This window comes from Haloarcula marismortui ATCC 43049, from assembly GCF_000011085.1.
In the GTDB taxonomy this organism is placed as follows: domain Archaea; phylum Halobacteriota; class Halobacteria; order Halobacteriales; family Haloarculaceae; genus Haloarcula; species Haloarcula marismortui.
This window is the reverse complement of record NC_006396.1, coordinates 1,521,313-1,576,776: the sequence shown is the minus strand read 5'-3', so window position 1 is coordinate 1,576,776 and position 55,464 is coordinate 1,521,313. Positions and strand designations below refer to the sequence as shown.

The 55,464-nt window shown below is 63.1% G+C and carries 58 protein-coding genes (2 of these 58 cut by a window edge); 32 read left to right on the top strand and 26 right to left on the bottom strand.

What is annotated here, in order from left to right:
* The 3 genes in view from RR_RS11895 to tenA are tightly spaced (each overlapping or abutting the next) and all read right to left on the bottom strand, a layout consistent with a single transcriptional unit that may run on beyond the window.
* On the bottom strand, positions 1–1,157 hold the 5' portion of the coding sequence (locus RR_RS11895) for a sodium:solute symporter family protein (RefSeq protein ID WP_011223828.1). It extends 352 nt beyond the left edge of the window; only the first 1,157 of its 1,509 coding nucleotides appear in the window; its start codon is at positions 1,155–1,157; the stop codon falls past the left edge of the window.
* Entirely contained in the window at positions 1,158–1,925 is a 768-nt protein-coding gene (locus tag RR_RS11890) for a TenA family protein (RefSeq protein WP_011223827.1), read from the bottom strand.
* On the bottom strand, positions 1,922–2,581 hold the full coding sequence (gene tenA, locus RR_RS11885) for a thiaminase II (protein WP_007188845.1): 660 nt from the start codon (positions 2,579–2,581) through the stop codon (positions 1,922–1,924). The genes RR_RS11890 and tenA overlap by 4 nt, the downstream gene beginning before the upstream one ends.
* A 173-nt stretch (positions 2,582–2,754) precedes the next feature.
* Between tenA and RR_RS11880 the strand changes: the two genes are divergently transcribed.
* Positions 2,755–3,678 (top strand): thiamine-phosphate synthase family protein, encoded by a 924-nt coding sequence (locus RR_RS11880; RefSeq protein ID WP_049938920.1) that lies wholly within the window; start codon positions 2,755–2,757, stop codon positions 3,676–3,678.
* Between the two features lie 22 nt (positions 3,679–3,700).
* Here RR_RS11880 and RR_RS11875 read toward each other — a convergent pair whose 3' ends face one another.
* Positions 3,701–4,672 carry a C-terminal binding protein gene (locus RR_RS11875; protein WP_011223825.1) on the bottom strand — a complete coding sequence of 324 codons (972 nt, stop codon included), beginning with the start codon at positions 4,670–4,672 and terminating at the stop codon, positions 3,701–3,703.
* Between the two features lie 159 nt (positions 4,673–4,831).
* Between RR_RS11875 and RR_RS11870 the strand changes: the two genes are divergently transcribed.
* Positions 4,832–6,235: a short-chain fatty acid transporter gene (locus RR_RS11870; RefSeq protein WP_011223824.1), complete on the top strand. Its 1,404-nt coding sequence runs from the start codon at positions 4,832–4,834 to the stop codon at positions 6,233–6,235.
* A 78-nt stretch (positions 6,236–6,313) separates the two neighbouring features.
* Positions 6,314–7,663, top strand: a complete 1,350-nt coding sequence (locus RR_RS11865) for an MFS transporter (protein ID WP_011223823.1) — start codon at positions 6,314–6,316, stop codon at positions 7,661–7,663.
* Positions 7,664–7,677: 14 nt separating this feature from the next.
* On the opposite strand, the gene RR_RS22985 is transcribed toward RR_RS11865, so the two are convergent.
* Positions 7,678–7,806 carry a hypothetical protein gene (locus tag RR_RS22985; RefSeq protein WP_255458621.1) on the bottom strand — a complete coding sequence of 43 codons (129 nt, stop codon included), beginning with the start codon at positions 7,804–7,806 and terminating at the stop codon, positions 7,678–7,680.
* Between the two features lie 145 nt (positions 7,807–7,951).
* Between RR_RS22985 and truD the strand changes: the two genes are divergently transcribed.
* The 4 genes from truD (at position 7,952) to RR_RS11845 (ending at position 11,754) form a co-directional block, all read left to right on the top strand.
* The gene (gene truD, locus RR_RS11860) at positions 7,952–9,334 is read left to right on the top strand and encodes a tRNA pseudouridine(13) synthase TruD (RefSeq protein ID WP_011223821.1); all 1,383 of its coding nucleotides are present in this window, start codon (positions 7,952–7,954) and stop codon (positions 9,332–9,334) included.
* Between the two features lie 70 nt (positions 9,335–9,404).
* Positions 9,405–10,100, top strand: a complete 696-nt coding sequence (locus tag RR_RS11855) for a phosphoribosyltransferase (protein ID WP_004957808.1) — start codon at positions 9,405–9,407, stop codon at positions 10,098–10,100.
* 397 nt (positions 10,101–10,497) lie between these two features.
* Positions 10,498–11,160, top strand: coding sequence for a hypothetical protein (locus RR_RS11850; RefSeq protein WP_004957803.1), 663 nt, complete (start codon positions 10,498–10,500; stop codon positions 11,158–11,160).
* 333 nt (positions 11,161–11,493) lie between these two features.
* Entirely contained in the window at positions 11,494–11,754 is a 261-nt protein-coding gene (locus RR_RS11845; protein ID WP_007188851.1) for a hypothetical protein, read from the top strand.
* A gap of 108 nt (positions 11,755–11,862) precedes the next feature.
* Here RR_RS11845 and RR_RS11840 read toward each other — a convergent pair whose 3' ends face one another.
* The gene (locus tag RR_RS11840; RefSeq protein WP_011223819.1) at positions 11,863–14,115 is read right to left on the bottom strand and encodes an NADP-dependent malic enzyme; all 2,253 of its coding nucleotides are present in this window, start codon (positions 14,113–14,115) and stop codon (positions 11,863–11,865) included.
* A 171-nt stretch (positions 14,116–14,286) separates the two neighbouring features.
* A complete protein-coding gene (locus RR_RS11835; protein ID WP_011223818.1) occupies positions 14,287–16,200 on the bottom strand; it encodes a methyl-accepting chemotaxis protein in 1,914 nt (637 codons plus the stop codon).
* A gap of 128 nt (positions 16,201–16,328) precedes the next feature.
* On the opposite strand from RR_RS11835, the gene RR_RS11830 reads away from it, so the two are divergent.
* From RR_RS11830 to RR_RS11810, 5 genes are read left to right on the top strand one after another with little or no spacing between them, the layout of a single operon-like run.
* Positions 16,329–16,817: a COX15/CtaA family protein gene (locus tag RR_RS11830; RefSeq protein WP_004957792.1), complete on the top strand. Its 489-nt coding sequence runs from the start codon at positions 16,329–16,331 to the stop codon at positions 16,815–16,817.
* Positions 16,818–16,877: 60 nt separating this feature from the next.
* A complete protein-coding gene (locus RR_RS11825) occupies positions 16,878–17,678 on the top strand; it encodes a basic amino acid ABC transporter substrate-binding protein (protein WP_004957786.1) in 801 nt (266 codons plus the stop codon).
* A 3-nt stretch (positions 17,679–17,681) separates the two neighbouring features.
* Positions 17,682–18,362, top strand: a complete 681-nt coding sequence (locus tag RR_RS11820; protein WP_011223817.1) for an amino acid ABC transporter permease — start codon at positions 17,682–17,684, stop codon at positions 18,360–18,362.
* Positions 18,359–19,111, top strand: coding sequence for an amino acid ABC transporter ATP-binding protein (locus tag RR_RS11815; protein WP_007188855.1), 753 nt, complete (start codon positions 18,359–18,361; stop codon positions 19,109–19,111). The genes RR_RS11820 and RR_RS11815 overlap by 4 nt, the downstream gene beginning before the upstream one ends.
* A 3-nt stretch (positions 19,112–19,114) precedes the next feature.
* On the top strand, positions 19,115–20,095 hold the full coding sequence (locus RR_RS11810; protein ID WP_011223816.1) for an amino acid ABC transporter permease: 981 nt from the start codon (positions 19,115–19,117) through the stop codon (positions 20,093–20,095).
* Here RR_RS11810 and RR_RS11805 read toward each other — a convergent pair whose 3' ends face one another.
* Positions 20,096–21,622, bottom strand: coding sequence for a replication factor C large subunit (locus RR_RS11805; protein WP_011223815.1), 1,527 nt, complete (start codon positions 21,620–21,622; stop codon positions 20,096–20,098).
* A 98-nt stretch (positions 21,623–21,720) separates the two neighbouring features.
* On the opposite strand from RR_RS11805, the gene RR_RS11800 reads away from it, so the two are divergent.
* Entirely contained in the window at positions 21,721–22,269 is a 549-nt protein-coding gene (locus RR_RS11800) for a type IV pilin (RefSeq protein WP_079890989.1), read from the top strand.
* Between the two features lie 52 nt (positions 22,270–22,321).
* Positions 22,322–23,029, top strand: a complete 708-nt coding sequence (locus RR_RS11795; RefSeq protein ID WP_004957768.1) for a helix-turn-helix domain-containing protein — start codon at positions 22,322–22,324, stop codon at positions 23,027–23,029.
* 498 nt (positions 23,030–23,527) lie between these two features.
* Here RR_RS11795 and hmgB read toward each other — a convergent pair whose 3' ends face one another.
* Both hmgB and RR_RS11785 read right to left on the bottom strand, forming a co-directional pair.
* Positions 23,528–24,865 carry a hydroxymethylglutaryl-CoA synthase gene (hmgB, locus tag RR_RS11790; protein WP_007188858.1) on the bottom strand — a complete coding sequence of 446 codons (1,338 nt, stop codon included), beginning with the start codon at positions 24,863–24,865 and terminating at the stop codon, positions 23,528–23,530.
* A 98-nt stretch (positions 24,866–24,963) separates the two neighbouring features.
* On the bottom strand, positions 24,964–25,647 hold the full coding sequence (locus tag RR_RS11785; protein ID WP_011223813.1) for a hypothetical protein: 684 nt from the start codon (positions 25,645–25,647) through the stop codon (positions 24,964–24,966).
* Between the two features lie 208 nt (positions 25,648–25,855).
* Here RR_RS11785 and RR_RS11780 point away from each other — a divergent pair, with 208 nt between their 5' ends.
* On the top strand, positions 25,856–26,578 hold the full coding sequence (locus RR_RS11780; RefSeq protein WP_232508575.1) for a CAP domain-containing protein: 723 nt from the start codon (positions 25,856–25,858) through the stop codon (positions 26,576–26,578).
* 19 nt (positions 26,579–26,597) lie between these two features.
* On the opposite strand, the gene RR_RS11775 is transcribed toward RR_RS11780, so the two are convergent.
* Both RR_RS11775 and RR_RS11770 read right to left on the bottom strand, forming a co-directional pair.
* On the bottom strand, positions 26,598–28,592 hold the full coding sequence (locus tag RR_RS11775; protein ID WP_011223811.1) for a PKD domain-containing protein: 1,995 nt from the start codon (positions 28,590–28,592) through the stop codon (positions 26,598–26,600).
* 46 nt (positions 28,593–28,638) lie between these two features.
* Entirely contained in the window at positions 28,639–29,220 is a 582-nt protein-coding gene (locus tag RR_RS11770) for a DUF2150 family protein (protein ID WP_007188863.1), read from the bottom strand.
* 213 nt (positions 29,221–29,433) lie between these two features.
* On the opposite strand from RR_RS11770, the gene RR_RS11765 reads away from it, so the two are divergent.
* Positions 29,434–29,742: a hypothetical protein gene (locus RR_RS11765; RefSeq protein ID WP_049938919.1), complete on the top strand. Its 309-nt coding sequence runs from the start codon at positions 29,434–29,436 to the stop codon at positions 29,740–29,742.
* Position 29,743: 1 nt separating this feature from the next.
* Here RR_RS11765 and RR_RS11760 read toward each other — a convergent pair whose 3' ends face one another.
* Positions 29,744–30,967, bottom strand: coding sequence for a mechanosensitive ion channel family protein (locus RR_RS11760; RefSeq protein WP_007188865.1), 1,224 nt, complete (start codon positions 30,965–30,967; stop codon positions 29,744–29,746).
* Between the two features lie 95 nt (positions 30,968–31,062).
* On the bottom strand, positions 31,063–31,971 hold the full coding sequence (gene pdxS, locus RR_RS11755; RefSeq protein WP_004957745.1) for a pyridoxal 5'-phosphate synthase lyase subunit PdxS: 909 nt from the start codon (positions 31,969–31,971) through the stop codon (positions 31,063–31,065).
* A gap of 166 nt (positions 31,972–32,137) precedes the next feature.
* Between pdxS and RR_RS11750 the strand changes: the two genes are divergently transcribed.
* Positions 32,138–32,908 carry a DUF1405 domain-containing protein gene (locus RR_RS11750; protein ID WP_004957742.1) on the top strand — a complete coding sequence of 257 codons (771 nt, stop codon included), beginning with the start codon at positions 32,138–32,140 and terminating at the stop codon, positions 32,906–32,908.
* Positions 32,909–32,944: 36 nt separating this feature from the next.
* Here RR_RS11750 and RR_RS22430 read toward each other — a convergent pair whose 3' ends face one another.
* The 7 genes from RR_RS22430 to RR_RS11720 form a co-directional block, all read right to left on the bottom strand.
* Positions 32,945–33,121: a hypothetical protein gene (locus RR_RS22430; protein WP_004957739.1), complete on the bottom strand. Its 177-nt coding sequence runs from the start codon at positions 33,119–33,121 to the stop codon at positions 32,945–32,947.
* Between the two features lie 92 nt (positions 33,122–33,213).
* Entirely contained in the window at positions 33,214–35,886 is a 2,673-nt protein-coding gene (locus RR_RS11745; protein WP_049938918.1) for a valine--tRNA ligase, read from the bottom strand.
* A 230-nt stretch (positions 35,887–36,116) separates the two neighbouring features.
* A complete protein-coding gene (locus RR_RS11740; protein WP_004957733.1) occupies positions 36,117–37,034 on the bottom strand; it encodes a DUF6293 family protein in 918 nt (305 codons plus the stop codon).
* 69 nt (positions 37,035–37,103) lie between these two features.
* Positions 37,104–37,535, bottom strand: a complete 432-nt coding sequence (locus RR_RS11735) for a YgaP family membrane protein (protein ID WP_004957731.1) — start codon at positions 37,533–37,535, stop codon at positions 37,104–37,106.
* A gap of 102 nt (positions 37,536–37,637) precedes the next feature.
* Positions 37,638–39,164: a sodium:solute symporter family protein gene (locus RR_RS11730; RefSeq protein ID WP_049938917.1), complete on the bottom strand. Its 1,527-nt coding sequence runs from the start codon at positions 39,162–39,164 to the stop codon at positions 37,638–37,640.
* A gap of 1 nt (position 39,165) precedes the next feature.
* Positions 39,166–39,375: a DUF3311 domain-containing protein gene (locus RR_RS11725; RefSeq protein ID WP_004957724.1), complete on the bottom strand. Its 210-nt coding sequence runs from the start codon at positions 39,373–39,375 to the stop codon at positions 39,166–39,168.
* A gap of 75 nt (positions 39,376–39,450) precedes the next feature.
* Positions 39,451–39,795, bottom strand: a complete 345-nt coding sequence (locus RR_RS11720; protein ID WP_004957722.1) for a tRNA-binding protein — start codon at positions 39,793–39,795, stop codon at positions 39,451–39,453.
* A gap of 51 nt (positions 39,796–39,846) precedes the next feature.
* Between RR_RS11720 and RR_RS11715 the strand changes: the two genes are divergently transcribed.
* A complete protein-coding gene (locus RR_RS11715; protein WP_004957719.1) occupies positions 39,847–40,557 on the top strand; it encodes a sugar phosphate isomerase/epimerase family protein in 711 nt (236 codons plus the stop codon).
* 178 nt (positions 40,558–40,735) lie between these two features.
* The gene (dnaG, locus tag RR_RS11710; RefSeq protein WP_011223806.1) at positions 40,736–42,073 is read left to right on the top strand and encodes a DNA primase DnaG; all 1,338 of its coding nucleotides are present in this window, start codon (positions 40,736–40,738) and stop codon (positions 42,071–42,073) included.
* Here dnaG and RR_RS11705 read toward each other — a convergent pair.
* Together RR_RS11705 and RR_RS11700 are read right to left on the bottom strand one after the other, a co-directional pair.
* A complete protein-coding gene (locus tag RR_RS11705) occupies positions 42,070–42,486 on the bottom strand; it encodes a GNAT family N-acetyltransferase (RefSeq protein WP_011223805.1) in 417 nt (138 codons plus the stop codon). The two genes, dnaG and RR_RS11705, sit on opposite strands and share 4 nt — an antisense overlap.
* Positions 42,483–43,841, bottom strand: a complete 1,359-nt coding sequence (locus RR_RS11700) for a DUF92 domain-containing protein (protein ID WP_049938916.1) — start codon at positions 43,839–43,841, stop codon at positions 42,483–42,485. The genes RR_RS11705 and RR_RS11700 overlap by 4 nt, the downstream gene beginning before the upstream one ends.
* A 90-nt stretch (positions 43,842–43,931) precedes the next feature.
* On the opposite strand from RR_RS11700, the gene RR_RS11695 reads away from it, so the two are divergent.
* Entirely contained in the window at positions 43,932–44,540 is a 609-nt protein-coding gene (locus RR_RS11695) for an undecaprenyl diphosphate synthase family protein (protein ID WP_049938915.1), read from the top strand.
* Positions 44,541–44,544: 4 nt separating this feature from the next.
* On the opposite strand, the gene uppS is transcribed toward RR_RS11695, so the two are convergent.
* Positions 44,545–45,471, bottom strand: coding sequence for a polyprenyl diphosphate synthase (gene uppS / locus RR_RS11690; RefSeq protein ID WP_007188873.1), 927 nt, complete (start codon positions 45,469–45,471; stop codon positions 44,545–44,547).
* Positions 45,472–45,586: 115 nt separating this feature from the next.
* On the opposite strand from uppS, the gene RR_RS11685 reads away from it, so the two are divergent.
* The 3 genes from RR_RS11685 (at position 45,587) to RR_RS11675 (ending at position 46,562) form a co-directional block, all read left to right on the top strand.
* Entirely contained in the window at positions 45,587–45,781 is a 195-nt protein-coding gene (locus tag RR_RS11685) for a cold-shock protein (protein ID WP_004517065.1), read from the top strand.
* Positions 45,782–45,783: 2 nt separating this feature from the next.
* A complete protein-coding gene (locus RR_RS11680) occupies positions 45,784–45,978 on the top strand; it encodes a cold-shock protein (RefSeq protein ID WP_004957702.1) in 195 nt (64 codons plus the stop codon).
* A gap of 173 nt (positions 45,979–46,151) precedes the next feature.
* The gene (locus RR_RS11675; protein ID WP_004957698.1) at positions 46,152–46,562 is read left to right on the top strand and encodes a DUF5778 family protein; all 411 of its coding nucleotides are present in this window, start codon (positions 46,152–46,154) and stop codon (positions 46,560–46,562) included.
* Positions 46,563–46,567: 5 nt separating this feature from the next.
* On the opposite strand, the gene RR_RS11670 is transcribed toward RR_RS11675, so the two are convergent.
* Positions 46,568–46,858: a DUF7577 domain-containing protein gene (locus RR_RS11670; RefSeq protein ID WP_049938914.1), complete on the bottom strand. Its 291-nt coding sequence runs from the start codon at positions 46,856–46,858 to the stop codon at positions 46,568–46,570.
* 111 nt (positions 46,859–46,969) lie between these two features.
* Here RR_RS11670 and RR_RS11665 point away from each other — a divergent pair, with 111 nt between their 5' ends.
* The 6 genes from RR_RS11665 to RR_RS11640 all read left to right on the top strand — a co-directional run bounded on the left by RR_RS11665 (position 46,970) and on the right by RR_RS11640 (position 51,567).
* A complete protein-coding gene (locus RR_RS11665; RefSeq protein ID WP_011223801.1) occupies positions 46,970–48,025 on the top strand; it encodes a siroheme decarboxylase subunit beta in 1,056 nt (351 codons plus the stop codon).
* 46 nt (positions 48,026–48,071) lie between these two features.
* On the top strand, positions 48,072–48,719 hold the full coding sequence (locus RR_RS11660; RefSeq protein WP_011223800.1) for a precorrin-2 dehydrogenase/sirohydrochlorin ferrochelatase family protein: 648 nt from the start codon (positions 48,072–48,074) through the stop codon (positions 48,717–48,719).
* Positions 48,716–50,062, top strand: a complete 1,347-nt coding sequence (gene hemA / locus RR_RS11655) for a glutamyl-tRNA reductase (protein WP_004957688.1) — start codon at positions 48,716–48,718, stop codon at positions 50,060–50,062. The genes RR_RS11660 and hemA overlap by 4 nt, the downstream gene beginning before the upstream one ends.
* Before the next feature lie 41 nt (positions 50,063–50,103).
* A complete protein-coding gene (locus tag RR_RS11650) occupies positions 50,104–50,382 on the top strand; it encodes a 4a-hydroxytetrahydrobiopterin dehydratase (RefSeq protein WP_004957684.1) in 279 nt (92 codons plus the stop codon).
* A gap of 10 nt (positions 50,383–50,392) precedes the next feature.
* Complete coding sequence (gene lwrS, locus RR_RS11645; protein WP_049938913.1) at positions 50,393–50,812, top strand: LWR-salt protein; 420 nt, start codon at positions 50,393–50,395, stop codon at positions 50,810–50,812.
* 107 nt (positions 50,813–50,919) lie between these two features.
* Entirely contained in the window at positions 50,920–51,567 is a 648-nt protein-coding gene (locus RR_RS11640; RefSeq protein WP_004957679.1) for an HAD family hydrolase, read from the top strand.
* Here RR_RS11640 and RR_RS11635 read toward each other — a convergent pair.
* On the bottom strand, positions 51,555–52,484 hold the full coding sequence (locus RR_RS11635) for a molybdopterin-binding protein (RefSeq protein ID WP_049938912.1): 930 nt from the start codon (positions 52,482–52,484) through the stop codon (positions 51,555–51,557). The two genes, RR_RS11640 and RR_RS11635, sit on opposite strands and share 13 nt — an antisense overlap.
* Before the next feature lie 200 nt (positions 52,485–52,684).
* On the opposite strand from RR_RS11635, the gene RR_RS11630 reads away from it, so the two are divergent.
* The 3 genes in view from RR_RS11630 to RR_RS11620 are tightly spaced (at most 47 nt apart) and all read left to right on the top strand, a layout consistent with a single transcriptional unit that may run on beyond the window.
* Positions 52,685–53,461, top strand: coding sequence for a GIDE domain-containing protein (locus tag RR_RS11630; protein ID WP_011223798.1), 777 nt, complete (start codon positions 52,685–52,687; stop codon positions 53,459–53,461).
* A 47-nt stretch (positions 53,462–53,508) separates the two neighbouring features.
* Positions 53,509–53,865: an Hsp20/alpha crystallin family protein gene (locus RR_RS11625; RefSeq protein ID WP_004957670.1), complete on the top strand. Its 357-nt coding sequence runs from the start codon at positions 53,509–53,511 to the stop codon at positions 53,863–53,865.
* A gap of 18 nt (positions 53,866–53,883) precedes the next feature.
* Positions 53,884–55,464, top strand: partial view of an ABC1 kinase family protein gene (locus RR_RS11620; protein WP_049938911.1) — the 5' portion only. The gene runs 138 nt beyond the window's last position; the window shows 1,581 of its 1,719 coding nt (coding positions 1–1,581); it begins with the start codon at positions 53,884–53,886; the stop codon falls past the right edge of the window.

Sequence of the window (55,464 nt, the reverse complement as noted above, 5' to 3'; positions counted from 1 at the left end):
TGGAGGACGCTGTACCCCTGCGCGCCGATGAACATCGCGGCGAGCGCGACAGCGACCGTCAGCCCGCGCCCGCCCAGCCACAGGGTCCGCTGGTCGGGGTCGTCGAGCAACCGGGCAAGGTCGGCGGTGACAACGCTGGCGATAGCGTTGAACATCGTGTCAGCCGAACTCATCACTAACAAGACGGCGAGGACGACGACAGCGAGGGTCACCCACGTCGGGAACGCCTCCGCCACCACGAGGAAGAAGGCGATACTGGCGGAGCCGGATTCTGTGAGGCCTAATCCCGCCGCGGCGATGCCGAACAGGCCGGACAGCAGGAGCATCGGGACGACGACGACGGCGGCGATACCCATGCCGCGACGGAGCGCGCCGTCACCGTCGGCGGCGTACACCCGCTGCCAGACGCCCTGATTCAGCATGTTCGCACCTAAAAGGGCGAAGGCCACGTACAGCCCGAACTCCAGGCCGGGGCCGAATCCGGGGTCCAGCAGCGTCGGGTCGGCCGACACCACCGTCGCGTGGAACTCGCTCGTCCCGCCCAGCGAGAGGAGCGCGCCGCCGAAGCCGACGGCCAGAAGCGGCAGGATGACCAGCGTCTGGACGGTGTCGGTGACGATGCTCGCAAGCAGGCCGCCGTAGGCCGTGTAGACGAGGACGAAGCCGCCGATGAGCAGCGAGGTCTGCCAGAGCGGCACGTCTGCGACGAGCGCGAGCGCGCCGGCGATACCGGTCATCTCCGCGGCGAGGAAGATGAACATGTAAAACACTGAGACTAGCAGGACGAGCAGGTACATCCCGGAGCCAAAGCGAGCGTAGGCGAACTCCGTCAGCGAGTGGCCTGCGGGCATCACCTCGCGGATGCGAGCGCCGACTGGAATAAAGAGGAGAAGTGGAATCGCGCTGCCGATGGCGTAGCCCAGCACGGCGGGCAGCCCACCGAAGGCGGCCCCGGCCTCGGCGGGGCTCAGCAGAATCCAGACGCCCATCATCGACGCGATGACCGTCGCAGCGAGGGTCCCACTACCGGCCGAGTCACGGGCCGAGATGTACGTCTCCACCGAGTCGATTCGGCCGCGGGCGGCGAAGAGGCCGATGCCGGTGAACACGAGAACGGTCGCCGCGGTCAGACCGAGAACGATAGCTGAGGATACCATCTACGGGCTCACCTCGTGGTCGGGCGTCTCAGCGGTTTCCTCGTAGGCCGTCTCGAAGAACTGCTGTTCGAGCGTGACCGTGCGGTCGAACAGCGACGCGACGCGGGCCTCCCGGCGGGGCGAAAGCGTCGGCCCGACGGCGTCGAGTTCGCCCCGGAGCCAGTCGACGAACGCGACGAAGGAGTCGACGGCGTGGAGATCGACCCACTCGGCGAAGTAGAACGGCAGTCCCATCCCGGAGCTGGGGAGGCCGTCGCTGTCCGGGTCGCCGTGGGCCGCCGCGGCGGCCGTCGCCCACGACTCGTATATCCACTCTGCCGGGACGAGGACGGCCAGCGTCTCGGCGTACCCGCCCTCTCGGGCGGCGCGACCGAGCAGGTCGACGAACGCCGCCGTCGCGTCCGTCGGCTCGGGGTCTTGCCAGCGCGAATCTTCGACGCCGAGTGCGGCAAAGGAGCGCTCGAAGTAGTCGTCTTCTTCGTCGGTCACGGTATCGAGGAACTCCACAAGCCGTCGTTTGGCGGCCATATCCGGTGCCTGTCCGACCGCGTAGCCGAACGTGCCGACGAGTTCGTCGACGAACGCGTAGTCCTGTACCAGATACTCGGCGAACGCGTCTTCGTCGAGCGTGCCGGCCCCGAGTTCCTCGACAAACCGGTGTTCGACAGCGGCGTCCCAGTCCGGCTGACTCTGCTCCCGGAGCCAGTCGGTGAATCGGGGTTCGTCGGTTCGCTCGGCGTACGCAGAGTATGTTTCGGCCGTCGTCATAGCTCCCACCCCTCCTGCGTGTAGGCCATCTCCCAGAACCGGTGTTCGAGTTTCGCGCTCGTGCGGAACGCGTCTTCCATGGCGTCGTGCTGGCCGGAATAGCGCTCGCCACAGCGGTCGACGTACGCTCGACACCAGCCCGTCGCCTCGCGGAAGTCGTCGCTGGTGTACATCTCGATAAAGGGCGTGTACCGGTGTTCGCCGTCGGCCAGGTCGGCCATGTGTTCGGCCACGTCGAGATAGCCCTGCATACAGGGGTACAGCGCCGCGGCAATCTCGGCCTCATGTCCCTCGTAGGCCGTCCGAACGAGGAAGTTCGTGTACGCCAGACACGTCGGAGCCTTCTCGGTCGACTCCAGCTCACGCTCTGAGATGCCGTAGTCCGATGCGAACTCCCGATGCAGGTCCATCTCGGTGTCGAGCACCTGGTGGGCGACCCCGAGCAGGTGCGTCATCGTCGACTCGTCGCCGGCCGTCGCCCCAGCGAGCGCGAACAACCGTGCGTAGTCTTGCAGGTATCGGTAGTCCTGTTTCACCCAGTGTTTGAACGCCGCCTCATCGAGCGTCCCGTCGGCCAGTTCGCGGACGAACGGGTGGTCCTTCTGTGCGTCCCAGATGTCCTCGCCGATGTCGAGCAGGTGGTCGCTGAATGCCATTGGTAGCCAAGACAACAAACTCCGACGTATTATATCCTGCTAATACAACTTGGTTGTATCCAGTCTGACGGTCGGGACCGAGCGAACGCCCCGGCCATGCATGACGCCATCACAATCTCATGCCTGTCGAACAGTCCAAACTGCTAAGCGCACTACGGCCCACATTCTCGGCAATGACACTGCAGTTACCGAGCGAAATCGTGGTCGAGCGGTTTCTCCCGACAGCCCGGGCGATGCTTGCCACGAGACTCGACGAGGAGGGATGGACGCAGCAGGAAATCGCCGACCAACTCGGCGTGACACAGGCCGCAGTAAGCAAGTACGGCAGCGGCTCGGTCACCATCGAGGAGCGGTTCCGCGCGGACGCCCGGATGCAACAGACCATCGAGCGGATCGCCGACGGGCTGGCTTCGGGTGAGATGGACGAGTACGCGGTGCTGGACGAACTGCTCGCTCTGGTGCGGGAATTCGAAGACCGGGGGCCCATCTGTGCGGTCCACGAGGAGGAAATGCCGGCGCTACAGGGGATGGGCTGTGACCTCTGTGTTCGGGGGACAGACACCGCGGTTCAGGCGGAACGGACCGTCCTGTCGTCGGTCCGGAGAGCCACGCGACTCCTAGCCGACAGCGACTTTGTCGCCGACGCCATCCCGAACGTGGGGATGAACGTCGGCATGGCACTGCCGGACGCCGAAGACGCGCTCGATGTGGCCGCAGTCCCCGGCCGGATTCACGACCTGCGGGGGCGGGTCAACGTCCCGTCGAACCCCGAGTTCGGCGCGTCGGAACACGTCGCGGGGACGATATTGGCTGCGATAGCGGTCGATTCCTCGCGCCGAGCGGCGCTCAACCTGACGACCGACGAGGCATTTCTCGATGCTGCTCAGGAACAGGGTATCGAGCCGCTGGAGTTCGACGCCGGCTACGAGGACCGGGACGAACGGCTCGAAGCCACCTTCCGCGAACGCGGCGAGGTCCCTCGCGTCATCTACCACAGCGGCGCGTTCGGCATCGAGCCGATAACCTACGTTTTCGGTGAATCGGCGGTCGAAGCTGCTGACCTCGCGATCGAACTCCTCGACGCAGCCGACACGTAAGGCCTCTCGGCCGCCGAGACCGTCAGAACCAGCCGGTCTCGGGGTCGATGGGATTCTCGGGCTGCTCGCCCCGCAGTACCCGGATGACATCTTCGGCCACGGTCTGTGTCAGCTCGACCCGGGACTCCTCGGAATACCACGCGACGTGGGGACTACAGACAACGCTGTCGAGGTCGTGTAGCGGTGAGTCTCCCGGCGGCTCTGGCTTGCGCACGTCCAGCCCGGCCCCGCCGAGATCGCCGCTGATGAGCGCGTCGTACAGCGCCGTTTCGTCGACAAGCCCGCCTCTGGCCGTGTTCACGAGCAGTGCGTCGTCGTGCATTCGGTCAAGCGCGTCGGCGTCGATCATCCCGCGCGTCTCGTCGGTCAGCGGAGCGTGCAGCGAGACGATATCGGAATCGCCCAGCAGCGTCTCGAGCGTGACCGATTCGACGCCGAGGTCACCCATCCGGTACTCGGGCGCGTACGGGTCGTAGGCGATAACATCGATATCGAACCCACGAAGCTTCGCGGCGAACCGGCTGGCGAGCTTGCCGAAGGCGACGAGGCCGACGGTGCTGCCGGCGAGGCGACGGATCGGCTGTCCGACAGCCCACTTCCACTCGCCACGCTTGACCGAGCGGTCGAACGTGGGTATCCTCCGCAGGCAAGCGAGCATGAGTGCGAACGTGTGGGTCGACACCTCCTCGACAGAGTAGTCCGGAACGTTGACGACCGTTACGCCGGCCGCAACCGCCGCCCGAACGGCGATGTTGTCCATGCCGATGCCGGCCCGGCCCACCACTTTGAGCGAGTCGGCGGCCTCGATGACCTCGGCTGTGACCTGCGTGCCGGCGTCGACGATCAATGCGTCCGCACCGTCTACTGCGCGTGCGACGGCCTCCGGCTCTTTCGCCGCTATCGTTTCGACGGTCGCATCAACCGCATCCAACACCGCCGCCCGTGTCTCCCCGTGCATCACTTTGGTGTCAGAGACGACGACTTTGTATGACATACGCTGGCTTGCCTCGGGCTCGAAATAAAATCATCCGTCAGGGTCGGTGCAGTCATCGGAACCGCGTCACAGGACCGTGGCTGTGTAACGGTGACCGGCACAGAACTGACAAAATAATAGCAAACTTTTATGATATATTCGTGAGGAGGTGGCAACAGCATGTCAGCTAATAACACAGGCGAAACTGCCCTCGAACGTATCGGCTATCGACTCTCTGCGTGGGTGGAACGGTGGATGCCAAGCCCGTTCCTGTTCGCGCTCATCCTCAGTTACGTCGTATTTCTGGCCGGCGTCGGCCTCACCGGGGCCGGTCCCGTGGAGATGGTCGGGTTCTGGTACGACGGCTTCTGGGCCTTCCTGACGTTCTCGATGCAGATGGTCCTCATCCTGATGACGGGCTTCGTCGTCGCGTACCACCCGCGTGTCAACGCCGGCATCCGGCGGCTGACAGAGATTCCCAGCACCGGAAAACAGGCGGTTGTCCTCGTCGGCCTGTTGACGATGCTGCTCGGCTGGGTCCACTGGGGACTGAGCCTCATCCTCGGCGCGATTTTCGCCCGGGAGATGGGCAAGACCGCCCACGAGAACGGCATCGATGTCCACTATCCGGTCCTCTGCGTGGCGGGCTATCTCGGCCTCGGTCTCACCTGGCACTGGGGGCTGTCCGGGTCCGCGCCGCTCCTGCTTGCGACAGAGGGCAACGAGTTCATCCAGCAGGGCGTCATCGACGTCGTCGTCTCCGCCTCGGAGACCATCTTCCACCCCTACGGCCTCATTCTGACCGGCCTGTCGATAGCCTACGCGCTCGTCGTCCTCTACGTCATCACGCCGACTGGTGACCAGGCGCGGGGCATCACGCACTACATCCCCGAAGACGATTTGTTCGAGTCCGCGAGTGACGGCGGTGTTGAGACGACTGCGACCACCAAGCAGGTCCCGGCCGAGCGTCTCAACCACAGCCGCGTTCTCGGCGGGATTATCGGTCTGACCGGTATTGCGCTGGTCGCCTCGCAGTTCGTTCAGTCCGGCATCGACGCGCTCGGACTGAACATCGTCAATTTCGGCTTCCTGACGATTGGGATCTTCATCTACATGGACCCACAGACCTACCGGGAGAAGTTCGGCGAGGCGGCGACCGCCGCGTCGGGCATCGTGTTGCTCTTTCCGTTCTTCGCTGGCATTCAGGGGATGATGGCTACCTCCGGGCTGGCGCAGCTGATGGCCAACGCGCTCATCTCGGTCTCGACACCACAGACGTTCCCGGTCATCGCCTGGCTCACTGGTGCCACGGTCAACATTTTCGCACCGTCCGGCGGCGGTGAGTGGATCATTCTCGGGCCGCCGATTCTCGAAGCCGCGCAGAACCTCGGCGTCCCGGCCGGGCAGGCGACGATGGCCTACGCCGTCGGTGACGCCCACACGAACCTCCTGAACCCCTTCTGGGCGCTGCCGCTGCTCGCCATCACCCGCATCAAGGCCCGGGAGATGTTCGGCTACGCCATCGCAATGTTGCTCGCGCTCACGCCATTCCTGGCTGTCGTGCTGTTCGTCCTGCCGTACTGAACAGGGACTCCGGCGAGACAGTACGGCCGATTGCCCCTTCTTCGAGCGTTAAGTTGGTGGGGAAACTGCACTCCGATAATGGCAACTGAGACAGGGGTCGACGAGGACGTAGACCTGCTCGATTCCTTCCGGCAGTTCTTCGCGCTGGAGCGGGACGTACTCGTCCTGTCGCTGTCGATGTTGGCGTTCAGCCTCGCGTTCCAGATGACCAGCCGATATATTCCCGAGTATATGCGGATTCTGGGGGCCAGCGCCGGTGTTATCGGTCTCTACGGGAGTGTCGGGAACCTCATCAGCGCGGTGTACCCCTATCCCGGCGGCGCGGTGTCGGACCGCATCGGCTCGCGGCTGGCGCTGACCGCTTTCGCGACGCTGGCGACGGTCGGCTTCGGCATCTGGTATCTCGCCTCGGTCATCGGCGATGTCACACTCGGCGCGACGACGCTGCCGGCCTGGACGCTCGTGTTCGTCGGGCTCTTTCTCGCACAGGCCTGGAAGTCCTTCGGGCTTGGCGCGACCTTCGCCATCGTCAAGCAGAGCGTCCCGCCACAGCGGCTGGCGATGGGGTTCGCCAGCACGGAGATGTTCCGCCGCATCGGCTTCCTGCTCGGACCGCTCGCCGCCGCGGCGTTGCTCGCGACGACCGCGACCTTCGTCGACGGCTTCCAGCGCGTGCTGCTGGTCGCCCTGGCCTGTGGTCTCGTCGCCACCGTTGCACAGCACTTCCTCTACGACGCCAGCGAGGACACGCTCGGAAAGTCCTTCGAGGGCATCGACCAGATACTCGCCGACCTGCGGACGATGCCGGCGACACTCCGCCCCCTTCTGGTCGCCGATACGTTCGTCCGCTTCGCCAACGGCATGGTGTACGTCTTCTTCGTCATCGTCGTCACCGAGTTCCTCTCTGTTGGGTTCACCGGCTTCGGTTTGCAACTGCGGCCCGACGCCTTCTTCGGCGTCCTGCTCGGCGTCGAGATGGTCGTCGCCATCCTCTCGATGGCTCCCGTCGCAAAGCTCACCGAGTGGGCCGGCCTCAAGCCCGCCGTCGCGCTGGGCTTTCTTGTCTACGCCGTCTTTCCGCTCCTGCTCATCTTCGCGCCGGGCAACCAGTGGGTGCTGGTGCTCCTGTTCGCGTTCTCCGGCCTGCGCTTTGCCGGCCTGCCCGCCCACAAGGCGCTCATCGTCGGCCCGGCAGAACAGGACGCTGGCGGCCGTGTCACCGGGACGTACTACCTGCTTCGGAACACGCTCGTCATCCCGAGCGCCGCGCTCGGTGGCTGGCTCTATGGCAGCGAGTGGGCAGTGGCTATCGGCGATGTCGTCATACAGGCCGGTCCGGAACTGGCCTTCGGCGTCGCGACGGTGGTCGGCCTCATCGGCGTCGTTTACTTCATCGTCTTCGGCCGGGAGTTCGAGGCGTACGAATGAACCGCTGTGCCGGCCTACCACTCCTCGCGTGGCGGGAACTCTTCGCCACAGCGCGGGCAGTACCGCATCGGTGCGCGGGACTCCTGGCCGTCCCTGTCGAACGTAATCTCTCGTCCGCAGCTCTTACATGCTAGCTTTGGCATCGTGGTGCTCTCCGGTCGCCCGCATAGCCACGACCTGTGCTAGATAGAGTATGTCCCGTGATAACACTAGGTATCGGCTGAGAGACGGACCCACGCCGAGTCCGCAAACGCCAATCATAAGCGCCGAGCCGCGAACAGTCGACCAATGCAAGCGGCCCACCCAATCGAGCGGGCGGTCGGTATGGAGTATTACGTCAGCGACGCCGACGGGGTGGGCGGCCGCCTCCGCTCGTCGCCCGCGGACTTCCGCGTCCGGGAACTGGAGGCGTTCGACACCGAACCGGTCGACGCCGACACCGGCGCGTACCCGCATCTCGTCTTCCGGGCGGAGCTACGGAACTGGGAAACCAACGACTTCGCCAGCAAGCTCTCCGACCGGCTGGGCATCTCCCGCGAACGGGTGTCGTGGGCGGGGACGAAAGACAAGCGCGCGGTCACGACCCAGCTATTCTCGGTGAAAGGGGTCGCAGCCGGGGACCTGCCGGAAATCGGCGGCACGGACATCGAGGTCATCGGTCGCGCCGGCCGCCCGATTCTCTTCGGCGACCTGGCGGGCAACGCCTTCGAGATAGTCGTCAGAGACACGGAAAACACCGACAATGCCGCCAGCGTCGTAGCGGACCTCCGGGCGTTCGCCAACGGGGACGACTCAGTGACGAGCGAAGGCTGGTCCAGCGACGCCACGCTGCCTGACGGCGACACGACGGTCGGCGTGCCCAACTACTTCGGCCAGCAGCGGTTCGGGTCGCGCCGACCGGTCACCCACGAGGTCGGGCTAGCCATCGCCCGTGGCGAGTGGAAAGACGCGGTTCTCGCCTACGTCGGAAACCCGAACGAGCGCGAACCAGAGTCAACGCAGGAGGCGCGGGGATACGTCGACGAAACCCACGACTGGGCCGGCGCGCTGGACAGGCTGCCCGGCGCGCTGGGCTACGAGCGCTCTATCTGTCACCGGCTGGTCGAGAACGGGGCCAGCGAGCCGGCAGACTTCCGCGAGGCACTGGAGGCGCTGCCGTCGAACCTCCAGTCGCTGTTCGTCAACGCCGCCCAGTCGTACGTCTTCAACCGCATCCTTTCCGAGCGGCTGGAACGGGGCCTCCCCTTCGACCGGCCCGTGGAAGGCGACGTAGTCTGTTTCCGTGACAGCGACGCGCCCGAGGACTTCCCGATTCCGGACGCCGACCGCACCCAGGAAGTCACTGCCAAGCGGCTGTCGACCGTTGAGCGCCACTGCGAGCGCGGGAGAGCGTTTGTCACCGCGCCGCTGGTCGGGACCGATACCGAGCTGGGCAGTGGCGAACCGGGCGATATCGCTCGTGAAGTCCTTGACGACGTGGGCCTCGAACAGGGCGACTTCGACCTCCCCGGCGCGTTCGACAGCGACGGGACGCGGCGGGCCATCCTGCTCCGAACGGACCTCGGTGTTGAGCGCGATAGCGCCGACCTGACGTTCTCGTTCTCGCTGCCAAAGGGGAGCTACGCGACGGTCCTCCTCCGGGAGTTCCGGAAAGGCGACCCGGACGCGTAGCGGTTCAACCGTGCTCGGCAACTGATGCGGAATATGCAACGGTTAAGTCCGGCCACACACGCCATCTCGTATGGGCGAGCTACCGGATGAGTTCTCGTGTACCATCACCGACTGGGAATACATCTACGGCCTCTGTCGAGATGTGGCTGACGACGTGAAGGCCGCCGAGTTCGAACCCGATGTGGTCGTCGCGCTGGCACGGGGCGGCTGGTTCGGCGGGCGCTGTCTCTGTGACTTCCTCGGGCTGGACGACCTGGCGAGCCTGAAAGTCGAACACTATGTCGGGACCGCGGCGAAAGGCGAGGAGGCACAGGTGAAATATCCGCTGGCCGACGGCGCGGTCGAGGGGAAGGACGTGCTGGTCGTCGATGACATCGCCGACACCGGCCAGTCCATCGAGACGGCTGCCGAGTGCGTGCGTGACCGAAACCCCAGCAGCGTCCGAACGGCGACGCTCCAGTTACTCCAGACCAGCGACCACGAACCGGAGTTCGTCGGCGAGTCCCTCGATGAGTGGACCTGGGTCGTCTACCCCTGGAACTTCGTCGAGGACATGGTCGAACTTGTGGCGGGCGTGATGGCAAAGAGCGACCAGCAGACCCACACCGAGGACGACATCCGCCGTTTGCTCCGGGAGTACCACGGCGTCAGCCGCACGAACCTAGAGATCGCACAGCCGAACCGACTGGGCGAGGTCACGACCGAGATGGAACGGCGGGGTGTCGTTGAATCGGCCGGCGACGGGTGGCAACTCACTGACGACTAAGCAGGTCAACGGGAGTGCTCAACAGGTATCGCACAAATCCGCTAGTCTCGCCGCTCACCATCGCTAGACCCAGTACGCTCAGCCGCTAGCCACGATAAAAATGGGGTTAGCGACGCGTGCGACCGTCGTCCCGGACGTACTCTAACGCGCTGACGAACAGCTCTGTGTCGACCCGGTCCTCTGACTCTTCGAGTCGTTCACGAATTTTCGTTGGAGTCATGTGTATTGGTAACATTGTCCTACACCGATATAACTCTTTCTCACCTGCTAACAGGTTCGGTGTGGGGTGGGTCTGAAATGAGCGGTAGGCTGCCCAGTAGACCGTTCAAACCGCTGTACCGGAGCGACACCCCCGTCGAGGGAATATATTTAAAACCCTGCTTACCCAATAGAAACTATGGCCGCTTACGGCCGGCCGTCACTTCGAGACCTGTTCGATGAATCACCGACGCCGCACATCGCGCATCCGCCGCGGAGTCACCATCGAGACTTCTACATCGCCACAGACGGGTCGTTCAGACCCCACAACGGCACGACATCACCCGGCAGCGAGTCGGATAGCCCGACAGGCGGGCTGGGTGTCGTCGTCGAAACGCTCGACGGTGAGCGCGTTGTCAGGCTCTCAGTCCCAGACACCTGCCCCGACAACAACGTCGCGGAGTATCGGGCGCTCCATCTGGGACTCGACGTGCTTGCGAGACGGGCGCCGCCCAACGCCCGCGTCGGCTTACTCATCGACCACGACCAGCTCGCTGAGAACGTGAACGCGGAGGTCCTTGCCTCGCACGGCTCCGCCTACGACCCGCCACACTCTGTGTCGGTTCCGGCGGCGACAGGGCTGCACTGGCGCGGGATTCAGGCACGCATCAATGGGTTCGGCGAGGTCCGTGCCGCGCGGATCTCCGGCGACCGCAACCCCGCTCACCCACTGGCAAACGCCCCTGACCAGTACGCACACGTCAACGGCGAGCCGGACCGGTGCGTTCTCCCTGACGCGCCGACCGTAAACGAACGCGTTCCACCGCCGTCACGCGCAGAGCGTGGCGGGGCGTCGGACTGACGGAACCCGTCCAGCAATCGGCGACCGGCGACATCGTATTCTTTCACATCGCTGTCAGCAGTGGCACGTAGCTGTTGTAACGCCTTGCTCAGTATACGGCTATCGTGCTTGAAATATCACATACGACTGCGGTTCTGAGAGAATACTTGAATACAGATAGAAATACCTGTAGCCGGGGGCTACAAGGCTCTCCGTCAGTTGTCTTTCACAGGTAATAATCTCCATAAGTTATGAAAATAGTTGCACCTATTATCACGTACGTTTGGGCAACGTCACACAGACCAAATTTTATGTATTAGAAATAGGATAGTATACAGTGGGAGGTGAGCTACGTTGAGTACCAGAACTGACGGACCGGACGGTTTCAGCGGACAGTACGCCGAGCAACTGTTGCCGCATCAGTCGCCGACGCGGCACGACCTCGTACTCGCCGTCATCCCCGCGGTGTTCATCTTCACACTCGCCGCCGCGGTTGTTCTGGGCCTCTCACTTCAGGCGGCAATCGCTGGCGGCGCACTCGTCGGCGCTGTGGCGGTCATCGATGCGCTCTTTATCCACCCACCGACTCGTGGTCGACGGCGAGACGGTACGTGACATCGCGTTCCGGCGAGGGGCCTGAACGCTGGTTTTTCGAACTGGTTTCAGTGCGAAGCGCGCTCTCCGCGTTCCGCAGTAAACGCGTAAAAAAGACAGCTATATCGGTTACTCTTGCTGTGCGTCGACGACGGCGACGCCCGCAAGGTTCACGATGTCTTTGACCTCGTCGCCGCGCTGGAGGACGTGGACCGGCTTGTCCATGCCAACGAGCATCGGTCCGATGGCCTCAGCGCCGCCCAGTCGCTGGAGGAGTTTGTAGCCGATGTTCCCGGCTTCGAGGTTGGGGAACACGAGGACGTTCGCGGGGTCATCGAGTTCGGAGAACTCGTAGGTATCTTGCAGGATATCCTCAACGACAGCGGTGTCGGCCTGCATCTCGCCGTCGACGGGGAAGTCCACACGGTCGTCGTCCTGCAGGCGCGAAACCGCCCGGCGGATCTTCTTCGTCCCGAGGTTGTCGACGCTGCCGAAGTTCGAGTACGACAGCATCGCCGCTCGCGGTTCGACGTTGAACCGACGGGCCAGTTCCCCGGTGTGCCGGGTAACCTCCTCCAGCACATCCGTGTCGGGGTCCTGATTAACCGTGGTGTCCGCACAGAAGATGACGCGGTTCTTGAACGTCAGCATGTACACGCCGGCCGCGTAGTCGGCGTCGTCGGCCGTCCCGATGACCTGCAGCGGCGGGCGCAGGGCCGAAGGGTAGTGATGGGTCAGGCCGGTCAGCATCGCGTCGGCATCGCCCATTTCGACCATCACGCTGCCGAGATAGTTCCCGTCCCGAATGAGTTCGTCGGCCTCGCGGCGTGTGACGCCTTTCCGCTGGCGGAGTTCGTACAACCGGTCGGCGTAGTCGGCCACGTCGGCTGTCTCGGGATCGACGACGACGGGGTCGAATTCCAGCCCGAACTTCCGACGCGTGGACTCGATTTGGTCGGCGTCGCCGATGAGTATTGGCTCGGCGATGCCCTGTTCAACCAGCTGGTAGGCCGCGCGGATCATCTTCTCGTCGTGGCCCTCGGCGAGGACGACCCGCTGGGGGTCGCTCTTGGCCTTGTTGAGCACGACACGCATCATCTCGCGAGACTTGCCCAGCCGCGCTTCGAGTTCTTCGACGTAGGCCGCCGTGTCGAGTTCCGTCCGTGCCGCGCCGCTCTCGATGGCGGCTTCGGCGACTGCAGGCGTCACCTCGAACAGGACCCGCGGGTCTAGCGGTTTCGGAATGATGTAGTTGGGGCCGAACTGCAGCGGCTGGTCGCCGTAGGCCTTGACGACCTCGTCGGGCACGTCCTGCCTTGCGAGGTCGGCCAGTGCGCGGGCCGCTGCCACTTTCATCTCTTCGTTGATTTCGGTCGCCCGCACGTCGAGCGCACCACGGAAGATGAACGGGAACCCGAGGACGTTGTTGACCTGATTCGGATAGTCCGAACGGCCGGTCGCCATAATCACCGTGTCGTCGCGGGCGGCCTTGGCGTCCTCGTATGCGATTTCGGGGTCCGGGTTCGCCATCGCGAAGATGATGGGGTCGCTGGCCATCGACCGCACCATCTCCTGGTCGACGATGCCGCCGACTGAAAGGCCGACGAACACGTCCGCCCCGTCCATCGCGTCGGCGAGGCCACCCTCCGGGATGTCTCGGGCGAACTCCTGTTTGAATCGGTTGAGTTCCTCGTGGTTGGCTCGTTCCTCGGTGATAATGCCCGAGGAGTCACACATCGTGATGTTGTCCTTCGAGACGCCAAGGGAGACGTAGAACTTCGCCGAGGCGATAGCTGAGGCCCCGGCCCCGGAAAAGACAACCTCCAGTTCATCCAGCTCCTTGTCGGCGATGTCGGCCGCGTTGACGAGCGCCGCACCGGAGATTATTGCGGTCCCGTGTTGGTCATCGTGGAACACCGGGATATCGAGTTTCTCGCTGAGTCGGCGCTCGACCTCGAAACACTCCGGAGCGGCGATATCTTCGAGGTTGATACCGCCGAAGGTCGGCTCCATCGCCTCCACTGTCTGTATCATTGCCTCGGCGTTGTCCGTGTCCAGTTCCACGTCGAACACGTCGATGTCGGCGAACCGCTTGAACAGCACGCCTTTTCCTTCCATGACCGGCTTCCCGGCTTCCGGACCGATGTCGCCGAGGCCGAGCACGGCGGACCCGTCGGAGACGACGCCCACGAGATTCCCTTTCGCGGTGTACTCGAAGGCCTTCTCAGGGTCTTTGTCGATCTCCTCACACGGCGCGGCCACGCCGGGCGAGTACGCCAGCGAAAGGTCCCGCTGTGTGTTTGTCGGCTTCGTTGTCGCAATCTCTATCTTCCCCGGCGGCTTGCTCCGGTGGTACTCCAGTGCATCCTCGTCAAGTCCCATATCCGGATGTCGAACCCTACTGTAAAAAAGACAAGTTTACCGTCAACGGACGAGCGGTACAACGACGGTTGTCGAATGTCGGCTTGTTGCAGCGGTTTTTGCCCCGGTCGTGTCCCATCAATTGGAAAACAGCCGCCGCCGGGGACCCGCCTGATGGACCGGCCGCGGACCTCAGTTCGTGTTGGTGAGTTCGCCGACCCGGTCGGTCAGTTCGGTGACCGCGTCTTCCTGTCGGTCGGTGGCCTTGACAATTTCCTTCGTTGCCGTTTCAGCCTCTTGGGCGTGGTTCTGTGCGTCCTCGACCATCGAAGTCACGTTCTCGATAGCGCTCGCCTGGTCGTCGTTGGCGTCGGCGACCTCCTGGATGCCCCGTGTCGCTTCCTCGACGGCGTCGGAAATCTCGTCCAGCGCATCCAGCGCGTCTGCAATCTCGGACTCCGCGTGCTCGACCTGTTCGTGGGAGGTTTCGACCATCTCGGCCGTCTCGGTCGCCTGATCCTGAATCGTAGTGATGCTCGTCGAGATCTCGGAGGCGTACTCGCTTGTCTCGTTAGCGAGTGTCTTCACCTCGTCGGCCACGACAGCGAACCCGCTCCCGCTTTCGCCGGCTCTGGCCGCCTCGATGTTGGCGTTCAGCGCGAGCATATTCGTCTGCTCCGCCACGTCAGCGATTATCTCAACGATCTCGCTCACCTCGTCCATCTGGTCGTCAAGGTCAGTGACGGTGTCCACGAGGTCTTCGCTCGTCTCGGCGAGCCCGTCGGTAACGTCCATAACTGCTTCACCGGCGTCTGACCCATCTTCTGCGGCCGCCTTCGCGCGCTGGGCCGCCGACGCCACTTCGCTAGACGTCGCGGCGACCTCCTCCATCCCGGCCCCGATTTCTTGGATGTTGTCGGCCGCCTCTGTGAGGGAGTCCGTCTGCTCGGTGACCCGGGTCTCGACATCCTCTGCGGACGAATTCGCTTGCTCGATAGTGACTGCGAGTTGCTGTGCCTGCTCGTCCACCTGATCTGCCAACTGCTCGACCTGTTCGGCCATATCGTTGAGCGAACCGACGACCTCGTACAGCTGGTCATCAACGTACTGGCCAACGTCGGTCCGGTCGAACGACGCCCGGGCATCGAGGCGCCCGTTCTTGAGTGCAGCCATAGTCGATTTAACCTCATCAACCAGGCTCGTCACGGCCTCGTGACGGTTGGCCTCGTCAGTTCGGTCCTGAACCATTTCGACAACCGCGATGAGTTCGCCGTCGTCATCGTAAATCGGGGCAGCGCTGAACGAGATGTGGCGTTCGTTCCCGTGCTGGTCGGCCATCACGCTCGTGTCGCGATACAGTGTGAAGTCCTCGTCCTCGACTTTCGGCACATCGTACTCTGTGTGGGTCGTCTCAGGGGCGTCGAGAACCTTGTCAGCGAGCGTCTGTCCGCGCCGGCCGTCCGGATAGAACGCCATGCTCGCCATCTCCATCTCCTTTGCTTCGGCCTCGGAGACGCCCGTGAGGTTTTCGATCGAACTGTTCCAGCTGAGGATATCGCCGTCCGGATCCAGAACAAAGAGCGGCGTTCCAATATGCTGCAGTATGTCGTGATAATCGAATCCACCGCTGGAGTTGCTATCTGCCGTAGAATCGGTGAATGCGCTGACGCCAGCCTGAGAGACAGACTGCGTCGTTTGCAGCCCGTCGTGAAGCTCCGCCTCGACAGCGTCGATAGCGGCCTGTGCGTCCGGGCCGAGTTCGTCCCGGAGCTGGTCGAACGCACCTTCGACGAGTGATTCGGTAACAAAGCTCTGTGTTGCGACGAACTCGTGTTGGCTGATCCCGGCGGCTTCGTAGTCGCCGATCAGCGCCTGAAGTTCGTCAGGGCCGAGTTCGAACTGCCGCTCGACGTGCTGGGTCCCAATAGCGGCCTTATCTGGGTCCTCAAAGCAATCGTCGAGATGTGGCGAGTCTGGGTCAATGGCGTCGGTCAAAAAGCGAGTCCGTCCGTCACTCGCGACGAATCCCCCATCCGCCCGCCGGGCCGTAGCGTCCGAAGAACGGGACCCCTGGCCGTAGATGTAGGTGCGGATCTGTTCGAACATAAGCTAGCTATGTTCCATTCCAACACACCTGTAGATAAAGATGACTCCGGGAGTATCAGCAAAGATAATTGCACTCGTGGGTAGAGCGGGAAAAGAGAGCATAAGTACGTGCAACCGAAGTGCTAGATATGACCACCCGTTTCCGCCGACTGGTGGCGACGACGACGGTGCTGACGTTCGCACTCATCCTGCTCGGCGTGTACACAGGCGCTATTGGTGCCGGGCTGACCTGTGAGGCACGCTGGCCGTTCTGTGACGGCTGGATGGGGCTGTTCCCCGCAAACTGGGCGAGTTTCGTCGAGTGGTTCCACCGTTTAGTCGCAATGGTTACCGGTTTCGGCATTCTCGGTTCGACGGTCGCCGCATGGCGTGGTGAGTACAGCCGGCGGATCAAGCTCGCAACAGGCGTCGCCACGGTCGTGCTTCCGATGCAGATTCTCCTCGGCGCAAACACCATCTTCAACTTCGGTGCCACGGCGCAGGTGCTCCACCACGGTGCTGCACAGCTCATCTTCGGCGCGATGGTCGCGGCGACGGCGTGGGCCTACACCGATACGGCGGAGTCGCCGTCGGTGCAATCGGCCGATACCCAGCACACAGCACGCGCTGACGATTGAATACGAGTACCACGTGGTTAACACGTAAGATATATTCCGGTCTGTCGTGTGGTGAGGACTATGTCAGACGACGGCCTTTCACGACGCCAGTATCTCTCCACGGTCGGTGGAACCGCAGTAACCGTCTCACTTGCCGGCTGTTTCGGCGGCGGTGGCGGTAACGGCGGCGACGGCAGTACCGAAATCACTGCCGGAACTGCACCGGGGTTCCCCCCGTTCGAGATGAAGCAGGACGGCGAACTCGTCGGATTCGACATCGACCTGCTCGAAGCGGTCATCGACGAGACCGACTACACCCTGGCCGGCTGGGAAGAGTTCGAGTTCAAGTCCCTGATTCCGGCGCTGACGAACGAGAACATCGACGTAGTCGCCGCAGGGATGACGATCAACGACGAGCGCGACGAGACCATCGACTTCACTGACCCGTACTACAGCTCGAATCAGGCGATTGTCGTCCGCGAGGACGGCGACTTCTCGCCGGCGTCTCTGTCGGACCTCTCCGGACGCCCTATCGGCGCACAGAAGGGGACAACTGGCGAGACGACGGTACAGGACGAACTCATCTCGCCGGGGAACCTTGATGAGTCGAACTACAACTCCTATGGCAACTACGTGCTGGCTGTCGAGGACCTCCAGAACGGCAACATCGACGCCGTCGTCATCGACGAGCCGGTCGCACAGACATTCGCCGCCCAGCGCCCGGTCACCATCGCCTTCACCTACGAGACGGGCGAGAACTTCGGCTTTGGCGTCCGCGATGGCGACGACGAGTTTACGCAGGCACTCAACGACGGCCTGTCCACCGTCAGGGATGGCAGCACCTACCAGGACCTGACGAACAAGTGGTTCGGCCAGCAGTAACCGATGCCACCCCTCCCGTTGCAGAGTGACTGGGCGTTCGTCATCGGGAACCTCGACCTGCTACTCGTCGGCACGGGTGTCACGGTCGCCCTGACAGCGACGAGCATCCTGCTTGGCTTTCTGCTCGGGTTTCCGGCGGGAGCCGTTGAGGTCTACGGGCGCGGCCCGCTCAAACGCGCCGTCGAGACGGCCGGCGTCGTCCTCCGCGGGACGCCGCTGCTCGTCATCATCATCCTGCTGTTCTTCGGCCTCTCGGTGTCGAGTAGCGCCTTCGTGACGGCGACTATCGCGCTCGGCCTCCGGAGCGCCGCCTATCAGTCACAGATATTCCGTGGCGCGCTCCAGAGCGTCGACGAGGGACAACTGGAAGCCGCTCGTGCCGTCGGTATGGGCCGGCTTCAGGCGATCCGCAGCGTCGTTGTCCCGCAGGCGCTCCGCCGAAGCGTGCCCGGCTTCCAGAACGAGTTCACGATCGTCCTGAAAGACACGAGTATCGCCATCGTCATCGGCCTCGGCGAACTGCTGACCATCGGCCAGAACCTCTACCAGGGCGGTCAGAGCACCGCTGCGCTTGAGATTTTCCTGACTGTGAGCCTCATCTACTTCGTTCTCACGTTCGTGACGAACCGTTCGCTTGACTACGTCGACGACCACTTCAGCATCCCCGGCGGTGAGCGTGCATGAGCGACCCGCTGCTGGAACTCGACGACGTGTACAAGTCATACGGTGAAGAGCAGGTGCTCTCCGGCGTCAGTTTCGAGATGGACGCCGGGGACGTGGACGTGGTTATCGGCCCCAGCGGGAGCGGCAAGTCAACGATGCTGCGCTGTGTGAACCGCCTCACCGAGATCAACGGCGGCGATATCTACCTCGACGGCGACTGTGTTACCGACGCCGACACCGACGTGAACGAACTCCGAAAACAGGTCGGGATGGTGTTCCAGGATTTCAACCTCTTTGCCCATCTCACGGCACTCGGAAACATCACGCTCGGCCTGCGGAAAGTCCGTGGCATGGACAAAGCTGCGGCACAGGAGAAAGGGTACGAACACCTCGAACAGGTCGGGCTTCTGGACCAGGCTGACTCCTACCCCGCCGAACTCTCTGGCGGCCAGAAACAGCGGGTCGGCATCGCTCGCGCGCTCGCCATGGACCCGAAGCTCCTGCTGTTCGACGAGCCGACCAGCGCGCTCGACCCCGAACTCGTCGGCGAAGTCGTCGAGGTGATGCGCGACCTCGCCGCCGAAGGAATCACGATGCTCGTCGTCAGCCACGAGATGGGGTTCGCGCGGTCGGCGGCATCGGACATCATTTTCCTCGACGATGGGCGTATCGTCGAACACGGCCCGCCGGAACAGCTGTTCGAGAACCCTCAGGCGGCCCGGACCGGGGAATTCCTCAGCCGCCTCGAGACGGCCCACGAGGAGGAGTGACCGATGGGGACGCCGGAGTCCACGACTGCCGGACGAACGCTCCGTGCCCGTGCCGCCGGGCTGACCGACCAGCCGCTGACGCTGCTGACTGTCGGGGCCTTCTGGACGTGGCTCGTCGTGCGCTGGACGAACGACTTCCTGCTAGACGGCGCGCTCATCGAGCGCAACACGTCGTTTTTCCCGACGGCACCGTTCGAGGCGGCCGCGTCAACGATTGGCGGTCTCGCGGCGAGTCTCGGTCCGGTCGGGGTCCCCGTCGGCTGGGTCGCCGGCTTCTTCGAGTTCCTGGCGGCGTCGATTCCGTACCTGCCGCCACTGGCGACCGGCGTGTGGGCGACCATACTGCTGACGCTGCTGGGTATCGCGCTCGGGTTCTTTATCGCCGTCCCACTCAGTGTGGCTCGGGTGTACGGCGGGACGCTCACCCGCTCGCTTGCACTGGGATACACCGAACTGTTCCGCGGGACGCCGCTGCTCGCCCAGTTATTCGTCCTCTACTTCGCGACGCCGCTGACGACGATTATCCGTGAACTGCCCACGGTCGGGGCTGGATTCATTCCCGCACAGGCGTTCTGGGTGGCCGTCATCGCGTTCACGCTTAACAGCGCCGCCTACCAGTCGGAGTACATTCGGTCAGCGCTGAACTCCGTCCCGGAAGGGCAACTCACCGCCGCCCGTTCAATTGGGCTCTCGAAAGTCGATGGGATACGGCACGTGGTCCTGCCGCAGGGCCTGCGCTACGCGATTCCGGGCTGGTCGAACGAGCTGGTGTACCTCATCAAGTACTCGTCGCTGGCGAGTTTCATCACCGTCCGCGAACTGTTCGAGCGAACCGACGCGATCGCTAGCGAGACCTACCGGTACACGGAACTGTTCGTCCTCGCCGGCCTGCTGTACCTTGCGCTTGTTATCTCGGCGTCACTGGTGATGGAATACGTCGAAGACCGGGTCGCGATTCCCGGTCTCGGCACGACCAGCCGATGACTACATAAAGTCAGAAAGACCGGACTGCTGGTCGTCGTCTTCGGCGGCTTCGCTCGCTGTTTCCGTCTCGTCGTCGGTAGTGGTGCCGTCACTGGTGGCGTCGGATTCAGCGCCATCGTCCGCCGCAAGGGTCACCTGCTGGTCACCGCTCTCCTCGCCAGCATCGGTATCTGGAGCATCGCCATCTGCATCGCTGTCCCCGTCGCCGCCGTTGGCACTCGCACCCTCGAAAACCCCGCCGGAGTGTTCGACGGCGGCTTCCTCCTTGAGTGCCTCTGCGTCGGCGACGATGTCCTGTACCTTGTTCGTGTCCTTGCCCGACCCGGTGACAAAAGAAACGTGCTCGGCCTCCATATCGTAGGTCGCTGCCATTGCCACCGTTAGCTCCCGGTTTCGGCAGTGGTGCGTCATCGTTGCGAGGAACGGCATGATCTCCCGGCGGGCGGTCCGCATCGACACGCCGTCGATAGCGGCTATCTGCTGGGCGACGTAGTCTCGTGTGTTCCGGGTCCCTTTCGACCGGCCGAGTTTCGACCAGTAGCTCGGCGGGCCGTAGCGGGTCCAGCCACCCTTCGTTCCGTCTCGGGCCGCAGCGACGCCAGCGGTCATGTTGTCGCCAGCGTACCGCCAGAAGGAGTAGTTCTGCGTCTCGCGCACGCGGCCGAGCCACTGGTCAGCGTTCGAGAGGAACTCGTAGGCACGGACCAGTTCGGTCCCCTCGTAGTCCTTGGGCATATTGTCCTCGATCCAGTTGATGAGGTCGTCCGGCGTCTCGTCCACGTCGTAGCTGGCCTCAAGCGCGTCCTGCGCGCCGGCCTCCTTGAGCACCACGTCGAGGTACTCGAAGATGCCCTCTGTCGTATCCCGCTCGCCGGTCACCACGTCGTCGGCGGTCAGGCGCTCCGTCGTCTCGGCGATGGCCTGGAGGTCCTTGACCGCGCCCCGCAGGCCGCCGCTGTTTTGCTCGGCGAGTTCCTGTAGCGCGTCGGACTCGTACTCGACGCCTTCCTGGCGACAGAGGTCACGCAGGACGGGGACGATAGAGCGGGGCGAGACATCCCGGAACTCGATGTCCTGGCAGTTGTTCCGCAGGCCGTTTGACATCTCGTAGTACTCGTTGGCGATGAGAATCATCGGCTGGCTGGCCTCCTTCACGAGGGCCGTTATCGCTCGTGCGCCCCCGCGGTCGGCGTTGCCGTGGATGTTGTCCGCCTCGTCCATGATGACGAGGCGACGGCCACCACCGCCAGCGGTCAGCGTCCCGGATTTGGCGGCTTCGCCGGCCACCCGATTGATTACGTCCTTGGTCCGGGAGTCGCTGGCGTTGAGTTCGATGGTCGGCCACTCCATGTCGTTTGCCAGCGCGTGGGCGGCCGAGGTCTTCCCGATGCCCGGGGACCCATAGAGGATGACCGCCTCGCGGTGGTCGTCCCACGTCTCCGCCCACTTTTTGAGTGCGTCGCGGGCCTTGTCGTTGCCCCGCACCTCCGACAGCGTCGTCGGGCGGTACTTCTCCGTCCAATCCATTTGATTGTGGTTGGCGCGACCGGCGTTTAGTGATTGCGGAGCAGTACCGGTCTACTGCTGAGGTTTTTATCGGAAGCAACGGGCAGTGTGTTCCACCAGTGGCCGGACGAGATCTCCATTGTGACCCTCGTGGCGTCAGCCCCGTCATCGGCGTGGTCCTCATGCTCTCAATTACTGTCCTTCTGGCCGGGACAGTCGGCGGCGTTGTGCTCACTGCAAGCAGCGACCTGAACCAGCGGACGCCCACCGTCGCCCGCTCGACAGGAGATTTCGTGACTGGCCCATCGGGTGGATGCGGCCTCAACACGGTGTCGATTCGACACGCCGGCGGTGATCCGGTTCCGGCCGACGAACTGGAAGTCGCTGTTGCACTCCCCGACAGCGACGCTCGCATCGTCGACCTGCCAGTCTCCGGGACGGCGCTGGCAGCGAGCAACATTGACGACCCGGACAACCTCATCTACGACTACTGTGTCGGCGGTGTCATCGCCAATGGCGGTCAGCGGTGGTCAGCGGGCCGGGCCATCACGTTCCAGTTGAACGCCGGTGGCGGGACTGTCGGACCGGGCGACACCATCGAGGTACGCGTCGTTCACGTCCCCACAAACGGTGTCCTTGCTACGGTTGAACTGACCGCCCGCCGGTAAGCGCCCGTGGTTCCGATACCCTTTTATTCGCGACCCTCCAGCGTGTGAACTAATGGCAGGGGGCGCACGCGATGACCTCGCGGAAAAAATGGCGGGTGAGGTGGCACTGAGCGACGACCCAGGGGCGACCCTGCGGAAGTGGCGCACTGACTTCGACGTTGCACAGACCGAACTCGCCGACGAACTCGACGTATCCCCGTCCGTGGTCTCGGACTACGAGAGCGGCCGGCGTGACAACCCCGGTATCGGCGTGGTCCGGCGACTCGTCGTCGCACTGCTTGATATCGACGAGAACCGCGGCGGTGACCACATCCGCCAGCACGCCCGCGTGCTCTCGGCCGGGTTCGACAGCGACGTGGTCCACGACCTCCGTGAATACTCCGCGAATGTGGGCGTCGAGCGCGTCTACGACGCCATCGACGCTGAAGAACTGTTCCGGGGCAGTCAAGACACCGTCGCCGGCCACACCGTTATCAACTCCATCGCCGCCATCACGCGCCTCTCCTCGGACGAGTTCTACCAGCTGTACGGCCAGTCGACGAACCGCGCGCTCGTGTTCACGAACGTGACCCGCGGCGAGTCCCCGCTGGTCGCGCTCCGGGTCGTCTCGCCGACGCCCAACGCGGTTATCCTCCACGGACTTGAGGACGAGGCTGTCTGGGAGCACGCACAGGACCTCGCCCGCATTGATGACTTTTCGCTTGCAATCACTGATATCGAACTGGAAGACCTGCTGGGCGGCCTGCGAGAGCTTCCCTGAGCGCGTCGGCTCTGGCCGTGCTGGTTCGCGCCTGTCGACACACATTCTGGAAAACGACTGTTGTCGTGAATGCGATCTCTTTGTTCACCACGCAGCGTGACAATTACTCTGTAGGGCTGTGAAATTGTCAATGGGTACTACTTTGATATCGGGGGAGTCAAGTCTGTGCATGGTGCAATTTGGCTTCCTTCTCGTATTGGCGCTCGCCAGTTTCGGATTTGTTGTTGCTGCCTCGTTTGTCGGTACGATGCTTGCGCTTCATTACTACGACAGTGGCGGGACTCTCTCTGTTTCTCTCGATAGCATCATTAGCCGCCTCAACAACGATACCCGATGGTAGGCTGCCAGATACTGTTCACCACGGCATCAATAGGACTCTGCGTATTCACGACACCTGACAGCGCGCTTTTTATTATTCCCTACGGTCGTGCCCCTCGCTAGTCTCCACGGCCCCTCTCGCCGCTCCGATTCGAGGGCCGCGCTTCCTGCGCCCCTCGCTTACTCCACGTACCGATATTTCCGCTCACCCATCCGGCCCCAGCCGTCGAAGGCGAATTCCTTTTCGGGCGCGGTGAACTCCTCGACATCTGCCTCGGTATCGTGATTGTGGACGTCGTGGACCTGTTCGTACTCCGCAAAGGTGAGCTCGTGGCGGTTCTGGATCTGCTCGTCGATATCAAGCGCGCCGATCTCCTCCTCCCAGCCGGGGACAACGGTTTCAGCGTGGACTTCCGCCTGTGCGCCGGACCCGTAGGAGGCAACTAACAATTTCGCCTCGTCCAGATCCAGTCCGCTCTCGCGGGCGTGTTTCAGCCCAGAGGCACGGGCGATGTGGACAGAACCGGTGTACCAGTTCCCGACCTCCCGGGAAATTTCGAGCGTCGGCTCGATGGTATTGGCGTACCAGTCCTGATAGCGCTCGGTTTCGGTGAGTGCGTCCGTGTACTCCTTGATCGCCGCGTGGAACTCGTCGTCGGTCTCGAAGTCCGAACGCATGGGCTGGTGGCCGATTTCCTCGGCGAGCAGGTCGCCGACGTCTGTGCCGCGAACGATGTGTCGGTAGCCAAGCGCTGCGGCCTTCCGGACCATCCCCGGGAACGGCGTATGGAAGGGAATCATCTCGTAGTCGCCCGGGTGGATGTCGCCGGCTACCTCAGCGAAGTCCTCCAGCGCCTCGCGCATACGGGCGAGGTAGACGTTCACCGAGCGCTTTCCGTCGACGGACGGGAACTGCTGATTTGGTTTAAGGAAGTCAGTTTCGTCGGCGCTCCCGTACCCCTGCTCGGTCGAGAGTTCGACCAGATTGGGGTCTTCGTCGACGAGCATCGCCACCGCGCCGGCCCCCTGTGTGGCCTCGCCGGGGTCGTCGCGGGCATACAGTGCAGTGTCAGTTGCGATGACGAGCGCGGCCCGACCGCGGTTCCGTCCGGCGCGGATCCAGTTGTAGGCGTCGTCGAGGCTCTGTGTCCCGGAGATACAGGCGAACTTCCGTTCGCCCTTGTTGGCGTGGTGGAAGTTTTCGTCGTACACCTGTTCGAGACAGCCTGCGATGTACGTCGAAACGGGCTTCGAGTTGTCGAAGGCGCTCTCGGTCGCCACATCGATACGGCCGATATCCTCGGGCGTCAGCCCCTTGCGCTCCATCAGACGATGGGCCGCGTTCGCCCCCATTGTGACAATATCCTCGTACACATCTGGGAACGATGATGCACGCAGGCCGAGCCCCTTCGTATACTTCCCCGGATCGTCCCCCTGAGCCGGCGCGAACGTCTCAGCGAGGTCGAGTTTGAGCTTTCCGGTCCAGATCTCCATGGCGTCGATACCGACTGCAGTCATGAGTCTAACGTCAGCGTGGATGTATATGGGCTTGTCGACTGGTATTTCGACGGTTGACTAGTATTGCGCCGATAGGACGCGAACCTGCTGTGAGACAGTTATCCGCTGGTTGCTGGTTCCGTGCTGAAAGCGAAATCGACGATGCATTCGCCTTCGAGAACGTCGTACGGCTCATCCGGTGACGGAACGGCACGCCCCCAGTCGGTGTTGTTGACCACGAGCCGATACGTTCCCTGCCCGATGGTAAGCCGGTTCTCGCGGATGTTCGTCTCGTGGAACCGCGACACCTCACCGGCGTATCGGGCCCGGTAGCGGCTCTGGAACGCCCGATATTCTTCTTCGGTGAACAGAATGACATCCACGGCCGGGCCACGCCGAACGATGAGGTCGTAGGTGAGCGTTGTCTGGTCAGTCGCTTCGACCGTGTAGTCCTGGTATTCGTTTTCCTCCAGCCGGAACGACGTATCGACAGACCGGTGGTTCGGTTCGGGTGTCGGCGTCGGCGTCTCGGTTTCGACCTGGAGACGTGCCGACGTTTCCGTAGAGTTGTTCGTCTGCGACGCCTCGGCGCGCTGTGCTGTTGACGTGTTTGCCGGAGCAGCACTATTCGCCGCTGGCGTCGAAGCAGTCCCGACGCGATCAGTTGTAACAGTCTGCTGTGACGCTGCCGGCTCCGGGACGGGCGTCGTCTCGGACTCTTGATCAGGTCGACTCCCAAGACAGCCAGCGGAGAGCGCGGCGAGCACCGAGGCCCCGAAGCCGCGCCGCGACAGGTCACCCATACCTCAGGACACTCACCCACAGTAAAGATGTTTACGGGCGGGTTTTCGCCGCTGGTAATCGGAGCGTCGATACTGTCCAAACATATTTGTGGAGAGAGAGCCGAATCTACGCCGTTCGAGCCGGTTCCGAGATAACTGTATTGCAGATATCATTTCTCGGAACGGTACAGGAACGTATCATATGAACAGATCGGTCATCACATTTGGTTTGGTAGTTCTGGCGGCACTCAGTGTCTCGGGACTCACAGGAATAGCGGTCGAGGGGACGCTTGGTCCAGACGCGACCCAATCAGCGCCGACGGAGTCCACGGACGCGCCGCCGGCAGCGACTCCCCAGACGAGCAGTTCGCCGTCGGCGACGCCGAGTCGTGTCGGGGCTGCAAGCGCCATGACGCAGTCCGAAGAGCCCACTTCAACGCCGGATGCGGCACAGACCACATCAGCAGATACACAGACGCCCATCGATACAGACCGCCTCGAAAACCGGCTCATAGCGGCAATCAACGATCGGCGTGGCAACCCGATTGCTAACGACGCCGTTGACGGCTCCCTCTCGGATGAGAGCAAAACCGGCCAGACGCTGTCAGCCATGGCCGGCAACCACAGTGAGCGAATGGCTGCACAGGGGTTGGCCTCCCCGATTGCGAACGGGTCAGACACGACAGACCGGTATGCGGCCGCCGGACTGTCCGAGCAGTGTCGCCTCCGCCACAAAGGCAATGCGTATATCCGCCCGGTGACCGACCTCGAACTGGTCACGAGTATCGACCCGAACGGGGCGAACGCGACCCGGACGGCCAACGCCGTCGCCGACCACTGGTTCGACCTCTCCGGCCCTCGTGACACGCTGTACGTGGCGAACGCGAACCACATCGGCGTCGGCGCGGCGACTGCCGACGGTGTTGTCTACATTACCGTGAATCTCTGCTGAGGGGCGGTGAGAACGGCCGTTACGGAACCTCTTTGCGGACAGTGTCGGCATTCCCTTCCGAGTCAACGACGCGGAGTGCGACCGTCGTATCAGACGACACACTCTTAGTATTAATTTTCTCTTTATTTGTTTCAGTCTCGAAGATACCGTCTCCATCGAAGTCCCACTCGTAGGTCACAATGTCTCCCTGTGGGTCACTGGACGGGTTGGCGTCGAATTTTAGATTACCACTGCCTCCGGAACTATCTATCGTGAAGTCGGCGTTCGGTTGCTCGTTCGTGTTTGCCCCGCCCGGAATGATGGTAAACATCTTTGAACCGGTGCCGCCGCTCGACAGTTCGTAGGTCACGGTTATCGTGACGCTCTCGCCGTTCATGTTTTTCTCGTTGTTTCCGTCTCCGAACTCAAACAGATGGAACGTAGCGGTCGACGAGTCTGCCAGTATTGGGTTTGAGCCACTAAAGTAGCTGCTATCACCATCTACATCTATGATTCGCGGAATGCTGGCCCCGGTACCGAGATCGGTATAGCCGTTGCTGTCTGCTTCGATATACAATTCAGTTTCTTGTGGAGACCTTTCGAGGAATCCAGCAGTGTTATCGCTGAGGTAGTCAATCTGGTCGTCAACGGGGTCGATTGCGACTGTGGTTATCGTGATCGTCTCGCCTAGTTCATTGGTGACCGTAAACTGTACGCCCCCATCGATGCTCCCGTCGCTGTCAAGAGCAAAGGCGTCATCGTTGTAGATGAGACCGCTGTTTCCGGACCCGCCCCCAGATCCTGGGTTCGCTTCCGTCACCGTCACCGGCACTGAGACGTCTTCAGGAGACTCGCCGTCGAACGAACCATTGATCTCGTCGAGGCTGAACTGGACGGTAGCTGTTCCAGTTGCCGTCGACTGGCTTGTCTCGTAGACGAACCTGACGCGACCGTCGCTGTCGGATGACTCTGTGTCTGTGGTAAGCGACCCCGCGTTACTCCCATCGACTGAGCCGTTCACTTCGACATCGCTTACGGGGTTGTTATACGCGTCCCGGACCTCCAGCACGATCTCCTTGCTGTTACCCCTCGCGACAGTAATCTCCTCGCTGCCGACGGTCGTGAGGTACGCTTCACTTTCGTCGGTGTCGCCCGATCCGACGCCCGCTTTCGCCATCTTCAGGCGATACGTGGTGTCTCGTTCGAAAACGATAGTGATGTTATAGAGCGAGCCCGGTCCCTCGGCCCCGGTGACGCTTGCGACGTACTGTTCATTGCCTTTGTCGCCTGGATTCGGGTCGATTTCGTCTTCGAGAATCACTCTCCACTCCTCCTCTGGGAGGCGGGAGAGAAACGAGACCGAGACGTTCGATGTCGCCGTCGTATTTGTTACGCGGACCGTCCGGGAGGACTGGGACTTTGGCTCTACGTCGACCGTGACCGAATCGCTCGTCGAGCGGCTCATCGACCCGTTGAGTGTGACGAGCGTGATGTCCCGCCCGTCGACCATCGTCTGTTCCGAGAGCGTGATGTTCCCCTCGCGGAACTGGTTGTAGACGACCGAGTGCTCGTAGACAGTCTCCGGAGCCTCCCCGTAGACGTTGTATTCCGGCTTGTAGGCGATGGCCCCCGTGTTGTAGTGCCGCGGTGTGGTTCCGTCCCAGTAATCTGCCGTTTCGGGGGTGCGTGCCTCGGCGTTGCGAATCGTGAGGTTTTGGGACTCGTTGCTGGTCCCATCTGTGTACAGCAACCCTGACGGTGGCCCGGGATTCGTTGCCACTAGCCGACTCGGGTATCGCGTCCCCAACTGGACCGAGACGGCCTGCCGGCTCGGCTGCCCCGGCACGGAGACGATGGCGTTTCGCAGGTCCTGCAACTGCGTCTGGACCTGCTGATTGTGATTGAACTCCACCTCCTGATTTTGCTCCGGGACAGCAAACGCCTGATACGAGGAGAAGGCGATGATCAGCACGCCGAACAGCAGTACAGCCCCGACCTGTACTGACTGCGCACGCTCATCGCCCATGAAAGTCATGGCGATGAGTTGCAGAGACGGCGATAAAAACCTGACTGCCGAATTATCAACTCTCGTCTTCTTCGACGACTTCCGGGTCGCTCATTGCGGTCTGGAGACTGTCAAGTCCGTTGACCCACTCGGAGACGAGTCCGTATTCGAGGTCCTCAGCGACCTCCATCGGGAGCTCCGACCCGCCAATGATCTGCGTGCCGGCCTGCACACAGTAGCCCAGTGCCGCGTCGAGGTCCTCTTCGGCTTCCGCGTCCGCGGCGGCTTCGATGTAGTCCGTGATGGTCGCATCGTCCGCAGCGCCTTCTGCGACGAACTCCTCGGCCGCATAGAACACGCACAGCAGCGATGTCTGGACGCCGTCGATCAGCATCACGGTCTCCTCGTCGTCGATGTCGATGTCGTCGAGAACGATCTCTCGGACGCCGGTAAGCTCGTCGAGCGTCGCCTCTTCGTCGAGCGGTCCGTCCTCGTAATCGGTGAGAATCTTCGCGACCGCGATCGCAGCGTCGTCCTGAAGGTTCAACAGGAGCCGCGCTGAATCCTCATCTTCAGGGTCGACGTCTTCTTCCTCGATGCGGTCTAGCCAGTTCTGCCAGCGTTCTTCGGTGTAATACTCCCCCGGCGGAGTGCTCATACCAGTCCGTTCGTGCCGTTGGGGATAGTAGTTTCGACCGGCGGCCGCTCTGTCGTGGAGTCCCTACCACCAGGACGAAACAGCGAGCCACTATTTTAACGCTTGAAACAGCTTTTCTGTGGGTTTCTTGGATCGTCTGTGCACTCCGAGCACATATCACGGTCCCCGTCGAGGAACGGACTTTTATGTCAGTCTCTCATGTTATGTATTGGCATGTCACAGCGACGGCCAGTTCCGACCTACGTCGGCCCGCTCGACCCGGCTGCAGTCGCCACGCTGGCCAAGCGTGTCGGTCTGGCGCTTGTCGCCGCGACGCTGCCGGTCGCCGTTGGCACATTCGCCGGTATGGTTCTCATGGCCGGGTCGCTCCCGGCCGCGACTGATGCCGCAGCCGCCGCGATGAGCGGACTGCTGACAACAGAGCAGGGACTGTCCTGGCTGTTCTACGTCAGCACGCTCGGGACCGCACTGGGATGCTGGATTCTCGGCCTGGGGCTCCTTCTCGACGGCCTCGACCTGTAGGTCAGCCGTCGCCGTCCGGACGCATCTCCACGCCGCCTTCCAGCGACTTTTCGTCCGCCGCGTCCACGCGGTTCGAGAGGGTCCGCTGTGGGAACGGGATCGCGATGTCTTCTTCGTCGAAAGTGGCTTTCACACCCCGGACGACCGCCGAGATGGCGCGCCACTTCCGCGGTGGCGTCGGGTGATCGATCCAGAACCGGAGTTCCATCACCACAGCGGAGTCCCCGAAGTCCTTCGGAACGACATCCGGCGTCGGTGAATCGACGACGTGCTCGATGTCTGTCATCGCTTCGCGGGCGAGGTCCATCGCCCGGTCAACGTCGGTGTCGTAGTCCACACCGATATCGACTGTGAGGCGCAACAGCCCCTTTCGGCTGCGGTTTGTCACTGCGCGGTCGCTCACGCGGTCGTTCGGAATGATGACGAACTCGCCATCGAAGTTCTCCAGCCGCGTATTGAAAACAGTGATGTCCGTTACGATGCCCTCCTGCTCGCCAATGAGCACCCAGTCGCCGATAGTGAACGGGCGAGAGAACATCAGGACGAAACCGGCGATGAGCGAGCCGAGCGTCTGTCTGGCAGCCAGACCGACAACGATACCGAGGAACCCGGCCCCGACGAGCAAGCCACTGAGGTCGATGCCCCAGACGGCGAAGATCGTCGCACCGATGGTGACGAACACAGTGACCTGCCCCAGTCGGAGAAGGATCTCCTCCTGGTGTTCGGTGAAGCCGGTAACAGCTTGGCTGAACCGGCCGATCCACCGCTGCATCTGGTCGGACAGGACAAAGGCCAGCATGACGAGAACGATCGTCTGTATCGTCGCCAGCACTGACTGATCGCTCCCGTCGAGGTACGGCCCGACTGTCTGGACGATATCGAGAACGCCCCAGACGATGAGAAACGAGACGACAACGAGAACGACCATCGAGAACTGGGCGATCCGGAGAAACACGCCTCGGATGGTCGTCGGCGTGTAGTCGGCCATGACCTGCAGCCAGTCGCCGGCTCGGTCCGACGTGACAGACCGAAGCCGGGAGAGGGCTGCTGGAACGATGACGACGCTGAGAAGGAGGACGACGAGAAGGATGAGCGTCGCGACGAGTCGCCCCTGTGTCGCGACCAACTGGTCCAGCGACCGCTGTAACACGGTAAAGAGCTCCAAAAGGCCTTCACCGGTGTCGTTGGCCGCTGGCGTCGGCGTGGCCGTCCCCTGCACAGCCACCTATCGCCGCCGTAGGAACTTGTGTCTTCGTCTTTGAGCGTTCGTCTGTAAAAGCGGTGATAGCGACGCCGAAAACTGACTGGTCGCGGTTCCCGTTAGACGCCGCGACCCTGCAGCTGCTCTTCTTCGTCCAGGTCCGCGTTCGCCTGGCCTTTCATCCCCTTGCCGGGGTTCTTCGCGATCTCCTTGAGCTGTTCGGGGTCGTCGTAGTTGTTGACCGCCGCGACGACGGACTCGCCCATCGCCTGTGGGTTCTCCGCCCCGAAGATGCCCGAGCCGACGAAGATGCCGTCACAGCCGTGTTGCATCATCAGTGCGGCGTCGGCAGGCGTCGCGATGCCGCCGGCCGCAAAGTTGACGACCGGCAGCCGGCCGCGGTCCGCCGTCTCGTGGACGAGCCGCCGAGGCGCACCGTGTTCGCGGGCCCATTCGTCGCGCTCCTCGTAGGCCATCCCTTCGAGCTTGCCGATGGAGCGCTGGATGTTCCGCTGGTGCGTGACGGCTTGGTTCACGTCACCAGTGCCCGCCTCGCCCTTCGTGCGAATCATCGCTGCGCCCTCGTCGATACGGCGCAGCGCCTCGGCGAGGTTCCGCGCCCCGCAGACGAACGGCGCGGTGAACTCGCGCTTGTCGATGTGGTAGCGGTCGTCGGCCTGCGTCAGCACTTCTGACTCGTCGACCATATCCGCGCCAGCGGCTTCCAGAATCTGGGCCTCGGCAGTGTGGCCGATACGGGCCTTGCCCATCACCGGAATCGACACTTCCTCGATGATCTCTTCGAGTTTGCTGGGGTCAGCCATCCGGGCGACACCGCCCCGCTTGCGGATGTCGGCCGGGACCGACTCCAGGTGCATCACGGCGACCGCGCCGGCGTCCTCGGCGATTCGGGCTTGCTCACGGTTGACGACATCCATGATGACGCCGCCTTTCTGCATCTTCGCGAAGCCGCGCTTGACGAGGTCAGTCCCGCGACGGAGGTCCTCGAGGTCGGTCTCTTCAGTCATTACCCAGACTTAGGACTGGATTTACTTAACGCGTGTCCTTTTGCAGGACAGAACACCGTTTGACCCGCCCGAGGGAGACCCGATATCGGGCCAGCGGCAGCGATATTCTCCAGAGGACGGGGCTGAGACCACTACCGTTTTCATCGCGTCTCCCCACTGCATCGACATGGCTCCGGACGAGGGTGTCGGCGGGCGCATCGACGCGGTTGTCGCGCGGGTGTTCAGCCGGCGGCTCCCCGACGCCGAAGGGCTTCCGCAGTACGTTGCGCCGTTACCGGCGTGGTTGGAGAACGTCGGGCTCAGACTTGCCTGGCCGATCGCGCTCGTCAATCTGGTCGGCACGCTGTTTGGCTTCTGGTACTACGCCGGCCGGCCGCTGAACACAGCGCCGCCGCTCGTTGAGGGTCAGCTGGGCGCGGCCCCACTCGCCGCGTACCCGCTGATTCCGGACTCGCCCGTGGCAACGATGTTCATCGGACTTTCACTGGTGGCCTGGCGGCTCGACTGGGACACGCAGTGGCTCCACATGCTCGGCTTCTTCGGCTGCATCAAGCTCGGCCTGTGGACGCCGTACGTCCAGCTCGCTCTCAACGGCCCCGGCGGGATTCCGCTGTGGCTCTACTGGTTCCTGATTCTGAGCCATCTGGCGATGGCCGCCGAGGCATTTCTCATTCACCGCTATGCGAGCTTTTCGGTCATGTCCGTTGCCGTTGCGGTGTTCTGGTACGGCTTCAACGACGTGGTCGATTACTTCGTCCCGATTCTGGATGGTCCCCACCACACCTGGCTCCGGGCCGAGCCGATTGTCGCTGCCGGCGGGTTCGACCACACGGTGCTCGCCCACGACCTCGCGGCGGGTTGGGCGGTCGTGTTGACGCTCATAGCGACGTTTCTCGCACTGGCGACGCGTGTAGAGAAAGTGAAACGGCAAGCCTGACCGGCGCTGTCCTTTGCTTGCGGTTCTGGTGGCGTCTCAGGTCGTAAATCCGTCCTCTGCCTCGCGCTCGTCGAGGACCCACTCCAGTTCCTCGATAGCGCGCAGGATGGCGACCTCGGCCTCGTCTTCTAGCTCGGTCGACGGCGGGTCGTGCTTGTCGTACTCGTCCTGCAGCGCCTCGATTCGGTCCCGAATCGTCTCCTCTGTTCGCATGGTTTCAATGACCGGACCCGCAGGTCTTGATGCTACTGGTCCCGGCGATGGGTGCGAACGGAGTGAGTCTGTGACAAAAAAACGCAGCGAGCCTACCGAACCACGACGACGGCGCTCTCGGTTTCGGTCATCTCGCCCTCGCCGGAGTAGGTCCGGGACTCCTCGACAGCGAACATCTCGTCGTCGAGTTCGACGCCAGCGACCTGCAGCGTGTCGCCGTCGATCTCGTAGTCACCGTCCTCGATAGCGGCGTCAATCGCGCCGACTTCGCTGCCGAACTCGGGACCGACGAGCGAGTAATCGAGGTCGATGCCGCTGATTTCCGTCGTGATGTCCGGGGCCTCGTCGTAGGTGTCCAGTTGCGCCACGTGCATCGCCTCGGCGACGGCGTCCTCGAAGCCGGCGATGTGGCCGAACACCTCGACGTGGTCGAGGTCGGCGTTCAGCGGCAGTCCGTTCTCGGTCTTGTACCGCCGGAGCGCGGAGACGACCTCCATCGCCGTCTCGCCCGCTTCGAGGTCGGCATCGTAGCCGCCCGAGGTCGGCCAGTCCGTCGTGTGGATTGAGCTATCTTCCTCGTAGCACCGCTCCCACAGTTCCTCCGTGATGTGCGGGAGGAACGGCGCGAACAGTTGCAGGAAGGTCCGGTGGGCCTGCAGGAGCGTGAACTCGGTCGACACAGCTTCCCCGTCTGAAAGTCGCTGCTTGGCGATTTCGAGGTAGTCGTCACAGAACGTGTTCCAGAAAAAGGACCGGAGTTCGTTCCGGGCCTTCGAGAACTCGTAGTCCTCGAACTTCGCCGTGACCGACTCGACAGTCGCGTCCAGTTCGGCCAGCAGCCACTCGTCGACCGCGGCCAGTTCCTCGGGCTCGTCGGGCCGGGCGGCCGGCGTGAGCTGGTCGACCAGCCGCGAGGCGTTCCAGAGCTTCTGGAGGAGCCGTTCACCAGCTTCGAGGTCTCCCTCCTTGTACGGGAAGTCGTCGCCGATGGAGGTGCCGGCGGCCCAGTAGCGGGTGGCGTCGACCGGGAACTCTTCAAGCACCTCGCTGGGCGGGATGACGTTGCCCTTGGACTTGGACATCGCCTCGCGGTTCTCGTCCAGCACCATCCCGTTTATCATCACGTTCTCGAATGGCACCTCGCCGGTGTGCTCGTAGCACTTGACGACGGTGTGGAACAGCCAGAACGAGATAATGTCGTGACCCTGCGGGCGCAGGTCGAAGGGGTACAGCTCGGGCAGTTCCATGGTGAACGACTCACTGTCTGCATCCCAGTCCCAGCCGGCGTTCACGAGCGGCGTCAGCGACGAGGTTGCCCACGTGTCGAAGACGTCCTCCTCGGGCGTCAGCGAGTCGTGGCCACACTCGGGGCAACTATCGACCGGCGGGGCGTCCGACAGCGGGTCAACCGGCAGCTGCTCGCGCTCGGCCATCACGGGCTCGCCGCAGTCGTCACAGTACCACACTGGGATCGGGATGCCCGAATCGCGCTGACGGGAGATGCACCAGTCCCATTCGAGCCCCTCAATCCAGTGCTCGTAGCGGGTGGCCATCTTCTCAGGGTACCACTCCATCTGGCGGCCGGCCTCGATATACTCCTCTTTCTTGTCGAGCAGCTCGATGTACCACTGCTCGGTGACGAGATACTCGACCTCCTCTTCACAGCGCTCGTGGACCTGCACGGTGTGGTCGTGGTCGCGGCTCTCGAGCAGCGACCCCTCCTCGCGCAGGTCCTCGATGATGGCCTCACGGGCCTCGGTGGTGTGCATTCCCTCGTACTCGCCGGCCACGTCCGTCATCGTCGCCGATTCGTCGATTGCGAGCCGCAGCGGCAGGTCGTGGGCCTGGTACCACTCGATGTCGTTCTGGTCGCCGAACGTACAGCACATGACGATGCCGCTGCCGGTTTCCATGTCGACGCGCTCGTCGGCGATGACGGGAACCTCCTGCTCGAAAAGGGGCACTCGCGCACTGCCACCGACGAGGTGCTGGTTCTCGTCGTCGTCGGGATGGACGAAGACGGCGACACACGCCGGCAGTAGCTCGGGGCGGGTCGTCGAAATCGTAAACGTCGCGTCCTCGTCGGCCGGTCCCTCCCCGGTCTCAACCAGATCAAAGGCGATGTCGTTGAATTTCGTGTGCTTGTCCTTATCCTCCTGCTCGACCTGCGAAATAGCCGTCTCACAGTCCGGACACCAGATGGTCGGCGCGCGCTGACGGTACTCCCGACCCTGTTCGTAGAGGTCGAGGAAGGATAGCTGCGAGACCCGCTGGACGTCCGGCGCGATGGTCTTGTAGGTGTTGTCCCAGTCGATGGAGATCGCCAGTGACTGGACGTCCTGCGTGAACTCGTCCTCGAACTGCGTACACACGTCGCGGCACTTCTCCTGGAACTCCCGGCGCGGGTAATCCTGATGTCGGATGTCGAGTTCGCGCTCTGTCAGTCGCTCCGAGGCGATGCCGTTGTCGTCGTAGCCGAAGGGGAAGTAGACGGTGTCGTCGCGCATCCGGTGGAAGCGAGCGACGAAGTCCTGCAGCGTGAACTGGTAGAGGTGGCCCATGTGGAGGTTCCCCGACACCGTCGGCGGCGGCGTGTCAATGCTGAAGCGGGTGTCAGCGTCCTCGTCGTAGGCGTAGGTCTTATCCGCGACCCACTGGTCCTGCCACTCCGGCTCTATCTCGCGGGGGTCGTACTCCCCGTCGAGGGCGTCTGCTGATTCGTCTGTGGTCGATTCGTCCTGCGGTGGGTCCTGTGTATCACTCATATTCAAGCGGTGGGTGTAACACCCGGGTAGCATCTGACTGCGGCGTGGTTATCAGCGGTGCGTACGTCGATTTGGAGCGGTGATGTGGGGCGTGGGGGCCCCTACACCGACGGGCGCGAGAACCAGCGTTCGGGAGAGTCGACGCACCATCTGTACAATACTCGACCTACGGCAGGATTAATGACTTCGGTTTTCGCCAGCGTCCCGACGGGCTCATACTAGCGACCAGCTCACGGCAGGTCGGACTCGCGGTGCTCGCGGTCCTCGGCGGAGTGGGCGCGGACCCACAGCTGTCCGATCCGCGAGAGCGTCGTCCGGTAGGATTTCCCGTGTTCCTCCTGCTCGATGTACCCCTTCCCGCCGGGGCCGAGCCGGTCGACGTTGTAGATAACCTTCGAACGGAAGGAGTCGGTGTACTCCTCACCGAGGTCCCGGGCCAACTGCTGTGCTAGCTCGGAGACGGACTCGAACTCGCCGTGTTCGCCCAGCGTGAAGAGGATGACCTCCTCGAAGGGCTTGACGTTCGAGAAGGAGGCGACGGGAAGCTCAACCACGTGGGAGCCGTCGATCTCCTTCGCGCCGATGGTTGTCCCCCGCTCGTCGAACTCCGATAGCAGGTCCCGCGCGGTTTCGAGTCGGTCGTCAATTCGCTCGTCGACTTCTTCGCCCGTGCGCATGTCCTCTAGCATGTCGATCTGCTTGCGCAGTTCCTCGGCGAGTTCCGTCTCCAGATACTTCTCGGGGACCGTGTAGTAGGTGTGGATGCGGTCCCGGTCGCCCTCGCGTTCGACCATAATCGAGTGGGCCGCGGTCGCAAAGGCAAAGGAGACAGTCCGGGGCATCGCGGAGACGTTGACCCACACCTCGCTGCCCGCGTCGAGTTCCGCGTTGATGAGTTCGAAGGCCTGCTCGAAGGCCTCGTCGTAGTCGTACACGTCGGCGACGACGAACCGCTCGGTTTCCGCTCCGAGCAGGTTCTGATAGTCCTTTTCCAGCTTCTCGGCGAGATTGCGCGAGTACTCGACGTTGGCCTCGCTGCCGACCGCCCCCTCCAGCAGGATGACGCGGTCAACGTCGAGTTGCTCGCGCACCAGCGGCGCGATGAGCCGGTCGTAGTCGAACCCGACCGGGACGATGTGGGTCTGCATATGTGAAAGACTGGGACGGTGATTATAAAAAGAACCAGACTCGGGCTGCTGAGCGTTTATCCCGGCGCGTTACTCGCAGGTCTCGTGGACGATAGCGCCTTCATCGTTCGGCCCACGGCGCTCCCCGGGAACAATAGGGTCCTCGCAGACGGCACAGGTCAGCTCGCCGCTAGCGTGGCCGTTCGCGGTTTCGGTGTCGTCGGCGGACGTAAAGTCTACGCTCACGTCCGTCGACTCGTCGGCTGCCGGCTCGTCGTCCGCGCCGCTCGGTGCAAACACGTCGTCGTCGCTCCCGCTCGTCGTGTCGATGTCGAGCGTGTCGTTGAATCCGCAGTAGCCCGTCGAGGCGTTGAAGCCCAGGCCGAGCGCGCCGATTCCAGCGAGCAGGCCGCGCTTGCGCTTCCCGCTGCGAAGCCAGCGCAGGGAGACAATTGTCAGGACGACTGCCAGCACCGCTCGGATCAGGCGGTCGCGACCGCCGACGTTCTTATCGGAGTCCATACCTGTGTATTGGACTGGATGCTTTTGTAGGTTTACATGTCCGACGGTGGCCGCCGTCCGGTGGTTGTCACGGTGAACGGTCGGTACCGGACCGAACGCGTCTCAGTCGCTTTCGACGCCGGAGACGGCGTATGCGGTGCGGTCCTCGGTTGCCGCGGGGGCAGTCATCAGCGAGACAGTGACCGTCAACACGAGACCAACCAAGATGCCCACGATGCCCGGCGTCCAGCCTAAGTACGCCGTCGGCAGGGCAACGTCGAGACCGAACAGCCCTCCAACCGTCGCAAGCACGGGGAAGACGTGCAGGCCGTAGAACACCTGACTCCCGACCACGCCGGCGTACATCCCCGAACGCGTCGTTCCCTGCCAGTACAGCGCGAGTGCGACGGGAACGGTAAGCTGTGCGAAGCCGCTGAAGGCCGTGTCGCCAATCTGGACCAGCGTCCCCGGCGTGTAGAGGCTCGCAACGAACGAGAGGGTGGCAAACACGACAACGCCGACGCGGGCGACGAGTGCCTCGCGGCGGTCAGTCTCTTCGTCGCTGGCGTCGCCGCGGCCGGTCAGCGGCCGGTAGAGGTCTCGTGTGAGGTACGACGAGCCCGACAGCAGCATCGAGTCGCTGGAGGACATCATCGCGGCCATCGCGCCGGCGATGACCAGCGCGGTGAACCACGTCGGCGTGTACTCGCCCAGCAGCGCCGGGATGACGTTGCCGCCTTCCGGGACAGTGACGCCGAGTCCGGCCGCCCACGCCCCCAGCATGAACGCCGGAACGAACAGGAGCAGGACCAGCACCGGCCAGAGTGCAAAGGTACGCTTGAGCACCTTCTTCGACCCGGCGGCGAAGAAGCGCTGATTGATTTGCGGGAACATCGTCACGCCGAAGGCGATGCTGACCGCGGTCGAGATGATGTACTGCGGCGTGTAGAGCCCGCCACCAAGGCCGACGAACGCGGGCTCTTCGGACGCCAGCAAGGCCGTCGCTTCGCCCGCACCGCCGACAGCGGAGAGGACCCAGGCGACAGCGACCCAGATCAGCGAGAGCATGAACAGCCCCTGAAGCGTGTCGGTCCAGGCGACGCCACGCATTCCCGAGAGCGCGACGTAGAGAATCATGAACAGCGTGATGCCGCCGGCTCCGACCCAGAACGGGACCGCGCCGTTCGTGAGACCGACGATGGCTTGCCCGGCCCCCTTCTGTTGGAGCATCACGTACGGGAACAGCCAGACGAGGCTCACAGCGGCGACGACAACCCGGAGCGCCGTCGACCCGAACCGGTCGCCAAGCATCTCACCAAGCGTCACGTAGCCGTGGCGCTTGCCGACCAGCCACTGCTTGTATCCCAGCACGTACCAGAGGACGGCGAAGATGATACCGTCCATCAGTCCCATCACGAGAATCCACTCGGGGCCGGCGCTGAACGCGAGGTTCGGGCCGCCGAAGAAGGTAAACGCCGACAGTAGCGTCGCGAAGGTGGTAAACAACAGCACGACCGTGCCGAGCGTCCGGCTTGCGAGGTAGTAGTCCTCGGCGGTGCGCTCGGTGAGCCGGTAGGCGACTGCGCCCACCGCGAGCGCGACGACCATGTACGCGCCGACGATACCCAACTGGAGCGCAGTATCGGCCACGTCAGTTCACCTCCTCGACGCCGAGGCCCCAGTCGGTGCGCGCAAAGACAGCAAAGACGACGCTCGCAAGCGCCATCCATCCAACGTGCCACCACAGCCATACGGGCAGTCCGGCCGCGACCGTGCTGGTGTCCCAGAGGAACCACGGCACTGCCAGCGCCATCAACACGAGCGCGACGACTGTCCACCCAGCGGCCCTGACTGTACTCATATTACGACAGTCTAGCCGCTGGCGGTACTAATGGGTAACGAACCTTCACCGACAGCCGTTGAAGAACTATATTCTTCAATACACGCGAGTCCCGGGTTCGACGTCCCGTTCGGGCGTCAGGTGGACGACGCCGTCCTCGCTGTCGACCCCGGTCACCAGACACTCGCTCTCGAAGCCGGCGATTGAGACCGTCCCGAGGTTGACGACGGCAACGACCTGCGACCCGAGCAAGTCCTCCGGATCGTACACGTCTGTCAGCCCTGCGGCGGACTGGCGCGTTTCGTCGCCAAACGCCACGTCGAGCTTGTACACGTCTTTGCGGGCTTCGGGGAACGGTTCGACGTCGACGATTTCGCCGATACGCATCTCTACGTCTTCGAGGAATCGTGCGGGATCGATCTCGGTTTCAGTGAATCCCATGCGTCCCGGTAGTCCGTCCAGTTATTTTATGACAGCGTTCGCAACAACGGTATGGAGACAGCGATCCAGCTCTGGACGCTCCGCGAACTCCGGGAACCGCTATCGGACGTACTCGACCGCATCAGCGCCGCGGGCTACGACGGCGTGGAGTTCGCCGGCATCGGCGACCCGGGCGCGTCCCGGCGCGCGCTCGACGAGGCGGGACTCGGCGTTGCCGGCGTCCACGTTCAACTGGAAGACCTGCAGTCCGACACCCGCACCGTTGGCAATCAGGTCCGGACACTTGACGCGCCGTATTTCGTTCTCCCGTATCTCGATGACGATCACTTCGCAAGTGAGAGCGCAGTCGAGTCGACGGCGACGCTACTCGAAATGCTTGCGGCGGAGTTTGACCGACCGCTCCTGTACCACAACCACGACCACGAGTTCGTCCCGCTCGGCGACGGGACCGCCTTCGACGCGCTCGTCGACCAGACGACGATCGGGTTCGAGTTCGACGCCGGGTGGGCGCACGCGGCGGGACAGGACCCCGTCGAACTGATTCGGCGACTCGACGGGCGCGTTCCTGTCGTCCACCTCAAAGACATGACCGCGGACGGAGAGCCGACGGCTCTCGGTGACGGCGTGGTGCCGCTCCAGGGGGTGGTTGATGCAGCCCGCGAGGCGGGGACTGAGTGGCTGGTCTTCGAGCACGACAACCCCGAGGACCCGGTTGACGCCATTCAGGCCGGTATCGACGGCATGACTCCGCTACTGAGGTGAGTGGCCGACCTTTCGGGAATAGAATGGTATACAGAGGCAGTGTCGGAGCGCCGCGTACCTGCGGGAAGGTTTGATTTCGACTCGCGTGCGCAAGGTTATTCCGCTGTACTACCCAACATCAGTATAGTGACAGCAGTCCGTCGGAACACCGGTTGACGGGCTGGAAAACAGGACAATCATGCAAGATACGGCGAAATATTTGATACATGCCGACATCACGGCGGCGGGAGTCGTCGAGCGGAGCGATGTCGTCGGCGCGGTGTTCGGCCAGACGGAAGGATTACTCGGTGACGAACTGGATCTGCGGGACCTGCAGGACTCGAAGAAGGTCGGCCGCATCGACGTGGAGATACGCTCCGAGGGCGGACAGTCTTTTGGAGAGATTACCGTCGCGAGCGGCCTCGACAGGGTCGAAACAGCGATCCTCGCTGCGGCACTGGAGACCATCGAACAGGTGGGGCCGTGTCGTGCCGAGATCGAAGTTTCCGAGATCGAGGACGTACGGAGCGCCAAGCGGCGCGAAGTCGTTGAGCGCGCGACGGAACTCCTGAACGACTTCGAGGAGAAGTCCATCCAGACCGCGGACATCGTCGAGACGGTCAGACAGCAGGTCCGAGTCGCCGATGTGACCGACTATGAAGGACTCCCAGCTGGACCACGCGTGGCTGACTCCGACGCGATTGTCGTCGTCGAGGGGCGCTCGGACGTGATGCAACTGCTCAAATACGGCATCAAGAACGCTGTCGCAGTCGAGGGAACTGATGTCCCCGACGCTATTGCGGATCTGACGGCCGGTCGAACGGTCACGTCGTTCCTCGACGGTGACCGCGGTGGGGACCTCATCCTGAAGGAACTCGCGCAGGTCGGCGACGTGGACTACGTTGCCGTCACTCCCAGCGACAAGTCCGTCGAGGACCTCTCACGCAGTGAGGTGATGTCGGCACTACGGGACAAAGTTCCGTACGAAACGGTCGCAAGCGCCAAGAGCCTCGACAGCATCCGCGAGGAGATGTCTCAGGCAGGGGAGTCGACCACTGCCGACGGCGGTGCCGTGGCGGCCGCGACATCGGATGACGCCGCTGACAACCAGCCATCGCCCAGCTCACAGACAGGGTCGGCGAAGGTCGAGACAACCGATGGGACGACGAGCGTCGTGGACAACTCAAACGCAACCGCTGTGGCGGATGCCACGACCGACGAGGAGACGACTGAAAACGGCGACGGACCGACTATCCCCTCGCTTTCGGACCACATCGAAGCCGTTATTCAGACCCACAGCGGAACCGCCAGGCTGGTCGACGAGGATGCGACGCTGCTTGCGGAGGGTGACGCAGATGCCGTTGTTTCATTGCTTGAATCCACCGAGGACGTTCCCAAAACTGTCGTCATCGATGCCGACTGCTCGCAGAAGCTCCTCGACGTTGCCGCCCAGCGCGGCGTCGATGTCGTCGTCGCTGCCGGCCACGGCGAGTATGTCAAACAGCCGACGGCCGTGCAGGTCCGTATCGAGAGTTAGAGGTCCCGAACGAACAGCACCCCGTCGCCGTCGTCGTAGTGGTCGGGGAGCTCGTCGGCGACCGAAAATCCGAACCCGTCGTAGAATGAGCGTGCCCGGTTGTCGTCTGCGCGTGCGGTGAGTCTCACTGTTTCGAACCCACTAGTCCGGAGCCTGTCCAGCAGCCCGTTCATCAGTGTCGTCCCGAGGCCCTGCCCCTGTTTGCCGGGCGCGATGGCGAACTCCGCTAAGTATGCGACCGGATGATCCGGCACGACCAAGGCGTAGCCGAGCGGTTCGCCGATATCGAGAACTAGCACGAGCGGCGGGCCATCGATTCCGACGCCGAGGAGTTCCGGCCACGGCTCATCGAGCGCGTTCGTCTGAATAGCCCGGAGTCGAACCTCGTCTTCGGAACGAGCCTCCCGGATCATAGGAGGCCGGCGGTCAGCACGACGCCAGCGCCGGTCAGCGCGGCCGCCAGGGTTGCGAGCATATTGACGCCCTGATTGCCGACGACCGAGCCCTCGACAGTCGCACCCAGCAGGCTGTCGACGGTCATGCCGACCAGCCCACAGAGGAGGATGACGCCGCTGCCGACTGTGCTGATGTCCTGCGTGAGCGCGGCGATGCCGGCGATGATGCCCGCGCCGGCGGCCCCGGCGGCAACGCCCTGCCAGGTCACGCCGCCGTCAGTACCCGGTTCGACGGGCCTGAGCGTCGTGATGAGCCGCGGGTTGTCGTAGAGCCCGCCGAACTCGCTGGAGAACGTATCTGTCATCGCGGCGGCGACGGCTCCGGCGAAGGCATAGAAGAACAGGAGCGGGTCGACGGCGATATGGCTTGGACTCGCCGCCGCCGCGACGACGGCGAACAGCGCGACGATGGAGTTCGCGAGCACGTTCCCGCTCCCGCGTGCGCCCTCGTTCTCCTCGGCGATGCCGCGGTCGAGTTTCTCGTCGTAGCGGTACTTCGTCGAGAGGCCACCGAGCCCGAAAAAGGTTATCAGCATGGCGAACCAGCCGAAGCCGCCGAGCACGATGGTCAAAAAAGAGAGGAGGACGCCAGTGAGCATCCCCGGCAGGGATGCGGTGTCAAGCGCGTACGAGAGATAGCCGAGCAGTACTGTCACGGCGAGTGCGATGACGACGCGCCGTGCCGTCACCGACGGGTCGAGTTCGAAAAACAGCCACAGCAGCAGTCCCACGGTGAGCATCACCAGCGGGTCGTCCCGCTCAAACAGGACCGAGCGAAGCAGTGCAGCGACGAACGCACCGCTGGCGGCAAGAAACAGCACGAGCGGGAGGTCGACGACGGCCGCTCCCTCACCGACGGCGGCCTGAATCCGCGTTCCGAGCACCTGCCCCGCGACGCCGGCGACGAAGCCGACGAGGACGAAGCCCGCGGTTGCGACCACTTCGTCGGAGCGGACGGTGTATGCGAGCCGCTGGCCGAGGTTTCCGTAGGCGACGATGACAACGACGCCGACGAACATCGGCACCGGCAGACTGAAGCGGACGGCAAGTAGCGCGAGGCCGGCGGCGGCAAGCGAGAAGGCTGCCAGCCCGTACAGTTTCCCGTCCTCGTAGTCACCGGGGCGCGCGAACAGGTCGAACAGCCGCGAGTCCTGCCCGATGACCGTCACGCCGAGCGCGGCGACGAGGACGAAGGGGGCGATAGCGGCGACAGTCGCGAGTTCGAGCGAGCGAAAGCCCGTTGCGGCCGGAACGGCGACCGCGAGGGTCCCCACGGCGGCGAACGCACCTGCCCGACGGACTGTGCCAGTCACGTCCCACCGGTATCCCCGAGAGGCACTTACCCTTTCCGAACTGTCGAAGGGACCGTGGGATTTACTGGGGCTGTCAGCATACCGGCGGACGTGGGACTATATGACCGATATCTCGCAACGCGCGTTCGGCGCAGCGACGCCGACCTGCCCGAGACGGTCGCGCTGGTGATTACGGAGCGGGATCTGCTTGGAGACGGCGCGTACCGGACCTTAGAGCGTTTTTTCGACTGGGCCGTCCAGTACGGCACCGACACCGTCGTCGTCTACGTGAGTGTCCTCGACGAGGAAGCGATCCCGACGCTGCAGCGTGAACTCGAAAGTGTCACCGCGCCACGGGAGATAGCGGTCAGAGTACCGGACGACGAGACGACGGCCGACGCCCCGATTCAGATTTCAATCGGACTCGGCGGCCAGTCAGAGTTCGCGACGGCCGTCCAGAAACTAGCAGAAGACGTCGATACGGGCTCACTCGACCCGAGCGACATCAACGAGGCCGCGGTCGAGGAGCATCTCGTCTTTCCGACCGACCCGGATCTGGTGATCAAGACCGGGGCCGAGCGGCTCTCCGATTTCATGATCTGGCAGTCCGTGTATTCGGAGCTGTATTTCACTGACGTGAACTGGCAGAACTTCCGGCTTCGGGATTACTTGCGGGCGTTGCGGGATTATCAGGAGCGACAGCGGCGATTTGGCCGCTAGGAGGTCAGTCCGCGAGGTCGTACTCTTCGTCGAGTTGCTCGCGTTCGGTACTCGGGAGCGCGTCACGGAATCGCCCGAGCATCCGCTTGGCCGTCGGTAGCTCCGATTGCTCGATGGCACGAACCAGTGCCAGCGACCGCTCGGCACGGGTCGTCCGCCAGGAATCCTCGCGGTTCTGGTACGTTCGGATCGCTCGCAGGAAGTCGACCTTCCGGAATTCGGGCCAGTAGGGCGTACAGAAGAACGTGGCGGCCTCGTTGCCGTTGGCGTGCCACGGCAGGAAGTTCGAGGTGCGTTCGTCACCGCCGGTTCGAACGATGAGATCAACGTCGCGGGTCGGCCCCTCGTAAAGCCGCTCTTCGATGGTTTCCGCAGAGACGTCCGTCGGGTCAAGGGTCTCGTTCTCGACAGCAGCGGCAACGTCGCGGGCCGCACCGAGCAACTCGGCCCGGCCGCCATAGGCCAGCGCGATGTTGAGATTGAGCTGGTCGTACTGCGCCGTTCGTCCCTCAGCGTAGTCGATAGCGTCTCGGACCCGCTCGGGTAACATCTCCGTCTCGCCGATGGCGCGGATACACACGCCGGCCTCGTGGACCCGGTCGGCGTCGGCAAATGTTCGGAGCTTCTGTTCGACGAGGTCGAAGATGTGTTCGCGTTCCTCGGGGTCGCGGTCGAAGTTCTCCGTCGAGAACGTGTACAGCGTCACCTCACGAATGCCGAGTTCGTCGCACCAGTTCAACAGTGCCTCCGTCGTTTGGGCTCCTTCTTTGTGGCCCTCCTGTTTTTTTGTGCCCTGCTTTTCAGCGTATCTTCGGTTCCCGTCCATAATGACTGCGACGTGGTCCGGCGTTCCAGACAGTTCCCACTGGAGCAATCGCTCGTAGGCTGCATATCCCAGTCGCTTCCCCCTCGATAGCATCGTTGTATACATTTCAACCACTCAATAAGGGCTTTGTGGAAGGGACCGGGTACAGTTATTTCCCGCCTAATCTGTCGAAATATATGCGCATAGTTTTAATATACCACGGCGTCACGTTCGAATTGCAATGGCGACCGGTACGGTAGACTTCTTCAACGACACAGGCGGTTACGGTTTCATCGATACCGAAGACTCCGACGAGGACGTCTTCTTCCACATGGAGGACATCGACGGTCCTGACCTCGAGGAGGGGCAAGAAGTGGAATTCGAGATTGAGCAGGCCGACAAAGGCCCGCGCGCGAAAAACCTCACGCGGCTGTAACCATGGCGACAGGCACTGTAGACTTCTTCAACGATACGGGTGGCTACGGTTTCATCGAAACCGACGATGCCGACGAAGACGTGTTCTTCCACATGGAAGACGTCGGCGGCCCGGACTTAGAAGAAGGGCAAGAAGTCGAATTCGACATCGAACAGGCAGACAAAGGCCCGCGGGCGAAGAACCTCGAGCGACTGTAAGCGAGGGCGGCTCGCTTTTCAACGGGTTCGGGACCGACTGAGCGGTGCGACTCGACAGCGTGTGGGTTCCCACCACTGTCGCTGCACCGCCTCTCGAACCGAATATCTTCGGGTAGACCTATCAGCACTCTGAATCCGAAGTGCCTTAGGGACAGCAACACCGACCGCATGGTATGAGCGAGGCCGACGCACTCGACGATGACCTTTACCGCCGGACCAAACAACTACTTGAGCCGGGCGAGATTCAGCTCAACGGCGCTGTCGTCCACACGGAGTACGACGGTAGCGACGAGATAGAGATGATGCAGGCCACCATCGAGGTCGGTGAGTTCATTGCCGAGGGCGCCGGTCTGGACCCGACGGATACGTTCGTCTACTCCGGCAGCGACGACCCCGAGTTCGCGTCGAACCAGCATCAGGGCCTCACGCTGGACGACGAGGAGTTCGTCTGGGAGTGTCAGCAGCTCCTTCGCAACGGTTCCTTCGATCTAGTGTTCTACTACGAGGCGAGCGCCGACCACGACGGGATTCTCGAAGCGGTCGAGAACGCTGGCTACGCAGTCACCGGCGTCGAAGGTGAGTAAGCCCGTCAATCGCCGGTCGACAGCCGCTCTTGGCAATTGTGACAGTACGTGTAGTTGGGGCCGTTCGCTGCGCCACAGATACGACAGCTCCTTGCGTCGACTGCAGCCTGTTCGAAGTAGGCGTTGAGCTGGCCGGTGTCGCGACCGTTGCGTTGGCCGCTGAACTGCTCGACCAGCGTATCATGTGCGGCGTAATCCATGAGCCGGAACATGAGGACAAACCACAGCGGCACCCCTATCAGGACGAACAGGTAGACCAGCAGCCGGACTGTCAGTTCGGCTGTCGAGATTGCCACATGTGAACTAGGGGCGCAAAGGGGTAAAACGCTCCGGCAACCCGGATATGCGGGCCGCGTTCGCTCGCCTGTCCCGGGCTATTTTTATTCGCAGAACTCCCAGCTTTCGGTATGAGCGAAGACCTCGGGACGGTAGACCGGGCGGTGTTGAACGCCTTCCAGGGCGGCTTCCCGGTCGTCGAACGGCCGTTCGAACCGGCCGCGGCGGCCCTCGCCGACCACGGCGTCGACATCGACGCGGACGAGCTGCTAGCGCGCGTACAGGACCTCGACGACGCGGGCGTGCTCACGCGGTTCGGGGCACTCATCAATGCTGAAGCGATCGGTGGCACCGCCACGCTTGTCGCAACTCACGCCCCCGAGGACAGCTACGACGAGCACGCCGAGATAATAAACGCGTACCCGGAGGTCGCGCACAATTACGAGCGCGAACATCCCCATCTAAATATGTGGTTCGTGGTCTCGGTGGCCGAGGAAAGTCGAGTCAAGGAGGTACTAGCCGAAATCGAGGCCGAAACCGGTGAGGAGACGTACAACCTCCCGAAACAGCAGGAGTTCCACGTCGGCGCGAAGTTCCCCGTCGAGGGGCCACAGACCCAGGACATCGACTGTTCGGCTCTGGGGCCGGACGTGACCCCGACCGACAGCCAGTCTCTGACCGCCGACGAACTGGACCTCGTGCTGGAAATTCAGGACGGGCTCCCGGTCACTGCCACGCCGTACGCTGACGTGGCTGCTGAAATTGACGCCGACGTTGATTGGGTACTGGAGACAATACAGCGGTTCAACATGGAAGGAAAGGTCCGCCGGGTCGGCGTTATCCCGAACCACTACGCGCTTGGCTACAGCGAGAACGGGATGACTGTCTGGGACGTGCCCGACGAGGTCATCGACGAGGTTGGCCCGGCTATCGCCGAGTTCGACTTCGTGACACACTGCTACGAGCGGCCTCGCCACGACGGCGTCTGGCCGTACAACTTCTTCGCGATGACTCACGGGCGAAGCGAGGCGGAGAGTCAGGAGCGCATCCAGCAGGTCCGCGACCGGATGGCTGAACACTGGGACGTGTCCGAGGACGACTGGGACACGCTGTTCTCGACGCGCATTCTGAAAAAGACGGGTATCAGGCTGGACGAACGAGCGCGACAGAACACAGAAACGGCGTGACCGTGCGTATGCAGGACCGTAGTGCTGAATCAGGGTGTTCCAACCGATGATTCCACTCATGCACGACTTCGAGGGCGAGACGGTGCTCGTCGTCGGCGGCGGTTCAGTCGGCGCGCGCAAGGCTCGCACATTCGCTACGGAGGCGAGCGTCGTCGTCCTCAGCCCTGAGTTCGGCGACCGGACGTTCGCTGACGCCGAAAAAGTCCGAGCCGCACCGACCCCAGAGGACGCCACAGACTGGGTCGAGCGGACCGACCCGGCGCTGGTCGTTGCCGCGACAGACGACTCGGACCTGAACGGCGCTTTTAGCACAGCTGCCGCGGAACACGGCGCGCTTGTCAACCGCACCGACGACCATGGCGACCAGTCGTTCGGCAACATTGTCGTGCCTGCCACGGTACGAGACGACCCCGTGACGCTGGCGATTGCGACCGGCGGACGCGCGCCAGCGCTGTCGAAGCACCTTCGCGAGCGGTTCGAAGACGAGTTCGGAAACGCTGGCCTGATGGCGGACCTTGTTGGCGACCTCCGTGAGGACCTGCGCGACCGGGGGGTCCCGCCGGCCAAACGGCGTGACGCCGTTAGGTTCGTTGTCAGGTCACGGGAAGTTTGGAAGGCTTTAGATAGTGGCAGGTCCAAAGGAGAGCAAGTAGCTAGAGACGTGATCGGAGAGTTACCTGGTGATCAAACGTGAGAGGGGACACTGGTGCAATTGTTGGGGTCTGTATCTCCCATGAGCGCGCAAGCGTCGACCAATTAGAAACCGCTGCGGCGGACAGCGAGCGCCACGCCGTCGAATCCTTGCTCGCGAACCCCGCGGTCGAAGAAGCGATTGCACTGCAGACGTGTAACCGTACCGAGGGGTACGTTGTCGTCTCTGATCACGAGGACGGGCTCGAGGCCCTCGAACTGTTTACCCGAGCCGTGCCCGACGATGTCGTCGTCGAGATGGGTCACGAGGAGAGCCTCCGTCACTTGCTCCGGGTGGCCGCCGGCCTCGAATCGATTGTGCTGGGCGAAGACCAGATCCTCGGCCAGCTTCGGACCGCCTACGAGACCGCCCGCGGCGTTGGCGGCATCGGGCCGATGCTTGAAGACGGCGTCACGAAAGCGATCCACGTCGGCGAGCGCGCCCGCACGGAGACGAAAATCAACGAAGGAGTCGTCTCGATTGCCTCCGCCGCGGTTCGCTTGCTCAAACAGGAGAGTTCGCTGACTGACGGGACAGCGCTCGTTGTTGGGGCTGGCGAGATGGGCCAACTCGCTGCGGAGGCGCTTAGCGAGGAGGTAGACCGACTGCTCGTGGCTAACCGGACGGTCCCACACGCGGAGCACATCGCTGAATCGGTCGATATCGACGCCAGCGCGCTCGCGCTCGACGGTATCGAAGCGGCCGTCTCCGAGGCCAGTGCCGTCATTTCGGCAACGGGAAGCGGCGATCAGGTGTTCGATATCGGGACCTTCAGCGATTCCGGCGACGTATCCATTGTCGATATTGCCCAGCCGCGTGATGTCCCGGCGGGTGCGGACCGCCTCCCGTCGGTGACAGTGTATGATCTTGACGCGCTGGAGTCGGTGACTGCCGAAACACGGAACAAGCGGCAGCGAGCCGCTGAAGCGGTCGAGCGTATCGTCGACGAGGAGTTCGACCGCCTGCTCACGCAGTACAAGCGCAAACGCGCCGACAGGGTCATCTCGACGATGTACGAAAGCGCCGAACAGGTCAAGGCAGCAGAAATAAACAGTGCGCTTTCGGCGGCTGACTTCGATGATGAACAGGCCGAAGTCGTTGAAGCAATGGCCGACGCTATCGTCTCGCAGATCCTCGCCGCACCGACCAAGAGCCTGCGCGACGCCGCAGAGGAGGATGACTGGTCGACGATTCATACGGCGCTCCAGCTGTTCGACCCGGACTTCGGCGGCCCCGACCAGGCTACCCCGCCCGAGTTCACCAAGGGCATGTCGGTCGAGGACATCCCTGACGGTATGCGCGACGAGATCCCGAACGCGATGCTTGACCGACTCTCCGACGACTGACCACGCCCACCTTTTTGCCTACGCCGTCCGACGTATCCGATATGGCAGACCTGCTCTCTGATGCAGAGATTAGCGACCGGCTACCCGAGGAATGGACCCGCGAAGACGACGAAATCGTTCGTGTCTTCGAGTTCGACGGCTATCTGGACGCGTCGGGGTTTCTGAGCGCCGCGGCCGGCCTCGCCGAGGACGCGTGGCATCACCCGGAGATGACCATCCGCTGGGGTGAGGTCGAAGTCCGACTCACGACCCACGACGCCGGCGGCATCACGGAAAACGACATTGACCTTGCCGAGCGGCTGAACGGCATCCACGACTGACGGTGTGACAGTGGATACGACAGGCGGACTCACGTCGCTCCAGCCGACTGATCCAGACGGCGCGACCGCCCGGTACGTGTTCCGTGTGGAAATCGGGCTGGAACCGGCCGCTGATGGGCTACGGACCGACCCCGACCGGTTCGAGACGACGCTGTATCGGGCAGCTGACGACCCGGGGGAACGCGGTTGGCTGTTCTTCCGGGACACGCTCTGGCGGGGCAAACTCGCTGACGAACCGCATTTCCGTCGGCTCGTCGAAGACGAACTCGGCTGTCCAGTTGTTTCGGCGTCGTTCAGTGAACTCAGGACCGACGAGGCGTATTTCGACGCGCTGAAGAGCGAAATCGCGGACGACCTGTCCCTGTTCAATGCCGGGTCGGTCAGCGAAGTCGTCACCAAGTACCTCGGTAGCTCGATTCGGGTGGGGTGAAACGAGACGCGACTGTGTAGTCAGTGGCTACAGAGAGGTTATACACAGCAAAACCGGTCGTAGGGCCCGAAAGACTTTATCAGAGAATCGCTAAATAATCTATCCTCATGACCACCGACTACGACTTCTGGCTGTTTGATCTCGACGGGACGCTCGTCGATATCGAGCCAGCGTACCCCCGGAAAGTGATGGGTGCCGTCGGCGACCGCCTCGGCGTCGAGTTCACGGACCGGGAGCGGGATGCACTCTGGTACGGCTTCGGTGGGACACGGTCACGGACGCTTGCGGAGCGCAACGTCGACCAGCAGGAGTTCTGGCGGCTGTTCCACGAGGAGGAAGACCCTATTGCGCGGGCCGAGGCGACGTATCTCTACGACGATGCCGAGCAGTTCCTCGCGACCCTCGATACACCGGTCGGACTGGTCACGCACTGCCAGCAGTACCTCACCGAACCAGTGCTTGACCATCTGGATATCACCGACTGGTTCGAAACGGTCGTCTGCTGTGACGATGACATCGGCTGGAAGCCCGACCCGAAGCCGGTGGAACTGGCGATGCGGGAGATGGATGTCTGGTACAACGGCCACCACGGTGTGCTGGCTGGAGACAATCCGTCAGACATCGGTGCGGCGTGGAACGCGGGCCTCGACGGCGTTCACGTTGGTCGTCGGTCCCCCACGGAGACGGGCCGGTGCGTGCGCGGCGATAGACGGGTCGCCTCGCTGCTGGACCTGTCGTCGTCTCAGGGGAGATAGTCCCAGTTTTCAACAGTGACGGTCGTTCCGGTATCGATACCAGCCTCGGCGGCGGGCACGGACACCCAGCCATCGGCCCGGGTCGCCGTCGCGAGGTCAACGCCGGGCAACGGCGTCGCTGTGCCGTCGCCCACAGCGACCGGAGTAAACGTCCTGACACCGTTTTGACTGTCGACGTGCGCTGTCAGCGTCGCTCGTGTCTCTGGATGGGCGGGCAGTGGGGCGTGGGCGAACGTCTTCAGGAGTGGACGAACGAGCTGGACAGCGCCGACGCGGGCCGCGCCTGGCGACTCCGGCAGGAGCACTACCGGTCGGTTCTCGACGACGGCTATCCCGGTCCGATGGCCGGGGTCGATCGCGAGACGGTCCGCGAGCACCTCGCCAAGTTCGGCGACGATTTCTCGGAGCGCGTCACCCGGTTCCGTCCCGGTAATGACGATCAGTTCCCGGGTGAGGTCACGCTGGACCGCCATCCGGAGTGCCGGCGCGTCGTCGGCGACTGGGTCCCGGTACGTTACCTTGCCGCCCCAGCGGTCGACGTACTGTGCCAGCGTGAACCCCGCCGTCTCGACCTGCTGGCTCTCGCCCGCGTCCCGCTGGGCCAGTTCATCGCCAGTCGGTAGAATACCTACCTGCGGTCGCTGGCGGACGAGGAGTTCGGAAACTCCAGCGGCTCTCAGCAGTCCCACGTCGCCGGGTCGTATCTGATGGCCTTGCTCGAAAACGGCGTCCCCGACGCTGATTTCGGCTCCCTCGATAGGGTCATTCGCCGTCGCAGGTGTCGCCAGAACACGTCCGACGGCGACGGAGAGCGGAATCCTGTCTGTTCGGTCGATGGGCGCAGCGACGCTGCCGATTCGTCGGCGTGCGGTTTCCAGCGGGAGCGACTCAGCGTCCGACGGCGAGGGGCCAGCCATACCCGTACTAGCGGCCGCTGTAGCAAAAGTACCCTGCGTGGCGGCAGTGTCTCCGCGTATCGCTGTCTTCAGCCATCCGGTGACGTTGCTTTCAGCCATCTGCCGCGTGCGGGGACGTTGATCTGATCCACCCGCCGCGTCCCGGCTGTGGAACGGCGTAACTGGGAATATTTTTTCTCGGTCGGGTCCGGCATCGACGTATGGTCCTCCCGCAACTGGTTGGCATCGTGTTCCTGACTATCGGCGGTTTCGTCCTCCTCCGCGGCGGCCGGGAACTCAAAACGGTGTTCCACATCCTCCGGAACGATCCGGTTCCAGTGCGCTCACTCGACGGGCACACTGGTCCTGTCGAAATCACTGGCACAGCTGTCGCCAACGAGGGTGCCGGGACCGTCACGGCCCCCTTTACCGGTAGCGAGTGTCTGGCATACACCTACGAAGTCGAGGAGTACCGCTCGTCAGGCAAACACTCAAACTGGGAGACGCTAGACGAGGGGCAGGACGGCGTCGACTTCATCGTGGACGACGGCAACGCGCGCGTTCGCGTAAACCCAGACGGAGCGGACGTACGGTTCGAATCCCAGTCGGTGACAGTCTCTCCCGGAACTGAACTCCCTGAGCGCTTGGCTGCGTACGTCGAGCGAACGGAGGGCGTCGAGGCACAGGATGGGTCCGTGAACCTGCTCGTGACAGAAATCAGCCTGGGGAACAAACAGCGCTTTACCGAGCGTCGGCTGGACGTTGGCGAGGATGTGTACGTCTACGGCCAGGCGATGCGCGGCCCCGCAACAGCGTGGGGCAGCAATCTGGTCGATGCTATTGTCGGGGACGGCAACGCGACGCCGGTGTTCGTCATTTCCGACACCAGCGAGCGTGGCACCGCCCGACGGATTGTTCGGGGCGCTATCGCTGAAACTGTGTTCGGTCTCGTCGCTGTTATCGTCGGCAGCGTCGCCCTCTTCTCCACACTCCTGTAGTAGCAGAGACCGTCGGGTTTACCACAGCGTACCACCTAGACGGGCGTATGTCTGCCCTGCGTGAAGCGCTTCGGGACCTTCCCGACGCCGTGTTCGCGGACGTGCTCGAATCCGAGGACGAATATCTGCTCGTGCTCGACCTGCCGGGCGTGACCGCGGAGACAATCGACGTGACCGTTGAAGGGGGCCGCCTTCGTATCGACGGGCAACGGACCAAGGACGTGCCCGGGGAGTTTACGTTCGTCCGCGAGGACCGTTCCGTGTTCCTTGACGCTGAGCTTCCGCTCCCGCCGGACACGACCGGGCAGGGCGGGGAGGGGACCGTGGAAAACGGCGTCCTCGAACTCCGACTGCCGAAGGCGACAGCCGCACCGAGCACCACAATCCCGATCGACGGGGACTGATTCAGAGGTGGCAAGCCGGTGAATCTTCGCGCGTACTGGCGGTTCCTCGTCGTTGCACGCCACTTCCTGCCCCTGTTGGTCGCGTACGCACGAGACCGAAAGCGGTTCTTCGTGATCGGCTCATCGCGCCGCGTCACGCCTGAACAGCGTCGCAAACGTGCACAGCAGCTGCTCGACTCGTTGCTAACGCTCGGCCCGACGTTCATCAAACTCGGACAGATCCTCTCGACGCGACCGGACGTCCTGCCACCAGAATACATCGAGGAGTTCTCCAAGCTCCAGGACCGCGTGCCACCGGCGGACTGGGACGAGGCACGGGTTGTCATCGAGGACGAACTGGGGTCTGTCGATGACCGCTTCGATGAATTCGAGAGAGAGGCGATAAGCGGCGCGTCGCTCGGTCAGGTGTATCTGGCGGAGGTCGACGGTGAAAAGGTCGCCGTCAAGATCCGCCGGCCCGGTATCGAGACGCTCGTCGAGGCCGACCTGCGGGTCGTCCGCTGGTCGCTCCCGCTGTTGATGTATTTCATCGACGACTCTCGGTCGTTCTCGCTGGAGACACTCGCCGACGAGTTCTCGAAGACCATCCGCGAGGAGATGGACTACCAGCGAGAGGGGCGGATGCTCACCGAAATTCGGGAGAACTTCAGGGACAACGACCGCATCTGCATCCCCGAAGTCAAGGAGTCTCACTCCACCCGGCGCGTCCTGACGATGGAGTATGTCCCCGGCACGAAGATCAACGACATCGACAGCCTCGACGCGGGCGGTATCAACCGGACGGAGCTGGCCGAGACGCTCCAGCGGGCGTACCTGCAGATGATTATCGACGATGGCGTGTTCCACGCCGACCCACATCCCGGGAACCTCGCCGTGCAAGACGACGGGACGCTCGTCTTCTACGACTTCGGGATGTCCGGTCGAGTCGACCCGTTCGTGCAGGACAAGATCATCGACTTCTACGCCGCCGTCGCCGATCAGGACATCGATGCCATCCTCGATGCCCTCATCGAGATGGGGACGCTCTCGCCGGAGGCCGACCGGCAGGTGATGGGCGACGTGATGGAACTGGCCATCGCCGACGCCCGTGGCGAGGACATCGAGCAGTACCGCGTCCAGCAGATCATCCAGCAAGTCGAAGACACCATCTACGAGTTCCCGCTCCGGCTGCCGGCGAACCTGGCGCTGGTGTTGCGCGTCGCCACGGTCGTTGAAGGCGTCTGTGTCACCCTCGACGAGGACTTCGACTTCATCGGCGTTGCGACCGACTATCTCCGCGAGGAGGGGTATCTCGCCGAGGGCGTTCGGAACTTCGTCGAGGACCGGGCGACCGAAGTATCCGACGCCGCTCGGTCGGCCGTCCGTATCCCGCCGAAACTGGAGTCCGCCCTCGACAGAGTCGAGCGGGAGGACTTCCGCGTACAGGCCGACATTGAGGACTCCGATGGCCTGCTCGCGACGATGACCAAGCGGCTCATCCTCGGGATGTTGCTCGCGAGCACGCTGTTTTCGACAGCGTTCCTGTACACGCAGGCGTCGCTGCCGGCCACTGGTGTCGGTATCGCTGGAACTGTCGGCCTGTCACTGGCGCTGTGGTGG

Coding starts and splice junctions, on each gene's coding strand:
- RR_RS11635 (WP_049938912.1), bottom strand. CDS start 52,484: ATGGCTGGCCCCTCGCCGTCGGACGCTGAGTCGCTCCCGCTGGAAACC.
- RR_RS11810 (WP_011223816.1), top strand. CDS start 19,115: ATGGGGACGCCGGAGTCCACGACTGCCGGACGAACGCTCCGTGCCCGT.
- RR_RS11835 (WP_011223818.1), bottom strand. CDS start 16,200: ATGTTCGAACAGATCCGCACCTACATCTACGGCCAGGGGTCCCGTTCT.
- RR_RS11880 (WP_049938920.1), top strand. CDS start 2,755: ATGACACTGCAGTTACCGAGCGAAATCGTGGTCGAGCGGTTTCTCCCG.
- tenA (WP_007188845.1), bottom strand. CDS start 2,581: ATGGCATTCAGCGACCACCTGCTCGACATCGGCGAGGACATCTGGGAC.
- RR_RS11865 (WP_011223823.1), top strand. CDS start 6,314: ATGGCAACTGAGACAGGGGTCGACGAGGACGTAGACCTGCTCGATTCC.
- pdxS (WP_004957745.1), bottom strand. CDS start 31,971: ATGACTGAAGAGACCGACCTCGAGGACCTCCGTCGCGGGACTGACCTC.
- RR_RS11795 (WP_004957768.1), top strand. CDS start 22,322: ATGGCAGGGGGCGCACGCGATGACCTCGCGGAAAAAATGGCGGGTGAG.
- RR_RS11640 (WP_004957679.1), top strand. CDS start 50,920: ATGACCACCGACTACGACTTCTGGCTGTTTGATCTCGACGGGACGCTC.
- RR_RS11875 (WP_011223825.1), bottom strand. CDS start 4,672: ATGTCATACAAAGTCGTCGTCTCTGACACCAAAGTGATGCACGGGGAG.
- RR_RS11840 (WP_011223819.1), bottom strand. CDS start 14,115: ATGGGACTTGACGAGGATGCACTGGAGTACCACCGGAGCAAGCCGCCG.
- RR_RS11870 (WP_011223824.1), top strand. CDS start 4,832: ATGTCAGCTAATAACACAGGCGAAACTGCCCTCGAACGTATCGGCTAT.
- RR_RS11765 (WP_049938919.1), top strand. CDS start 29,434: ATGTCACAGCGACGGCCAGTTCCGACCTACGTCGGCCCGCTCGACCCG.
- RR_RS11745 (WP_049938918.1), bottom strand. CDS start 35,886: ATGAGTGATACACAGGACCCACCGCAGGACGAATCGACCACAGACGAA.
- RR_RS11825 (WP_004957786.1), top strand. CDS start 16,878: ATGTCAGACGACGGCCTTTCACGACGCCAGTATCTCTCCACGGTCGGT.
- RR_RS11750 (WP_004957742.1), top strand. CDS start 32,138: ATGGCTCCGGACGAGGGTGTCGGCGGGCGCATCGACGCGGTTGTCGCG.
- RR_RS11850 (WP_004957803.1), top strand. CDS start 10,498: ATGGCCGCTTACGGCCGGCCGTCACTTCGAGACCTGTTCGATGAATCA.
- RR_RS11650 (WP_004957684.1), top strand. CDS start 50,104: ATGGCAGACCTGCTCTCTGATGCAGAGATTAGCGACCGGCTACCCGAG.
- RR_RS11785 (WP_011223813.1), bottom strand. CDS start 25,647: ATGGGTGACCTGTCGCGGCGCGGCTTCGGGGCCTCGGTGCTCGCCGCG.
- RR_RS11685 (WP_004517065.1), top strand. CDS start 45,587: ATGGCGACCGGTACGGTAGACTTCTTCAACGACACAGGCGGTTACGGT.
- RR_RS11680 (WP_004957702.1), top strand. CDS start 45,784: ATGGCGACAGGCACTGTAGACTTCTTCAACGATACGGGTGGCTACGGT.
- RR_RS11855 (WP_004957808.1), top strand. CDS start 9,405: ATGGGCGAGCTACCGGATGAGTTCTCGTGTACCATCACCGACTGGGAA.
- RR_RS11630 (WP_011223798.1), top strand. CDS start 52,685: ATGGTCCTCCCGCAACTGGTTGGCATCGTGTTCCTGACTATCGGCGGT.
- RR_RS11725 (WP_004957724.1), bottom strand. CDS start 39,375: ATGAGTACAGTCAGGGCCGCTGGGTGGACAGTCGTCGCGCTCGTGTTG.
- RR_RS11775 (WP_011223811.1), bottom strand. CDS start 28,592: ATGACTTTCATGGGCGATGAGCGTGCGCAGTCAGTACAGGTCGGGGCT.
- RR_RS11715 (WP_004957719.1), top strand. CDS start 39,847: ATGGAGACAGCGATCCAGCTCTGGACGCTCCGCGAACTCCGGGAACCG.
- RR_RS11665 (WP_011223801.1), top strand. CDS start 46,970: ATGAGCGAAGACCTCGGGACGGTAGACCGGGCGGTGTTGAACGCCTTC.
- RR_RS11815 (WP_007188855.1), top strand. CDS start 18,359: ATGAGCGACCCGCTGCTGGAACTCGACGACGTGTACAAGTCATACGGT.
- hmgB (WP_007188858.1), bottom strand. CDS start 24,865: ATGACTGCAGTCGGTATCGACGCCATGGAGATCTGGACCGGAAAGCTC.
- RR_RS11830 (WP_004957792.1), top strand. CDS start 16,329: ATGACCACCCGTTTCCGCCGACTGGTGGCGACGACGACGGTGCTGACG.
- RR_RS11705 (WP_011223805.1), bottom strand. CDS start 42,486: ATGATCCGGGAGGCTCGTTCCGAAGACGAGGTTCGACTCCGGGCTATT.
- RR_RS11740 (WP_004957733.1), bottom strand. CDS start 37,034: ATGCAGACCCACATCGTCCCGGTCGGGTTCGACTACGACCGGCTCATC.
- RR_RS11805 (WP_011223815.1), bottom strand. CDS start 21,622: ATGGATTGGACGGAGAAGTACCGCCCGACGACGCTGTCGGAGGTGCGG.
- RR_RS11720 (WP_004957722.1), bottom strand. CDS start 39,795: ATGGGATTCACTGAAACCGAGATCGATCCCGCACGATTCCTCGAAGAC.
- RR_RS22985 (WP_255458621.1), bottom strand. CDS start 7,806: ATGCCAAAGCTAGCATGTAAGAGCTGCGGACGAGAGATTACGTTCGAC.
- RR_RS11735 (WP_004957731.1), bottom strand. CDS start 37,535: ATGGACTCCGATAAGAACGTCGGCGGTCGCGACCGCCTGATCCGAGCG.
- RR_RS11625 (WP_004957670.1), top strand. CDS start 53,509: ATGTCTGCCCTGCGTGAAGCGCTTCGGGACCTTCCCGACGCCGTGTTC.
- uppS (WP_007188873.1), bottom strand. CDS start 45,471: ATGTATACAACGATGCTATCGAGGGGGAAGCGACTGGGATATGCAGCC.
- RR_RS11890 (WP_011223827.1), bottom strand. CDS start 1,925: ATGACGACGGCCGAAACATACTCTGCGTACGCCGAGCGAACCGACGAA.
- RR_RS11820 (WP_011223817.1), top strand. CDS start 17,682: ATGCCACCCCTCCCGTTGCAGAGTGACTGGGCGTTCGTCATCGGGAAC.
- RR_RS11660 (WP_011223800.1), top strand. CDS start 48,072: ATGATTCCACTCATGCACGACTTCGAGGGCGAGACGGTGCTCGTCGTC.
- truD (WP_011223821.1), top strand. CDS start 7,952: ATGCAAGCGGCCCACCCAATCGAGCGGGCGGTCGGTATGGAGTATTAC.
- RR_RS11770 (WP_007188863.1), bottom strand. CDS start 29,220: ATGAGCACTCCGCCGGGGGAGTATTACACCGAAGAACGCTGGCAGAAC.
- dnaG (WP_011223806.1), top strand. CDS start 40,736: ATGCAAGATACGGCGAAATATTTGATACATGCCGACATCACGGCGGCG.
- RR_RS22430 (WP_004957739.1), bottom strand. CDS start 33,121: ATGCGAACAGAGGAGACGATTCGGGACCGAATCGAGGCGCTGCAGGAC.
- RR_RS11675 (WP_004957698.1), top strand. CDS start 46,152: ATGAGCGAGGCCGACGCACTCGACGATGACCTTTACCGCCGGACCAAA.